The organism is Natronococcus jeotgali DSM 18795, assembly GCF_000337695.1.
GTDB lineage: Archaea > Halobacteriota > Halobacteria > Halobacteriales > Natrialbaceae > Natronococcus > Natronococcus jeotgali.
The window spans coordinates 1-55,999 of record NZ_AOIA01000023.1; the positions used below are offsets into that span (position 1 = coordinate 1).

Below are 55,999 nucleotides of genomic sequence, written 5' to 3' on the forward strand. Positions count from 1 at the left end.
CGCTCCGCCCGCCGTCCCGCTCGAGAGCCCGACTACGACCGCCTCCCGATCCGCAACCACGAGGCGACTGACGCCCGGACGGCTCGAGGGGTCGGCCGGTCGGTGCGAGTGCGGTTCCCAGACCGTCGCCTCCGGGAGCCGGTTCCGGAGGACGGTCCTGGCGGCTTCGCGTTCCGTCCCGATGCGGAGGTCGACACCGCGAGCGAGGGCGTCGCTCGCGGGCTGGAAGAAGCCGTCGTCGAGGACCGCGGCGGCGGCGAGCACGAACAGCTCGTCGTCGGCCCCGTCGATCAGCTCGCGTCCGTACGCAGCGACGTCCTCGCGACCTTCGAGGACCCCAACGTCTCCCTCGTCGTCCGCCGTCCCGACGCGGAACCCCGAGAGCAACTCGTCGAGCGCGTCGATCCCGTCCCACTCGGGGGCGACGATGTACCCCGTTCCGGCGACCGTTCGGTCGGTGCGATCGTACTCGAGCAGGCCGGCCTCCTCGAGCCGGGGCAGCCGGTCGTGGTGCAACGAGACGAGCGTCCGCTCGAGCCGATCCTCGCCGGCTGCCGGGATCGGCGTGGCCTCCCGCTCGACGAGTCGCTCCGCGATCACCGTCGCGGGGATCGGTTCCGTAACGCCGTTCAACATCGAGACGACCGCCCTGTTTGTCGCGTCCGTGAGCAACCGGAGTAGCCGCGCTTCCCTCGGGTCCATCGCCCGGAACTTGTCGATACAGTGAGTAAAAACGAACGTATTAATTCTCTAATGTTTTCACGGAATATACGTCGCGGCGGTCGGCGGACGCGTAAGACCTAACCGCCCGCTCTGAGTACGAACGGTATGTTCCGCGGGAGCGCCCGACGCCTCGGGCGACCGCCGATCGAACCGAACCCATGAGCGACGACACCACCACCGACGCGACCGATATCCGCCGGCTCGACGAGGACACCGTCGCCCGGATCGCCGCCGGCGAGGTCGTCGAGCGACCCGCCAGCGCCGTCAAGGAACTCGTCGAGAACAGCCTCGACGCCGGCGCCGACAGCGTCGACGTCACCGTCGAGGACGGCGGGACCGAGCTGATCCGGGTCGCCGACGACGGGGACGGGATGGGCGAGGCCGACCTCCGGGCCGCGGTCCGCCAGCACACCACGAGCAAGATCGACGGCCTCGAGGACCTCGAGTCCGGCATCGCCACGCTGGGTTTCCGGGGCGAGGCCCTCCACACCATCGGCTCGGTCTCGAAGCTGACCATCCGGAGCCGTCCGCAGGGAGACGACGGGGTCGGCACCGAGCTCGTCTACGAGGGCGGCGACGTCGTTTCGGTCGAGCCGACGGGCTGTCCCGCGGGAACCGTCGTCGAGGTCGCGGACCTCTTCTACAACACCCCCGCGCGCCGGAAGTTCCTCAAGACGACCGCGACCGAGTTCGCCCACGTCAACCGGGTCGTGACCCGCTACGCGCTCGCGAACCCCGACGTCGCGGTCTCGCTGACCCACGACGGCCGCGAGGTCTTTGCGACGACCGGGCAGGGCGACCTGCAGGCGGCCGTCCTGGCGGTGTACGGCCGCGAGGTCGCCTCGTCGATGATTCCCGTCGAGGCCGACGGCGACGAGCTCCCCGTCGGACCGGTCGAGTCGATCACCGGGCTGGTCTCGCACCCGGAGACGAACCGCTCGAGCCGGGAGTACCTCGCGACGTACGTCAACGGGCGGGCCGTCTCGGCCGACGCCGTCCGCGAGGGGATCATGGGCGCCTACGGGACCCAGCTCGGCGGCGACCGCTACCCCTTCGTCGCGCTCTTTCTCGAGGTTCCGGGCGACGCCGTCGACGTCAACGTCCACCCCCGCAAGCGGGAGGTCCGCTTCGGCGACGACGACGCCGTGCGCCGGCAGGTCGATTCGGCCGTCGAGTCGGCGCTGCTCGAGCACGGCCTGCTGCGCTCGCGGGCCCCCCGGGGTCGGTCGGCGCCCGAGGAAACGCGCCTCGAGCCCGGCGGGAACGGGGGATCGACGGGTCGACCCGCGACCACGGACTCGTCCATCGAGGAGGGAGAGGCGACAGACCCTCGAGGACGGACGACCGGTCCGGATTCCGCGACGGAGCTACCGGAGCCCGGCGACGCCGGAGCGGAATCCGAACCGGAGTCGACGGCGCCAGGCAATCTCGGGACGGGGCCCGAGTCGGCGCCGCCGAGCGACGATCCGACTCCTCGAGTCGAGGAGCGCGACACCGTCGAGGAGTCGAACGCGGACGCTCCCCGCGGGGCCCGCAGCGTCGAGGAGCGGACCGCGACCGATCCCGAAACGGCTCCCGACCGGGACGACGATCCGACGGGACCCGAGGACGACGTCGCTCCCGGGGCAGACGACGACCGCGAGCGTCGGTTCTCGGGCCCGACCGAGCAGCGGACGCTCGGCGGCGAGGCCGCCAACGGCGAGGGCACGGAGTTCGAGACGCTGCCCGCGCTGCGGGTGCTGGGCCAGTACGCCGACACCTACCTCGTCTGCGAGGCTCCCGACGGGCTCGTCCTCGTCGACCAGCACGCCGCCGACGAACGGGTCAACTACGAGCGCCTGCGCGAGGCCTTCGCCGACGACCCCGCGGCCCAGTCGCTGGCCTCGCCCGTCGAGCTCGAGCTCACCGCCGCGGAGGCCGAGGCCTTCGAGAGCTACCGAGAGGCCCTCGCTCGGCTCGGCTTCCACGCGAACCGCGTCGACGACCGCACCGTCGCCGTGACGACCGTCCCCGCCGTCCTCGAGGAGACCCTCGAGCCCCCCCGACTCCGGGACGTCCTCACCTCGTTCGTCGAGGGCGACCGCGAGGCCGGCGCGGAGACGATCGACGCGCTGGCCGACGAGTTCCTCGGCGACCTCGCGTGTCACCCCTCGATCACGGGCAACACCTCGCTGACCGAGGGGTCAGTCGTCGACCTGCTCTCGGCGCTCGACGACTGCGAGAATCCCTACAACTGTCCGCACGGTCGGCCCGTGATCGTCCGCCTCGAGGACGGCGAGATCGAGGACCGGTTCGAGCGGGACTACCCCGGCCACCGCGGGTAGGACCGCTCGCGATCGCAGCGCGGAACGGTCCGGATCGACACGCGAGCGACCCCTCTGGCAGAAAGTACTTATACACTTGTGAGAATGTAACCTTTGCTGAAAGATGGGTGTTATTCTCATAGTCGTCGGGTGGTTGGCGGTACTCTGCCTGTACCTCGGGTTTTTCATCGGAATGGGTGCGCCCGAGCGCGACCGCCTCGAGACCGATCGCGCGTCGCACCGTCGCGGTTCGCGGTAGCGCCGTCCGCGAGCCAGTCCCCGTGTGAAAGCCGACTCCCGACGGGAATTTTCCAAAATTCGATTCTTCCGACCGATAGGTTTTCCCCTGTCGATCACCGGTTCCACAACGATTACATTACTAATCATGATCGACTTTGCTGCTGCTATGACGAACTACGCAAAAACTCGGCGGCGGGTACTGCAAGGGATCACCGCGGCGGGACTGTCGATCGGGGCGCTCGGTTCGGGAAGCGCCAGTTCGGGGACGACGTACGTCGTTACGGGCGGTTCGAGCGGACGACTCGAGGACGCCGGCTTTGCGGTCACCCGCGAGCTCGCGGGCGGATCGGTCTCGATCGTCACCGGGCCGGCGGACGCCGAGGGCGACCTCGAGTCGGTGTCGGGCGTCAGCGGTGTCACGGAGAACTTCGCGGTCGACTTCGCAGACCCCGTCGAGAGCGCCGAACCACAGACGACCGACGACGCGGCGTTTACCGACCTCCAGTGGGACAAGGAGATCACCGACACCTTCGCGGCCCACGACTACGCCACCGGCGAGGGGACCCGAATCGTCATCGCCGACACGGGCGTCGACGGCACGCACCCGGATCTCGAGGAGAACTTCAACGAGGAGCTGAGCGTCTCGTTCGTCGGCGGCGGCGAGGAGGCTCCCCACATGGGCCCGGCCGCCGGCGACCACGGGACCCACGTCGCTGGAACTGCGGCGGCGACGGGCGACGTCGGCGTCACGGGTACGGCCCCCGACGCCGAGATCGTCTCCGTCCGGGTGCTCGGGGACGACAGCAGTTCGTTCGCCGACGTTCTCGCCGGGGCCGACTACGCGGCCCGGATCGGCGCCGACGCCGCGAGCTTCAGCCTCGGGGCGGGGCCGTTCCCGCCGGAGGCGAGCAGCGACGGCACGCGCGTGGCCACCCAGAAGGTGATGCAAGATGTCGTCAGTCGCGGTACCGTCCAGACGGTCTCGTCCGGAAACGCCGAAACGAACCTCCAGCAGGGCGGACGTTTCTACCTCCCGGGCACCGTTCAGGGGGCGATGACGATCTCGGCGAGCGGTCCCAACGACGAACTCGCGTTCTACTCGAACTACGGCACCAACGAAATCGAGGTCGGGGCGCCCGGAGGCGGCTACGAAACGGAGGAGAAAACCGTCGATCCCGACGCGGACGTCGAGTGGCCCTACCCGACGAACCTCGTCTACTCGACCGTTCCGAACGGAGGGTACGGTTGGAAGGCGGGCACCTCGATGGCCGCACCGCAGGTCGCCGGGCTGGTCGGACTCGTCCGCGAACTCGAGCCCGACATGAACGCCAACCAGGTCGAGAACGAGATCGCTCACGGCGCGGAGCTGGGCGAGGGGCAGAGCAGTTCGGAGTTCGGCGCCGGACGCATCAACGCGCTGAGCACGGTCCAGCGAATCTGAACGGACGGTTCGAACGGTTCCAGGACGCTCTTTTCGTTCGGCAGCGGTAGGTGACTCGAGCCCGTACCCCGACCCATGCGCGAACTCGACGGCTCGAGCGCGGGCGGGCAGTTCCTTCGAACCGCACTCACGCTGTCCGTGCTCGAGGACGTCCCGATCAGGGTCGAGAACGTCCGCGGCGACCGCGACGATCCCGGTCTCGGCAACCAACACCTGGCGGTCCTCGAAACGATGGCCGAGATCTGCGACGCCGAGGTGTCGGGCGCCGAACTCGGCGCCGAGACGGTCGAATTCGACCCCGGAGGGGCGGGCGCGGGCGGGCTCGCGGGCGGCTCCTACGCCGTCGATATCGGTACGGCCGGGAGCGTGACGCTGCTGTTCGACGCCCTCCTGCCGCTGGCGACGGTCCTCGAGGCGCCGCTGTCGGTCACCGCAACGGGCGGAACCGACGTCGAGTGGTCGCCACCCCTCGAGTACTTCAGGCAGATCAAGCTCCCGCTGCTCGGAGCGCACGGGCTCGTGGCGTCCTGCGAGGTCGATCGCCGCGGGTTCTACCCCGACGGCGGGGGTCGCGCGACGCTGCGGATCGGCCCCTCGAGCCTCGAGCCGCTGGCGCTCGAGCGGCGGGGCGACCTCGAGGGAGTGCGGCTGTACTCGACCGAATCCGCGTCGCTCGCGGATCGGGACGTCGCCCACCGCCAGCTCGAGGGCGCCCTCGAGCGACTCGATCTCGCAGGCGCCGGCCGAAACGCCGACGACGGAGGGCTCGAGGTCCTCGAGCGCCAGGAACGAACCGCCGAGAGCCCCTCGCCGGGCTCCGCGCTGGTGATCAGGGTCGACCACGGTACCGGGATCGCCGGGTTCGACGCGCTGGGCGAGCGGGGCAAACCCGCGGAGCGAGTCGGCGAGGACGCGGCCGACGCGGCGAACCGGTTCCTCGAGGGAGACGCGGCCGTCGACCGCCACATGGGCGACCAGCTCCTGATCTTTCTCGCGCTCGCGGGGGGACGGGTTCGGGTCCCCCGGGAGACCGACCACGTCGAAACCAGCCGGGCGCTGCTCGAGGCGTTCGGTCGGGAGGTCGATCTCGAGCGCCGCGAGGAGGGTGCCGTCGTCTCGCGGTCGCCCGACCTGCCGTAGCGTCGAACGACACACCTTAACCGCAGCCGATCGATCACCCGCACATGAGTACGTCAGCGAGTACCGACGGGAGCGATCGGAGGGCGGTAGCGTGAGCGAGATCGTTACCTTCGGCGAGACGATGCTACGGCTCTCGCCGCCCGATCAGCGACGCCTCGAGGAGGCGACCGAGTTCGAGGTCCGCGCCGCGGGCGCAGAGAGCAACGTCGCCATCGCGGCCCAGCGACTCGGGTCGGCGTCGGCGACCTGGGCCTCGAAGCTGCCCGACTCGCCGCTGGGTCGGCGCGTCGTCGGCGAGCTCGAGCGCTACGGCATCGACACCGAGATCGTCTGGAGCGACGAGGGTCGGCAGGGAACGTACTACCTCGAGCACGGCGGCAAACCCCGCGGGACGAACGTCGTCTACGACCGGAGCGACGCCGCGGTCACGACCGCCGAAACCGCCGAGATCGACACGGCGCTGATCGAGGACGCCGAACTCTTCTTCACGACCGGGATCACGCCCGCGCTGTCGGGAACGCTGCGGGAGACGACGGCCGAGTTGCTCGAGACGGCCGCCGAGAGCGGGACGAAGACCGCCTTCGATCTCAACTACCGGGCGAAACTCTGGTCGCCCGAGGAAGCCGACGAGTGTCTGCGGGAGCTGTTCCCGTCGATCGACGTGCTCGTCGTCGCGGCCCGGGACGCACGGAACGTGCTCGGCCTCGAGGGTGAGGCCCACGAGCTGGCCGACGAGCTGGCCGGGACGTTCGGATTCGAGACCGTCATCGTCACCCGCGGCGCCGAGGGCGCCCTCGCCTGGAACGGCGGCGAGGTCGTCGAACAGCCCAGCTACGAGACCGAGACGCTCGACCCGATCGGCACCGGCGACGCCTTCTCGGGGGCCTTCCTCGCCCGCCGACTCGAGGGCGAGGACGTGGCGACCGCCCTCGAGTACGCCGCGGCGACGGCCGCGCTCAAGCGGACGATCCCCGGCGACGTCGCCCTGGTCACCCGCGAGGAGGTCGAGGCGGTCGTCGCCGAGGACGAAAGCGAGATCTCGCGGTAGGGTCGGACTGCAGAATCTCTTTTTGCCCGTCGTTCGTATCCCTGGTATGGTTCACGTCGCGATCGTCGGAGCGTACGGGAGCGCGGGCGTCGCCGTCGCCGACGGGTTGCTCGATCGAGCCGAGGGGCTGTCCGACCTCGAACTGACGTTGATCGACGACGGCGACCCCGGCGGCGGGCTCTGTATTCTGCGGGGCTGTATGCCCTCGAAGGAGGTTCTGTCGGCGGCCGACCACCGGTTCCGGGCGCGCCACGACGACCGCCTCGAGGGCGTCCCCGAGGTCGATCCCGAGGCTGTCGTCGCCCGTAAGGACGAGCATATCTCGGGGTTCGCCGAGCACCGCCGCGAGCACGTCCACGACCTCGCCGAGCGCGAGAACGTCGAACTCCTCCGCGAGCCCGCGCGGTTCGTCGACGATCGCGTCCTCGAGATCGACGGTCGGCGGATCGACCCCGACTACGTCGTCGTCGCGACGGGATCGACGCTCGACGTTCCCGACCTCCCGGGGATCGACGAGGTCGACTTTTCGGGCAGCGCCGACGTCCTCGACGCGACCGCGTTTCCCGACTCGGGGATCGTCATGGGCTTTGGCTACGTCGGCCTCGAGCTCGCGCCCTACCTCAGCGAGGTCGGCGGGGTCGACCTCACCGTGATCGAACACGACGACCACCCCCTCGACGAGTTCGAGCCCGCGTACGGCGAGACGGTCCTCGAACGCTACCGCGAGGAGTTCGGCATCGAGGTGCTGACCAACACCGACGAGCAACGGCTCGAGCGGACCGACGACGGCGGCGTCCGGCTGTACGCCGAGCGGGACGGCGAACAGCGCGTGCTCGAGGCCGACCACCTCTACTGCTTTACCGGTCGGCGGCCGAACCTCGACGGACTGGGGCTCGAGGAGACCCGTCTCGAGCCCGGGGAAGGGTGGGTCGAGTCGACGATGCAGGCGGCCGACGACGACCGCGTCTTCGTCGTCGGCGACGCGAACGGTCGCGAACCGATCCTCCACGTCGCCAAGGAGCAGGGGTTCGCGGCCGCCCAGAACGTCGTCAGCCACGCCCGCGGCGAGGAGTGCGAGCGGTACGCGAACGTTCCCCACCACGTGATCTTCTCCGGGCTGGGAACGTACCCGTTCGCCCGCATCGGCCACACGCCCGAGACGGCCGCCGAGACGGAGATGGAGACCATCGTCGTCACCCGCGAGGCGAGCGACGACGGCGTCTTTAAGACGAAGGGCCACCCCGAAGGGCGGGCGACGCTCGTCGTCGACGCCGACGGCGGAACGGTGCTGGGGTACCAGGGCCTGCACCTCCACGCCGACGTGATGGCCAAGACGATGCAGGTGCTCGTCGAGATGAAAGTCGACGTCCGCGAGGTGCCCAAACGGGCCTACCACCCGACGACGCCCGAGATTCTGGACGGGCTGCTCCGGGAGGCCTGCGAAGAACTCGGCGACGAGCAGGACTGCGTCGACGACACCGACGCCCGCGATCTGGCGCTGTAGCGGCGTGCTACCGCTGTTCTCGCAATCCTTATTATTAACTGTGTCCTATATCTCTCGATCAGTTATGAGATCCTTCGACGAAATGAACCGCATGTTCCGCGAGATGGACCGCATGTTCGACCAGTTCCGCTCGAGCTGGGACGCGGAGTTCCCGGCCGACGACCGCGGGTTCGCTCGGCCGGCGCTCGAGGGGAGCGACGCCGCCGACTCGACCGCGATGGACCACGGAGTGGCGAACCTGGAAGAGATGGACGACGAGTACGTCTTCGTGATGGACCTGCCCGGCTTCGAGAAGGCGGACATCGACCTCTCCTTCCGGGACGGCGTGCTATCGGTCCGCGCCCACGCCGACGCCGAGGAGGGGTCGGATAGCTACCGGGCGCGTCGCTCCCGACGGGTCGCCAGACAGGTCCCGGTCGCGACGGCCGTCGACGAGGCCGAAATCTCGGCGACGTACCACAACGGCGTTCTCGAGGTCCGGCTGCCGATCGCCGACGACGGCGGGGACGACCACCGAATCGACATCGAGTAGTCGCCGCCGGACGCATCGGCCGTTCGGAAGTTCCGCCCGGCGCGGGACGCAGCTCTCCGAACCGCCACCGGGGAAAAGGGAGTCCTGGAGCGTGTGACAGGGGTCCAGACTCCAGCCGTACTTATATATTATTCAATAAAACATCTTGTCAGGTTCTCAGTTCGTGAGTATCGGGCCAGCACCACACCGAACCGCCAGTCGGCACCCATCCAGGACGCGTCGGTCGACCTCGAGACGGAGCGGGCGTGTAGCTACGCCTCCTCGACCACTTCGATGCCGCGGTTGTTGACGGCCGCGGGGTCGAGGCCGACCTCCTGCAGGAACTGCTTGTACTCGCGTTCGCACTGCTCGGCGTCCTTTTGCTTGTCGCTGGCGCGATCGCAGAGTTCGACGAGGTTCTCCGGAACGTCGTTCTTGTAGACGATCCAGTGGTTGATCAGGTCCGACAGGCGTCGGATCGGGCTGGTGAAGTGGCCGTAGATCTCGAAGTTCAGCGCGTGGTGGCCGCCGAAGGGGTCGTTCATGTACTTCGCGCGGGGCATCACCTTCATCACCGCCCACTGGATCTTGTCGAGCTGTCGGCCGGGCGCCTCCTCGAGGGTGGCGTTGACCGCCTTTCGGGGGTCGTCCCACTTGTCGCCGGGGATCGAGACGCCCTCGAGATCCTGGATCTCCCGCAGCGCCTCGGACCACTCGTCGGGGCTGGGCTGGGGGTGGACGCGGTACATCGCCTCGACGCCGCGGTCCCACATCAGCGTGTGCGTGACGGCCTTGTTGGCCTTCAGCATGCACTCCTCGATGATCGTGTGGGCGCGGTCGCGAGCGGGGTTCAGGACGAGCGAGCCGTCTTCCTTGCGCTGTTCGTGCATCTGATCGGCGACCTCGTGGACGAGGACGTTCTCCTCGTGTAACGGCGCGTCGGGATCCTCCAGGCGGTTCTCGGCCTGGGTGTAGGTGAGCCGCTCGTCCGAGCGGATGACGGACTTGTAGATCTCGATGGTCTCGTAAGAGAGGTTCTCCTTGTCGAGGTGCATCTCGACGGTGTGGGCGAGTCGATCCTCGTCGGGGACCAGCGAGCAGACCGTCTCCGCGAGGACGGGCGGGAGCATGTGGATCGTGTACCCGGGCAGGTAGACGGTATTGGCGCGCTCGACGGCCTCGTCCCACATCGCGGAGTCGGGGTGGACGTAGTGGGTGACGTCGGCGATGTGGACCCAGAGGACGTACTCGTCGTCGCGCTCCTTGATCGACAGGGCGTCGTCGAAGTCCTGGGCGTCGATCGGGTCGGTCGTCCAAGTCGTCAGCTCCCGGAGGTCCTCGCGCTCGTCGACTTCGTCCTCGATTTCGGCCTGGACGCCCTCGGTGCGCTCGCGGGCCTCCTCGAGCACCGCCTCGGGGAACTCGTCGCGGATCTCGAACTTCTCGAACAGCTCCTCGCGTTTGTTCTCGAGGTGGCGCGCGACCTCCTCGGAGATCTCGACCGGACCCTGGCCCTCGGCCGTGCCGGCCTGGGCCTGTGCGTCGTCGCTCATGGCGAGGCCTACGAACGTCGGGGTGAAAGTCGTGTCGGGACGGAAACGCTACGATTCCTCGAGCGGTTCGTCCCGCTCCTCGAGGGCCCGCAGGTACCGGTCGACGACCGTCTCCCAGGGGTGGCGGTCGGCCTCGAGTTCGACGAGGGCGTCCTCGAGGCCGTCCCGCGGGTAGTGACAGAGCTCGCCGTAGCAGGGTTTACAGAGGTACTCGAAGCGCTTGTCCTCGCGATCCCAGCGGTCGCCGTACTTGTCGTACTCGCGGGCCCGCGACCGGGGGATCTCGGAGCCGCAGGCGGGACAGACGACCGGCGGGTCGCGGTTCCGAGAGAACCACATACGTCCGACGAGCGCGCGTATCCACTTAGCGATTGCTACGGCTCGTCGCCGACGCGATTCCGCGGATCGATCGGCCACGGGAACGGTCGTTTTATACGCCGACCGACCCACTCTGGGGGTATGCAGGTCAAGTCTCGACACCACCTCCGCAGCGACGCCATCTCCGAGATCGAGGAGATGCTGTCCGAGCAGCTTGGCGTCTCGCCGACGGGCGACACCTACGAGCGCGTCGAGTTCGAAGAAACCGACTGGGAGGTCGTCCTGATCGACGGCGAGCCCCAGGTCGCCTTCTTCGACGAGGAGCCGTTCCTGACGGTTCGGGGCGCGAACGCGTACGATCCCGACAGGCGAATCGTCACCGTCGACAGCGGCGCGATTTCCTTCGTCAGCGACGGCGCCGACGTGATGCGACCCGGCATCACCGAAGCCACCGACGACATCTCCCCCGACGACCTCGTGTTGATCGCCGAGGAGTCCCACGGGAAGGTGCTCGCGGTCGGCCGGGCCCGCGTCGAGGGCTCCGAGATGCCCGGCGACGAGGGGAAGGTCGTCGACTCGCTGCACCACGTCGGCGACGACCTCTACGAGTTCTCGGGCTAGCGACGCTCCGTCCGACTCGGGGCGGGGTACGACTGATCCCTCGCGACCGTCGTCTCCGGGACGAACTCGAGGAGCCGGTACCGATCGGGATCCAGATCGACGAACCCCTCGGGCCACTCCACGCGGCGGGGTCCCAGGTACTTCGCGAAGAGCCGTTCGGCCAGATCCTCGTCGTAGGGTTCGAGCGAGGCCGTGCCCCGCATGCCGACGTGTTCGACCCGCCCCGTCCCGGGGTCGAAGTCGACGATCGCGAGCGCGGTCGTCGGGTCGCGTCGAACGCGCCCGGGGTACGACCGCTCCTCGAGTCGGGCGACGATCCACACCCGGTCGTCTTCCCACAGGAACCACAGCGGCGAGATCCGCGGCCCGTCGCCCGACCGCTGGGCCAAAAAGCAAAACAGCGGCCGCTCGAGGAACGCCGCGAGGTCGCACTCGAGGGTGTTCTCGACGATCCGCACGGCTACTCGGCGGCCTCCTCCAGCGAGTCGGACTCGAAGGCGTCCGCGTACCGCTCCAGGGTGTCCTCGTAGCCCGCCAGCGCCAGCGCGTACGTTTCCCGCAGGTCGTCGATCGGCGACTCGGAGGCGTCGACCCGCAGGTCGTTGTACGGCGGGGTGAACTCGTAGTCCTCGGTCGTCTCGACGACGACGGCCGCGCTCTGGACCGAAAGCTCCTCGCGTTTGTCCCCGCCCTCGCGGTGGCCCGCCTCGAGAGCGTCGAGCAGCCGTTTCGCGAGCGGGTCGGCGCCGATCCCCGCGCCCGCGGTCTCGTCGGTCGTCTCGTGGACCGCGCTCTCGGCGTAGGCGTCGGCGGCCGCCTGAAGCACGGACTCGCCGGTGAGCATGTTGCCGGCGACGGTGTAGTGGTCGCCCGCCAGGTCGCCGAACCAGCCCTCGCAGTCCTCGCCGGAGAAGGTAAACGTCGAGCCGGCGCCGACGCCGTGGAGCTGGCGCTCGGACGCGCCGTCGTCGGCGTTGAGAAGCGCCTCGAGGGCGTCGTCGACGGCCAGTCCGTCGTCGACGTAGCGGATCCCGTCCCGTCCGAGGGAGACGTTGACCAGACTCTGGGTCGCGACGGCGCCGTTCTCGCTGACGAACGGACAGAGCGTGCCGACCCCCGGAAGGCGGGTCGTGACCGCGACCCCGAACCGATCGTGGCGCTCCCCGTCCGGCGTCTCGTAGGCTTCGCGAACGCAGACGCTAAACGTCATGGTCGGTCGCACGGTCCGATCCGGCAAAAAACGGCGGTTTCCGGCAGGGTCCTCGTCGGGAAACGGACGGGCCGGACCCGAACAGCTCGGCGTCGTCGGCCCGCCGCGGACGCGGCGGCTCCCGCCAACTCGTCTGACGTAAGAACTATACTCGCGGCCGCGCAGGATACCGTCAATGGGATTTATGGATAAGATCGTCGGCGGTGGCGGCGGACAGGTCTCGACCACCACCGGCGACTACGTCGAACTGAACCTCGACGACGTCTCGACCGAGTCGGCCGAGGCCAGAACGCAGGTCCGGATCGCCGAGATCGCCGGGCAGGCCGACGCGGTCGCGATCAAGGACGCCGTCTACGACGGCGATATCGTGTTCGCGGACATCACCCGGCTGCGGACCAACGACAGCACGGTCGAACACATCGTCGACGAGCTGCGCCAGGTCGCCCAGGAGGTCGACGGCGACATCGTCCGTAAGGGCGACGACCAGATCATCGTCACCCCCGCAGGCGTGCGAATCAATCGGACGAAGCTGGGACAGGACTCCTGACGGGCGGGATTTCGATCCGATCGCCGGACTCCGCCGCCTTGCCGACCCGCCCGCTATCGACAGACGTCGAGCTACCCGTTCGACGAGTGTAATCTCCCACGCGGCCGAGAATCCCGTTCCCGCGGCCTGCAAACGATAATACTTTTCCATTACTATACGAAAGCCCGAGTATGGTTGACGATCTCGAGAAAGGGCTGGAGGGGGTTCTGGTCGCAGAGTCGGAACTCAGCTCGATCGACGGTGACGCCGGGCGGTTGATCTACCGGGGCTATCCGATCGAGGACCTCGCTCGCGGCGCGAGCTACGAGGAGGTCGTCTATCTCCTCTGGCACGGCGAGTTGCCGACGGCGGACGAACTCGCCGAGTTCACTGCCTCGCTCAACGAGGAGCGGACCGTCGACGACGGCGTCCTCGAGACGGTCGAACGCCTCGCCGACGCCGGTGAGCGGCCGATGGCCGCGCTCCGAACGGCGGTCTCGATGCTCTCGGCGTACGAGCCCGAGGACGACGCCGAACCCGAAGATCTCGAGGCGACGCTCCGGCAGGGACGGCGGATCGCCGCCAAGCTGCCGACGGTCCTCGCGGCGTTCGAACGCTACCGGCTCGGCGAGGAGCCCGTCGATCCGGACCCCGATCTGGGACTCGCGGCGAACTTCCTGTATATGCTCACCGGCGAGGAACCCGACGAGCTCGCCGCCGAGACGTTCGATCAGGCGCTCACCCTCCACGCCGACCACGGGCTCAACGCGTCGACGTTCACCGCGATGGTGATCGGCTCGACGATGGCCGACATCTACAGCGCCGTCACCGGCGGCATCAGCGCCCTCTCCGGCCCGCTCCACGGCGGCGCGAATCAGGACGTCATGGAGGTGCTGATGGAGATCGACGAGAGCGACCTCGATCACCGCGAGTGGGTCGAGCAGGCCAACGAGGAGGGCCGGCGCATCCCCGGGTTCGGCCACCGCGTTTACAACGTCAAGGACCCCCGCGCGAAGATCCTCGAGGAGCGCAGCAAGGAACTCGCCGAGGAGGGCGAGGACAAGTGGTACAACTACACGACGACGATCGAGCAGTACCTCTCGGAGGAGCAGGGGCTCGCCGAGAAGGGGATCGCCCCGAACGTCGACTTCTACTCCGGTTCGGTCTACTACCAGCTGGGCATCCCGATCGACATGTACACCCCGATCTTCGCGATGAGCCGCGTCGGCGGCTGGATCGCCCACGTCCTCGAGTACCAGCAGGACAACCGCCTCATCCGCCCGCGGGCCCGGTACACGGGTCCCGAAGACCGGGAGTTCGTCCCCCTCGAGGAGCGGTAGGAGACACCCGATTCCGAGGCGATCGGCGCTACTTTTGCGATCCGGGACCGAGACGGTTCCATGGCGACGATGCGTCCGACCGAGACGGTGTTCGTCTACGGCACCCTGACCGATCCCGACCGGGTCGTGGCGGTCCTCCGAAGCGCTCCGAACGCGAGCTACGAGCTCGGCGCGACGGCCGTCCTCGAGGGGCTGTGCCGCCTCGAGGGCGAGTACCCGACGCTGGCGCCCGGCGGCCGAACCGAGGGACGACTCCTCTCGGTCGACAAGCGCGGGCTCGAGGCGCTCGACCGGTACGAGGGCGTCGATCGGGGGCTGTACGAGCGGATCGCGGTCCCCCGCGAGGACGCCGACACCGACTGCTGGATCTACGTCGGCGACCCCGATCGGCTCGGAGCCGACGGCCGAGTCGACTGGCCCGACGGACCCTCGTTCGAAGGCCGGGTTCGGACCTACGTTTCGGCCCGAGATGTCGCGGTAACGACACCCGAATGACGGGCGTCCGTCCCGCGTCTGACGACCCGATCACGCCGACGCCGTCTTGCGGTTTCACTTCCGCTGCGGGTGCATGGGTTTTATGGTCGTTCCACCCGCGACTACAGTCGCAGGTCACGCGCCGTGCGATCCTGTATTCCCTGTCGTGTTGCCGTCGTCGGCAACACTGTCTATCGGGTTGAGGGGGTAACCGACACACCGATTCCCGATAGTAAATCCTTACAGTACGCGCCGAATAGTCGACCGTATGCTTCAGTTATCGGATATTCTCGAGGCGAAAGAGCGGGTCCGCGACACCTCCAGGTGGACGCCGCTGCAGTACTCTCACACCTACTCGTCGATTACCGGCGCCGACGTCCACCTGAAACTCGAGAACAGCCAGCGGACGGGAGCGTTCAAGATCCGCGGGGCGACCAACCGAATCGCGACGCTGTCGCCCTCGGAGCGGGAGGCGGGCGTCGTCACCGCCAGCGCGGGCAACCACGCCCAGGGGGTCGCCCTCGCGGCGACGCGGGCGGGCGTCGACGCGAAGATCGTCATGCCCGAGCACGCCCCGATTTCGAAGGTCAAGGCGACGCGTAACTACGGCGCCGAGGTCGTCCTCGAGGGCGTCGACTACAGCGAGGCCGCCGAGCGGGCCCACGAACTCGAACGCGAGGAGGATCGGACCTACCTCCACGCCTTCGACGACGAGGACGTGATGGCCGGCCAGGGGACGATCGGCCTCGAGATCCTCGAGGACTGTCCCGACGTCGACACCGTCGTCGTCCCCATCGGCGGGGGTGGGCTCGTCAGCGGGATCGCGACGGCGATCAAGGAGCGCAAGCCCGACGCGCGCGTGATCGGCGTCCAGGCCGAGGGCGCCTCGAGTGCCGCACCCTCCCTCGAGAAGGGCGAGCGGGTCACCATCGAGGGCGTCGAGACGATCGCCGACGGAATCGCGACCCGCAGCCTCGGCGAGCGAACGTTTCCGATCGTCCGGGAGTACGTCGACGAGGTCGTCACCGTCTCCGACCCCGAGATCGCGGTCGCGACGATCTACCTGCTCGAGCGCTCGAAGACCGTCGTCGAGGGCGCCGGCGCGGTGCCGCTGGCGGCGCTGCTGTTCGACCGGTTCGACTACGAGCCCGACGAGACGATCGTTCCCGTGCTCAGCGGCGGCAACATCGACCTCAACACGCTCAGCAACGTCATCGTCCGCGGGCTGGTCGAGACGGGCCGGTACCTGAAGATCCGGACGGTGCTGAAGGATCGCCCGGGCTCGCTCGAGGAACTGCTGGCGATCCTCACCGCCCACCAGGCGAACATCTACGCGATCCACCACGACCGCACCTCCCGGGACGTCGAGATGAGCGACACCGAGGTCGAACTCGAGCTCGAGATGCGGGGCACCGACCACGTTCAGCGTTTTCTCGCCGCGCTTCGCGACGAGGGGTACGAGGTGGACGTCCTCGCGTAGGACGGTGCCGTTAAGGGCGAGGGGACGGACCCTCGAGTGAAAAGCGATGGAAGCCTCGAACTCGCGGGGGTCCTCGCGGCGGGCCAAATCCGCGCTGCTGTGGGGGGTCGTCGGCGCCCTCGCCTTCCTGGTGCTCCTCCAGGGGTACGCCCTGCTGGCCGAGCCCCCGGTGACGATCACTCAGGGTGCGCTCGTCGCCGTCCTCGTCGGGCTGGGCGCGGGACTCGGGAGTTTCCTGCTCGAGCGCCGGATCGCGGCCTGGGCGAGCCGACGCCGCCCGGAGTGACCCTATCTCGTAACAGTTAAACGACGGACGCGGCTAGGATAACTCGAGCCAGGATGGCCGAACGGTAAGGCGCACGCCTGGAAAGCGTGTTCCCTTTGGGATTCTGGGTTCAAATCCCAGTCCTGGCGTTTTTCGCGTTTCACACCGACGAGCGGCGCGTAGCGACGCGAGTCAGTCGAACGCGAAAAACGACAACGAAGGGATTTGAATCAGGCCGAGGTTCTGCGGGAAACGCGAGCAGGTTCTCGGACGTAGTTCAAATCCCAGTCCTGGCGTTTTTCGCGTTTCACACCGACGAGCGACGCGTCGCGGCGCGAGGGGTTTTGACTCCGGAAACGACAACGAACGGCGAGAGCACTGCGCGTCGCGGTGCGTCGCTCGAGCGGGGGGCCGACGCCGCCCTACTGTTCGATCTCGACGGGCGTATCGCAGGCGATCCAGCGGTCGGGATCCGAACGCTCGCGGACCTCGAAGAACCCGTCCTCGCTGAACCGCGCCTCGTACTCCGAACTCTCGTTCGATTGCATACCCGGTCCGATCACGGGACCCACTATGAGTACGTGTGGCGTACCGAGGGCCGACGGGAAGAAACCGGCCCTTGGGCGACCGTTTCGCCGACGAAACGGTCGGCGACGGAGCCGCGAGTGGAGAGTATTTGCTCACGGAGCGCCTACTCGGTCGCATGTGCGGTCGCTATACGCTGTTCGTCGATCAGGAGGAACTCGAGGACCGGTTCGACGCCCGGGTCGCCGACTCGGCAGCCCCGCTCGAGCCGCGGTACAACGCGGCGCCGGGCCAGAAGCTCCCGGTGATCACGAACGAGAACGCCGACGAGATTCGGCACCTCGAGTGGGGGCTGGTCCCCTCGTGGGCCGACGACGACAGCGGCGGGCTCATCAACGCGCGCGCCGAGACGGTCGCCGAGAAGCCGAGTTTTCGGGCGGCCTACGAGTCCCGGCGCTGTCTGGTCCCGGCCGACGGCTTCTACGAGTGGGTCGAGACCGACGGGGGTGAGCGAGTCGGAGAGTCGCGGTCCTCGTCAGATCTCCGATCTAACGGTGGGAAACAGCCCTACCGGGTCGCCCGCGAGGACGACCGTCCGTTCGCGATGGCGGGACTGTGGGAGCGCTGGGAGCCGGAGACCGCCCAGACGGGGCTGGACGCGTTCGGCGGCGGCCTCGAGGACGACGCCGACGACGGCCCGCTCGAGACGTTTACGATCGTGACGACCGAACCGAACGACCTGGTCGCGGAACTCCACCACCGAATGGCGGTCATCCTCGAGCCCGGCCGGGAACGGGAGTGGCTGACGGCCGACGATCCGCGGGCGTGTCTCGAGCCGTATCCCGCCGACGAGTTGCGAGCGTATCCGGTCTCGACGGCGGTCAACGACCCCGCGACCGACGAGCCGTCGCTGGTCGAACCGCTCGAGTCCGCGTAGCGGACGATCGGCGCGCCGAGACGCCGAGTCGAGCCCGGCTCGTCGGGCGTCGCGGTCGGGGGCTACAGCCCCTCGCGGCCGCCCTGCGAGAGGAGAACGACCAGGGAGAGCCCGGAGACGGCGAGCAACAGCAAGGCGGGGATCACGGCGTACTGGTAGTAGGCGGCCTCCTGTGCGCGCCAGATGATGGTGACGAGCGTGTCGAACCCGGTCGGGCGCAGCATCAGCGTCGCGGGGAGTTCCTTCATGGTGGTCAGGAAGACGAGCGCGGCGCCGGCGGTGACGCCGGGTGCGATCAGCGGCAGCGTGATCTTCCGGAAGGAACCCGTCGGCGACTCGCCGAGCGTGCGCGCGGCTTCGATCAGCGCCGGGTCGACCTGTAGCGTCGTCGAGCGGATCGAGCCGACCGCCTGGGGGACGAACCGAACGACGTACGCGAAGATCAGCAACGGAAGCGTCTGGTAGATCGCCGGCGTGGCCAGGTCGCGGGCGGTCCGGAAGGTCTCGTAGTCGGTCGCGAACGCGACCAGCGCCAGCCCCAGGACGACCCCCGGAACCGCGAAGCCGACGTAGGTCGCCCGCTCGAGCAGGGACGCAAGCGGCGAGTCGTTCCTCGCCGCGAAGTACGCGACCGGAAGGGCCAGAAGGACGGCGACCAGTGCGGCCGCGCCGGCGACCAGCACGGAGTTGAACGCGTACTCGAACTCGAAGGCCAGCGACGGTCGGGCGTCCGGATCCGCGGTCACGAGCCAGAGGCCGAGGATCCACAGCGGCACCAGCAGCGCCACGCCGGTCACCGCCGCGGGAAACAGCGTCGCGGGCCAGCGCCACGCGCCGAGGTCGACGACGGGATCGCTGCCGGCCGACCCGTCGCCGTCGCCCGAGGACGTCTCGCCGCGTCGGACCCACCACTCGAGGGCGAGCACGACGAGCACGATCGCCAACAGCTGCAGGGAGAGAAAGGCGGCGTACCCCCGATTGAAGACGTTGTACTCGAGGAAGATCTGCCTGGTAAACACGGGTAGTTGCATGATCGCGGGCGTGCCGAAGTCGGAGACGGCGTACAGCGCCGCGAGCAGGGCGCCGGCGACGATCGCCGGACGAACCTGCGGGAAGGTCACTCGACGAAACGCCGTCCAGGTGTCGTGGTTGAGCGTCCGCGCCGCGTCCAGCAGCGTGGTGTCGAACGACAGCAGGGCGGCCCGCGTCGTCAGGTAGACGTACGGGTACGTATAGAGCGTGATCACGATCGTGGTGCCGGGAAGGCCGTAGATCTCCGGTAGCTGTTCGATGCCGAGGGGCTCGAGGATCGACTGAAACTCGCCCTGCGGGCCGAACGCGGAGACGAACGAGAAAGCGCCGATGTAGCTCGGGATCACCAGCGGCAGGGCGGCGACGACGGCCCAGAACCGCCTGAACGGGAGGTTCGTCTGGACCGTCAGCCACGCGAGGGGGACGCCGAGCAACACGCAAAGCACCGTTACCCCGATCATCAGCAGGAGGCTGTTGGCGATCACCTCGAGGGTATCCGGCCGGAGCGCCAGTTCGCGGATCCGAGTCGGATCGACGGTCGTCGCCTCGACGACGATCCAGGTGAGGGGAAACAGCATGGCGGCGGCGATAGCGCCTGACAGCAGCGCCAGCCCCAGCGGGACGCCGTCGGTCCGTTCGAGCAGTCGTCGCGGTAAGAGAGATCTCATAGGTTCGTGGACGAACTTCCGCCGGGCGTCCGCCGCTTCGGCAGCGGCGCCGAGTCCCCCCGAGCCGCCGTCGACGACAGTCCGGACGCGATCGACGGCGCCGAGGGGAAGCCCGACGTCGTGATACCCGGGTATCTCGTTCCAACGAGTATAAGGTTTAGGTTTACCTAATCCGCTCGTATGGAGCTGACACGACGCGACGCGGTCGCCGCCCTCGCCGCGCTCGGGGTCGGCGGCGGGGCCGCGCTCGGGGTCGGTCGGCTGGGGCGCGATCCCGACGCCGACGGGGGAGTCGACGCCGAACGGATCCGCGAAACGCAGGTGGCCGCCGCGGCCGTCGTCTACCCGAGCGAGGTATCCGGAACGCGGGAGTTCGTCGAGACGTTCCTCGAGGGACGCCTCGAGCAACCGGCCCACGCCGCGGCGCTCGAGGAGGCCGTCGCGGAGTTGGACGACCGCGCCGAGAGCTGGTACGGCGACGCCTTCGCGGTGCTTTCGGTCGCGGACCGCGAGCGCGTCCTCGAGCAGGTCGGTGCCGACACCGCCGACGAGGACCCCGACGGGACGACCGCCGAGCGAATCCGCTACTACGTCGTCAACGAGTTGCTGCTCGCGCTGTACGCCTCGCCGACGGGGGGCGAACTGGTCGGTCTCGAGAACCCGCAGGGTCACGCGGGCGGGCTCGAGACGTACCGGCGGGGGCCGGAGGCGTGAGCGCCGATCGTCCGCCCGCGGAGGGTGCGGAGCCCATCGACGAGGAACGCGATCGAACCCCCGTCGCGGACGCCGACGTCTGCGTGATCGGCGCGGGTCCGGCCGGCGGACTGGTCGCGTCCAGGCTCGCCGAGGCGGACCTGGAGGTCGTGATCCTCGAGGCCGGACCCCGGTTCGACCCCGCGGATCGGCTCGCCCGCCAGGAGCGGGCGATCAGACCCGCCTACGATCGGCCGGCCGTCTGGGACGGCGATCCGGAACGGGACGCCCACGCGTCGTCGGGCGAGCGGTTCTACCCGCTGAACCACGCCCGCGTCAAGGGCGTCGGCGGGTCGACGCTGCACTGGCAGGGGATGGTGATGCGCCTCCACGAGGACGACTTCGACTCCGCGAGCGCCCGCGGCGTCGGCACGGACTGGCCCATAGACTACGAGGACCTGCGTCCCTACTACGCGGCGGCGGAGCGCGAACTCGGGGTGTCGGGAGCCGACGACAACCCCTTCGCGCCGCCCCGGGAGGAGCCCCACCCGATGCCGGCGTTCCGACCCTCCTACAGCGACGGGCTGTTCGCCGAGGCCTGCGACGAACTGGGGATCGCGATGCACTCGGTGCCGAACGCGCGCAACTCCGAGACCGACGACGGCCGGAGCGCCTGCGTCGGTTACGGAACCTGCCAGCCGGTCTGTCCCTCCGGCGCGAAGTACGACGCGACCGTCCACCTCGAGCGCGCCGAGGCGGCGGGCGCGACGGTGCTCGATCGCGTTCCCGTCCAGCGCCTCGAGCACGGCGCCGAGCGGATCGAGGCGGCCGTCTACGCGACCCCCGACGGCGAGGAGCGCCGCCAGGAAGCCGACGCCTTCGTGATCGCCTGCGGCGGCGTCGAGACCCCCCGCCTCCTCCTGCTCTCGGAGTCGAGTCGCTACCCCGACGGGCTGGCCAACTCGAGCGGGCTGGTCGGGAAGTTCTTCATGGACCACTGCTTCGCCGGTACGGGCGGGGTCCTCGACAAACCAACTCGGCAGAACCACGTCGGCTTCCTCACCAGCGAGTCCCACCAGTTCTACGACGAGGCCGACGACGAGATCGCCCCGTTCAAACTCGAGTTCTTCAACTACGACGGTCCCTCGCCCGTCGGGCTGGCGCTGTCGGGCGACGACTGGGGCGACGACCTCCTCGAGCGCCTGCGCGCGGAGTACGGGAACCACGTCGGGATGGGCGCGCTGGTCGAGCAACTCCCCCGCGAGGACAGCTACGTGGCACTCGACCCCGAGCAGACCGACGACCGCGGCAATCCGGTGCCGGACGTCCACTGGTCGGTCGGCGACCGCGCCCTGGAGACCGTCGAGCGGGTCAACGAGATCCAGGAGCGGATCCTCGAGGAACTCGGCGCCGAGATCACCTGGCAGGTCGGGCCCGAGGATACCGGCCCCGCCTACCACCACATGGGAACGACGCGCATGGGCGACGATCCCGCCGAGAGCGTGGTGGGCCCGGACCTACGGACCCACGACCTCGAGAACTGCTGGATCGCCTCGAGCAGCGTCTTCCCGACCGGCGGGGCGATGAACCCGACGCTGACGATCGCCGCCCTCGCGCTGAAGGCGGCCGACGACGTTCGCGAGTCGCTGTAACCGATACTTTAGGCTAACCTAAAAGTATAAGTGCGGCGGCCAGAGAGTACCGCCAATGAGTAGCGAGAAGCGGACCGGACCGGGGGCTAACGGAGCCGTCGACGGTGCGACCGACGGCGGCGAGTACACCTTCGAGGACGTCAGCGTCGTCATGGGGACCTACAACGAGGAGGAGGCGATCGGAACGGTGCTGGCAGACGTCGAGGACGTCACGGACGGGAAGGCGGAGGTCGTCTGCGTCGACGGCTCCTCGGACCGCACGCCCGAAATCGCCCGCGAGCACGGCGCGACGGTGATCGAACAGCCCCCCCAGGGGTACGGCGTCGCCGTCCGCGCGGCGATCCTCGAGCCCGACCGTCCCGTCGTGGTGACGACCGACTGCGACGACACCTACCCGATGGAGCAGCTGCCGGAGTTCCTCGAGCTGATCAACGAGGGGTACGACGTCGTCAGCGGCGACCGCCTCTACCACGGCGCCGACGCGATGCCGGCGTTCAACCGCCTGGGTAACCACGCCTTCGCCGCGCTCGCGAGCGTCCTGCTGGGCACCCGCGTCCACGACACGACCACCGGGATGCGGGCCTATCGCCGCGAGGTCGTCGAGTCGATCGAGTGGACCGAAAATACGGGCCTCTCGGCCGAGCTCCTCATCCGACCGCTGCTGCGGAGGTACGACGTCCGCGAACACCCCATCGAGTACCGCGAGCGCGCCGGCGAGACGAAACTCGACCCGATCCAGGGGGGCGCCGAGATCGCCAAATCGATCGTCACGGTCTGTCTCGAGGAGCGGTTCCGGTAGTCGACCCGCGCTACGGTTTTCGGCCGCGTTCGACGCTCGAGTCAGCCGTCCGGCTCGAGGCCCGTCTCGAAGGTCACCCACTCGGCGTGGGAGGTCGACTCGTCCGGGAGGTAGGTCCCTTCGGTGCCGCAGTCCTCGACCAGCCGACACGCCGTTCGCTCGGATGGCCGGATCGCCTCGAGGCCGTCCGCGGTCGCCCGGACGGCCGTCTCCTGGCGGTACGTGAACGTCGCGGAGACGCCCGTCTCCTGGACGAGCGTCACCGTCAGGACGACCTCGTCGGCCTCCTCGAACGGGACGGTCGCCGAGTCGGCCTCCGAGGCGTTCAGGCGGGCGACGCCGCCGTCGGCCCCGCTGGACTCGAGGCCCCACTCGACGGCGATCCGATCGTCGGGGTCGTCGATCCGGTAACTGGCGTTTCCGTCCGCGGTCTCGAGTCGAACCGTCGCGCGGTCGACCCGCTCGGGGAGGCCGACGACGGTCTCGCCCTCGAACGACTCGCCCTCGCGGACCGTCAGCAGCTGGAGCGTCGGAACGAGGTCGTCGGGCGAGGCCCCCCACTCGCCGTGGTAGGTATACCGGTAGTACTCCCGGTCCGGATAGGCGTCGAGCACCGCGAAGTCCCGCTCGGGGGGGCCCTCGAGCGCGTAGACGGTCTCGCCGTCCAGTCCCGGATCGTTCCGCAGCGCCTGGAACGGGTGGTTCTGCCACTGGCCGTACGGCGTCGGCTGGAACACGAGCGCGTCCTCGAGGTCGGCCTCCTCGAACGGTTCGTAGGCCGTCTCGAGCCGATCGGTGTGGGCGGCGTTGCGCTCGATCGGGGCGGAGAGAAGGGCGGCGTTGGCCGCGCCGACGACGAGCGCGCTGGCGACGAGGACCGCGAGCGCGATCGCCCGGGCCGACCGCGGCGACGCCAGCGCCTCGAGTCGGTCGCGGACCGCTCCGTCGCGGAGCCGGCGCCAGCCCGCCACCAGCCCGAACGCGGCGAAGATCGACAGCGGCACCAGTATGTCGAAGTGGTAGACGGGGCCGAACTGCGCGAGCAGCCCGTCGGTCGGATCGGTCATCGTCGCGAGGACGTTGTAGTTGCCCCAGAACGCGACGTTGCCCAGGGGGACGGTCAGTAGCAGGCCGGCCAGGAGGACGCCGGCGGTTCGGTCGTGAGCAGCGGAGTCGGCGTCTCGAGTCGTCCCGGACCCGCGCCACCTGCGGGCCGCGAGCGCGAGTCCGGCCAGCGCGGCGACGGTACCGACCGCTCCCGCCGCGAACCAGCGGGTGAGGAAATAGCGAAGGACGTACCCGTTGGCCCGCACCGCGAGCGAGGGAGTGTACTCGACGGCGTGGCCCCTGAGCTGGCGGTAGCCGAATCCGGGGCCGTCCAGCGGCGCGAACGCCTGGAAGGGAAACAGGAGGGGCGAGCCGGTGAGACGGGCGTTGTAGGCGAGCGCCAGTCCGACGAACAACAGGCCGACGGCGGCGGTGACCGCGTTTCGGCGGATCGGATCCGGCAGCGGTCGCAACGGGGTCGACTCGTCCCGGACCGACCGCAGGAGCGTCCAGAGCGCGTGGCCGATGAAGGGGGCCGCGAACAGGACGGCGGTGTAGGGCCGGGCGAAGAACGCGAGCCCGATCGCGGTCCCGGCCAGAACCGCGTGCCGGAGCCGCCCGGAGCGAACGCCCCGGAGGTACCAGACCGCAAAGCAGAGGTTCAGCAGCGTCGTCGGCGCGTACGGGAGAAAGACCGACGTCGCGAGCAGGGCCATCGGCGAGGCCGCGAAGACGCCCGCGGCGACGACGCCGACGCGGCGGTCGAAGACCGTCGATCCGAGCACGTACACCAGCGCGGCGTTGGCCGCCGCGACGATCGCGAGCGTCACTCGCGGCTCGCCGAACAGCGCCATCGAGATCGCGTACATCGCCGCCGGAACCGGCGAGTACCTCGGGTAGAGCCGGCCGCCGTCCTCGACGAAGAACCACGGCCGGAACGCGTCCGCCAGCTCGCCCGCGTGGATCTCGAGCTGGCCCTCGAGCAGCATGGCGGCCTGCAGGAGGTAGACGGCCTCGTCGTCGTTGCTCGAGTGGTAGGGAAACAGCTCGGAGGCGAGCGCGAAGACCGCGACGCCCGCACAGAGGGCCACGAGAGCCGCGGCGGCGCGCTCGCGGCGGTGCGAGAGGGTCGCGAGCCGGGAGCGCGAGAACAGGTCGCGAATCGAGTCGGAGATCGGAGTCACGAGGCTGCCGGTACTCCGTCGGTCAGAGGGTAATCCCGTCGACCTCGCGCATGAAGTCGACCGTCTCCTCGATGTTGGACAGCTCGGACAGATCGATATCCGGGACGTTCAGCTCGTCGACCGGCGGCAGTTCGCCGTAGGGGTCGACTCCGGAGATCATCGGGTACTCGAAGGTGTCGACGGCGAAGTACTCCTGGGCCTCGGCCGAGAGCAGGTGCTGGACGAACGCATCCGCGAGGTCGGGGTCGGCGGCGGCCTCGGTGACGGTCGCGCCGGCGACGTTGAACACCGCGCCCGCGTCGCCCTCGGTGAACGTCGCGGCGATCGACGGATCCGACGAGCCGTCGATGATCCGCTGGATGTAGTAGTGGTTGGTGAACCCGGCGTCGATCTCGCCGTCGTTGACCGCGTTACAGACCAGCTGTTCGTCGTCGTACTCCTGGATGCCCGCGTCGACGACGCCCTCGAGCCACTCGCGGGTGGCCTCGTCGCCCTCGAGCTGTCGCATCGCGGCGACGAAGGACTGACTGGAGCCGTACGACGGCGCCCACCCCAGGTCGCCGTCGAACTCGGGGTAGTCCATGATGCTGTCCGGCAGGTCCGACTCCTCGAGGGCGTCGGTGTTGTACGGGACCGTTCGGGCGCGACCGGAGGTGCCGATCCAGGTGTCGGTGCGGAACTGCTCGGGGACCAGGTCGGCGAGGTCGTCCGAGATCGAACGGGTCAGCCCCTCGTCGGCGAGCGCGCCGAGCGCGGACGCGTCGACCGTGTAGAAGACGTCGGCCTCCGTCGCGTCGCCCGCCTCGGAGATCTGGTTGACGAGATCCGAGGAGCCGTCGTACCGAACGTTGAGCTCGAAACCGTCGTAGTAGCTCTCGAGGCCGTCGACGAGCGGTCCCACCAGGAACTCGTTGCGGCCGGAGTAGACGTGGAGCTCGCCTTCGAGGTCGGGCAGGTCCTCGATCGACGTGCCGCCCGGCTCGGGTCGGCCCTCCCGTCCGGAGCCGAACTGGCCGAACGGGTTCTGCTGGTCGTCACCCTCTTCGCTTCCGATCAGTCCGAGACAACCCGAGAGCCCGGCCGTCCCGACGGCGGCGGAGCCGACCAGAAACGATCGGCGGTCCGCGGTGATTCGTCGCGTCATAGGATTTAGGCTAGCCTAAACAATCTTATATCCGTCGGTTCGCGGCGACCGGCGCGGGTCGCTCGAGCGCCTCGAGACACTCGAGCCACTCGAGCATGCGTTCGCCGACGTGGTTGAAAAACGCGCCGTTGTTGTACTCGTCCCAGTCGCCGTCGGCGAGTTCGCGGGCCATCGCCTCGAAGACCTCGGCGTAGGAGTCGGCCCCGTCGCCGACGTCGTCGATCACGCGCCAGAGGTGCTCGTTGAGCTCGAGGCCGGGGACCTCGTTGTTGAGGTCGTCGAACGTGCTTCGGGGAGCCTTGTTGTGTTCGCACAGCGGCGCGCCGTTGTAGATGCGCGTGCCAAGGACGTCGCAGGCCCGCTTCAAGAACACGCCCGACCAGATGTCGTCGAACCGACCCACGTCCCACTCGTTGTCGTCCATCGGGAGCTGGTAGAACGCGGGGATCACCTCGCGGCGGAAGGCGAGGTTCATCGAGCAGACCGTGAGGTAATTCCCCCGCGCGGCGACGAAGTCGTCGCCGAAGTCGTCTTTCGAGGTGCGGGTCTGGGCCTGGCCCTCGAGGTCGCCGTCCATCAGGATGCGCACGGCGTCCAGATCGGGGACGTTGGTCCACAGCCCCTGCGAGGCGACGACCTGCCCGGATTCGATCTCGGTCGTGTCGGTCTCGACGGTCTCGCCCATCGCCGAGTAGGGGTATCCCCGCGGGTAGAGCCCGTGGTCGTCGGCGTTCTGGTAGAGGACGTTGACCCACTGCTCGTCCGAGGAGACTTCTTCGATCTCGCCCCCGAAGGCGAGGTTCGCCATGTGCGTGCCGAAGAAGTCCTCCTCGGGGTGAGGGAGCGTATCGTCGTCGATGAAGAAGCCGTACTCGAACGCGTCGTCGGCCCACATATAGAGGAGGCCGAAGCTCGTCTCCGCGTGGCTCGCCGCCGGAACGACGTGACCGTACTCCTCGACTCCGTGCTCGGCGTACCACTCCTCGCGACGGGAGCCGTCGAAGACCTCGCCCGAGACCCCCTCCTCCTCGAGCATGCGTTCCATCGCGTCGGTCTCGCAGAAGTCCTCGGTGACGAGCACGACGTGCAGCCGCGAGAGGTCGAACCCGTGTCGGCGGGCGTTCTCGAAGTACGAGCGCAGACACTCGTACTCGCGGATCGTGGGAACGACGACGCAGACGTCCTGACTCATTGGCTCGCTATTTTTTAGGTGAGCCTAAAAAACTGCCGGTTCCGCTCGTCCCGTCGGGTTCGGCGTCGGCCGCCTCGGAAACCGAGACGCCCAGCGCGGCGACCGAGCCGGCGCCGCCGACCAGCGTCACGGCGTTTTTCAGCGCGTGGTCGACGATCGCGGCCGCAAGCGCCGCGCTCGCGCCGACGGGGGTGAGTCCGACGACCAGCGCCGTGAAGGCGGCCTCGTAGAGGCCGACGCCGCCCTGGGAGAGGGGCAACACCTTCGCGAGGTTGCCAACGCTGACCGCCAGCGTCCCGACCGCAAGCAGGGGGCCGACGGCGAGCCCGCTGCCGAGCGCCGCGAGGACGGCGACCGCGGTGAGGACGTCCAGCAGCCAAACCAGCAGGCTCGTCGCCCCGACCGTCGCCAGCGCGCGTGGCCGTTCCGCGACGACCTGCAGGTCGGCCGCGAACCGGAGCGCGGCCTCGAGAAGTCCCTCGAGTCGCGGTCGACCTTCGACCCGCGCTCGGAGCTCCGCGCCGAGGTCGCGATCCGCGCGCGCGGACGCGACGACGGCCAGACCGCCGCCGGCGGTCGCCACGCTCACGGCCGCGGCCGCCAGGAACGCGGTTCGGGCGCCGCCGGCCGCAGCGGCGAGCTCGAACGGGCCCGCGCCGAGTGCGAGCCACGCCGCCGCGAGGGCCGCGAGGACGGCGATGGCCGCCAGATCGAACGCCCGCTCGACGACCAGCGACGCGAACCCCGCGGGGTAGGGAACCCCCCGACGGGTCGCGAGAACGTACGCGCGCGCCGCGTCGCCCGCCCGCGCCGGAATCGCGAGGTTGGCCGTCTGGCTGACGAAGACCGCCATCGTGAGAAACGTCGTTCCGTGGCGGTGGCCCATCGCCCCCAGGACGTCCCCGTACCGGCGCCCCCGAAGCGGCCACGAGACGGCGTACGCCGCGACGGCGATCGCCAGCAGGCCCGGATCGGCGCCCGCCATCTCGGCGGCGACGGTTCGAGCGTCGAGTTCGCGCGCGACGACGAGCAGCCCGAGCGCGACCACCACCGTTCCGCCGATCGTCAGCCGGCGGCGGGTCAGCCCCGCCGCGAGCCCGTCGCTGTCGGCTCCCGCTTCGCCCGACTCGTCGACCCCCGCGGGATGCGATCGCTCGCCGCCGTTCACGGGCGAGTGCTCTCGAGCGCAGATAGTTAAGTCCACCTAAAACACGTCTCGGGGGGCGGAAGAGCCGTTCTCGGTCGGCTTTCCGTCTCCGTATCTCGGCGGTCACTCCAGCTCGTCGAGTATCTCGCGGGTCGCCCGCCGCACCGCCTCGTCGCTCGAGCGGGCGGGCTCCCAGCCCAGCGCCGAGAGCTTCTCGATCGAGAGGCGCATCTTCGGGACGTCCCCGGTCCAGCCCCGCCGGCCGCCGGTGTACTCGAGGTCGGGCTCGAGGGCCATCTCGTCTGCGACGATGTCGGCGATACGATCGACCGACGTCGTGGTCCGGGTCCCGAGGTTGTAGGTGTTCATCGCCGCGTCGGCGCGCTCGACGACGTGTAGCATCGCGTCGAGGCAGTCCTCGACGTGCAGGTAGGACTTCTCCTGGCGCCCGTCGCCGAGGATCGTCAGCGTCTCGGGATCTTCCCGGAGCTTCTCGACGAAGTCGGGGATCACGGCCCCGCGCAGGCGCGGGCCGACGACGTTCGCGAACCGGAAGTTCCAGACGGTCAGGTCGTGGCTGTGGGCCCGCGCCGAGAGTAGCCCCTCGTCGGCCAGCTTGCTCGCGCCGTAGGCGCTGATCGGCTCCAGGGGCGCGTAGTCCTCCGGCGTCGGCCGCGGTGCCTCGCCGTAGACCGTCGAGGAGGAGGTGTAGGCGATTTCGGTCACGTCGGCCGCGGCCATCGCTTCGAGGAGGGTGCGGGTCATCCGCGTGTTGTCGTCGAACTGCGCGTGGGGACGGCCGGTGTCGACGCGTTTCGAGGCGGCGAGATGAAAGACGAGGTCGACGTCCGCGAGGCGTCCCTCGAGCGCGCCCGTCCTCGTGAGGTCGGCCTCGAGAAGATCGGCGCCGGCGGGAACCCGATCCGGGTCGCCGCCGGAGAGGTCGTCGACGACCGTCACGTCGGCCCCGTCGGCGAGCAGGCGCTCGACGAGGTGCGAGCCGATAAATCCGGCGCCGCCCGTCACGAGCGCCCGACGGTTCGAGAGGGACATACGCGACGATTCGCGGACGGCGGGTTAACCCTGTCGCGTTTCCGTGCGATCCGCGGCCCGCGGGACTCGAGTCGACGTGGACGATCCCGATTCGAAAATCCTACTTAAATAACACCGATCGTCGGCGTCTATTCCTCGTCGAGAATCGTGGTACCACTGCGCATGATTCGGGGGGTACCGGTCCGCACTACTGCGATTTTCCCTCCCGGTTCCCGTTCAATTTCGACTCCCGGCCGTGTTCGATAGCGGTGGTTTTATGTAGAAGGACAATCAATGAATCGGCTGACTATGAGCCAGCGAATGCAGCAGGGACAGCCGATGATCGTGATGAGCGAGGACTCCCAGCGCGTCAAGGACCAGGACGCGCAGGATTACAACATCCGCGCCGCTCGAGCGGTCGCCGAGGCCGTCCGCTCGACGCTCGGCCCCAAGGGGATGGACAAGATGCTCGTCGACTCGATGGGCTCGGTAACCATCACCAACGACGGCGTCACCATCCTCCAGGAGATGGACATCGACAACCCGACGGCCGAGATGATCATCGAGGTCGCCGAGACACAGGAGGACGAGGCCGGCGACGGCACCACGACCGCGGTCGCGATCGCGGGCGAACTCCTGAAGAACGCCGAGGACCTCCTCGAGCAGGACATCCACCCGACGGCGATCATCAAGGGCTTCCACCTCGCCAGCGAGCAGGCCCGCGAGGAGATCGACGACATCGCCACCGACGTCGACACCAGCGACGAGGAACTGCTCCAGTCGGTCGCCGAGACGTCGATGACGGGCAAGGGCACCGAGGTCAACAAGGAACACCTCGCCGAACTCATCATCGAGGCGATCAGCCAGGTCACCGTCGAGAACGAGGACGGCGAGAACGTCGTCGACCTCGAGTTCCTCAACATCGAGACCCAGACCGGCCGCAGCGCCGGCGAGTCCGACCTGCTGGCGGGCGGCATCGTGGACAAGGACCCCGTCCACGACAACATGCCCACCGAGGCGACTGACGCCGACATCCTGCTGTTGAACACGCCGATCGAGGTCGAGGAGACCGACATCGACACCGAGGTCTCCGTCACCGACCCCGACCAGCTCCAGCAGTTCCTCGACCGCGAGGAGAAACAGCTCAAGGAGAAGGTCGACCAGATCGCCGACCTCGGCGCGGACGTCGTCTTCTGCCAGAAGGGCATCGACGACCTCGCCCAGCACTACCTCGCTAAGGAGGGCATCCTCGCGGTGCGTCGCGCCAAGAAGTCCGACCTCGAGTTCCTCAAGGAGGTCGTCGGCGCGAACATCGTCTCCGATCTCGCGAACGCCACGACCGACGACCTCGGCCACGGCGACGTCACCCGCGACGAGGAGGACGAGCTGTTCTACGTCGAGGGCGACGACGCCCACGGCGTCACGCTCCTGCTGCGCGGCTCGACCGACCACGTCGTCGACGAACTCGAGCGCGGCGTCAACGACGCGCTCGACGTCGTCGCCCAGACCGTCTCCGACGGCCGCGTGCTGGCCGGCGGCGGCGCCATCGAGGTCGAGCTCGCCTCGCGCCTGCGCGACTACGCCGACTCCGTCTCCGGGCGCGAGCAGCTGGCCGTCGAAGCCTTCGCCGACTCGCTCGAGCTCGTCCCCCGCGTCCTCGCCGAGAACGCCGGACTCGATAGCATCGACACGCTCGTCGACCTGCGTGCGGCCCACGACGAGAACGACGAGACGGCCGGTCTGAACGTCCTCACGGGCGACGTCGAGGACACCTTCGACGCCGGCGTCGTCGAGCCGGCCCACGCCAAGGAGCAGGCCGTGACCTCCGCCGCCGAGGCCGCGAACCTCGTGCTCAAGATCGACGACATCATCTCCGCCGGTGACCTCTCGACGGACAAGGGCGGCGACGAGGAAGGCGCCCCCGGCGGTGGCGGCATGGGCGGCATGGGCGGCATGGGCGGTATGGGCGGCATGGGCGGCGCGATGTAAGCTCGGCCTCCGCTCACCGCGCTACTCCCCACGGAACGCCCGCATCGCTCGCCGACCGCTCGCGACCTCGATTCTTTCGCGGCGTCGATCGCCTCGAGCCGCTGCCGACGCGTTGGCCGACCTGTCGGAGCTCGTAGAGCACGACCGCTCGTCACGCTGAAGACGGCCGTCTCTTCCGCGCTCGTTCCGAGGCACGTCGCCGTCCCGCTGGATCCGACCTGCTGTACCGATCGGTACCGGTCGCCCGGCGGACCGTCAGCTGCTGGCTCGGGTTCCACGGACGCGCTCGCGAACGGTCCGGCAGGCCGGTGAACTATCCTGCTCGAGCGCGTTCGTCGACTATGGCATACCGGACGACTATCGGCTGGTCGCTGTTTTCCTCGGGTATCGTAACGCTCGTTCTGAAGGTCATGCCCGGCGATTCGCTGTGGTGGGGACTGCTGTTGCTCGCGCTCGGGGCGATCATCCTCTATATCCGATAGTAACCGATACTCGGACTACGTCGACGATCGCCCGCGGTTCACGCCCGGTTGCGAGGCGGTGCGGTCGATACGATCGGGGATCGTCTGGTTCAGGACCGCCACTCGCCAACCCGGTTTCGGAGGCGGCCGGGAACGCCGAGCACGGTGAGTCCGGCGCCGAGCAACACCATCAGGACGTACACGCCGAGCGTCGAGGTCCAGACGACCAGCATCGCGAGAATCGCCCAGCCGCCGGCGAGAAAGTAAAACGCCGCGATCGACATCGCGGTCCCGTACAGCAAGACGAGATAGGGGCCCCAGCCGTGGGCGTGTCCGCGCCGCACGCGGCGACGGACGTACCGCTTGAGGTCGGCCTGGAGCGACTCCTTCTCGACCGTGCGGCGTTCGACCGAGGTCTCGAACTCGTCGACGCGGTCGCGAAGCCGTTCGATCTCCTCGCGGAGCGCGTCGGCGTCGTCCGCCCGGTCCCGAGTCCGGGCGCTCGAGTACGTCCTCGTCCGATCCGCATCGTCCGACTCCGGGCGATCGCGTGCGGTCCCCTCGTCGGCACCCGTGGCGTCGTCAGTCATCGCTTCTGTCGAAAGCTGTCGAGCGCGGGGACTTTGTAGCTGCCGGTCCGCTTCCCGGCCGGCGAGGACAGCGTTCAGCGTCGCGCCGGAGACGAGAATGATCGCGCCGGCGTACAGCCAGACTAAAACGAGGAAGACGGCCCCGAGGGCGCCGTAGACGGCGTACTCCCCGGCGAGAGCGGCGTACAGCGAGAACGTTCGACCGAGCGCGAGCCAGCCCAGCGCCGCGAGGACGGTCCCGGGAAGCGCCTCCCGGACGCCGACGTTCGAGTCCGGAAAGATCACGTACAACGGCAGGAACGCGGCGATCAGCGTCAGCACGACGAACAGCGGCCCGATCACGAGCCGTCCGCTAAACGGGACGAGCCGAACCGCCACCTCGATCCCGGCGACAACCGAGAGGCCGATCGCGATCGCGACGGCGACGATCCCGGCGTCTCGAACGGTAGCGACCAGCGACTTGGCGGCGACGGTCCCGTACACCGAAGAGAAGGCGCGGTCGAGGCCGCGAAACACGCGGCTCGAGCCCCAGAGCAGGCCGAGGACGCCGACGACCGTCGCCCCCTGCTGGCCGGTTTCGTCCGTGATGGTCTCCGCGAGCAACGCCTGGGCGGTCGGCGTCAGCACGTCCTCGGTCGTCACGGCCACCTGCGCGGCGAGGGCCTCCCCGCCGATCGAGGCGGCGAGGGCCAGCGACAGCAGCGCCAGCGGGGCGAGCGAGAGGAAGGCGTAGAAGGCGACGCCCGCGGCGAGAAGCGTCAACTGCTCGCGCCGTGCCAGGCGAACGAACTGGGTCGCGAACTCGCGAGCGCGGCTGTAGTCGGGCACGGGTCGACGTTCGCGTCCCGATCAAATATGCGGTCGTGTGGCACTGGCCTGCAAAAGCGCTCGAGGATGGACGGTCCACTCGGGAGCGTAACCGGGCTAGGTCAGCGAGCCCGCGGTCGCCTCCCGGATCTCCCCGACCGACGCCGTCGTCTTGAACGTCGTTCCGCCGTAGTGGGCCCGCGAGGCCTGGTGGCCCGCCGCACGGAGGTCCGCGAGAAAGTCGTCCATGGCGTTGGCGGGCAGGCCCCACTCGCGACAGAGCTTGTGCTGGTCGTAGTGGGTCGGCTCGTCGAGTTCGGTCTCGAGCGCGGTGCAGAGCTCCCGAGCCTTCTCGGCGGTACCGAAGCCGTCGGGAACCCGATCGCGAACGTCGGCGACGAACTCGCGGTCGCGGATCGGGCCGAGCCAGACCGGCCCGGCGACGAGGATGCGAGTGCCGTCGCAGTGGGGACAGCGCTCGAGCGGGTCGGCGATCAACCCCGGGTCGGCCTCGCGGTAGAGGCAGTCCTCGCAGTGGGAGAGGTAGCCCAGCTCCTCGAGGGCGGCGTCGGCCGCGGTGGGCTTGTGCTCGAGCTCGAGGTAGGTCCGCACGTAGTGGCTCGTGGCGTGGGTCAGGATCGGCTCGACCCCGACGTCGAACCGGGCCCCGCTTCGGGCCAGCGCCGACAGCAGGATACGAACGCCCATCTCGGCGTGGTAGTCGGTGTTTCGCGGCACCGCGGAGTACGAGCGCACGCCGCTGTTGAAGTGGGCGCCACACAGCGGGGCCGTATCGGTCGCGGTCACGCAGACCAGATCCCGGCAGTTCGCGAACGCAGCGTCGGCGAAGGGCATCGGCGTCCCGTAGGGGTCGAGGTCGATCACGTCGAAGACCTCGTCGTGCATGAGCGCGTTGACGTCGCGGTTGCGAACGGTCGCCTCGCAGCCGTTTCGCTCGAGGTTGCTGCGGGCGAGCGAGACGGCCTCCTCGTCGACGTCACAGCAGGTCACGTCCCAGCTGTCCGCGGCCGCCCGTACCCCCCGAGCCCCGCTCGCGGTCATCGCGTCGAGGTACGACTCCGCCCGCGGCTCGCGCTCCCGGTAGGCCCGCAGCGTCGCGATCGTCAGATCCCGGTTCAGCTCCTGGCGGGGGTTGTAGAACACCGACTCCTCGATCCCCTCGGTCTGCTCGCCGGGGACCTCGAGCTCGATTCCGCCCTCGGTGACGCGCATACTCCCCCTCGTCGACCGACCTCGAAAAGCGGCGTGATCTCGAGTCGCCGCGGGGCAATCGCGACGACGTCCGGTCTCGGCCGTCGCTCGGACGCGCCGAACGGACGGCGAAATCGACGACGTCGGGGGGACGGGGCCGCCGCCGCGCGCCCGCCGTCGTCCGACAACCGAACCGATTTTACAGTCCGACGCTCAGTTCCGGACGTGTCGAACGCGAACCCCGTCGAGCGCTGGCAGGCCCGGCTCGAGGAGGCGGGCGAACTCACGCCGGAGCTGGTCGAGCGGATCTCGCAGTGTCACGGCGACCGCGGGGTTCGGGCCATCGAGGCCGTCGGCGAACACCGGGTGAAGTCCTACCGCGATTTCACGATCGTCGTCGGCTACGAGGACGAGTACATCGTCGAGGACGGGGGCTGTACCTGCAAGGACACCGAGTACAATCTCGACGACGACGATCCGACCGACCTCTGCTGGCACGCCCTCGCGGTGGCGATCGCCCGCCGCGTCGGCCACGTCGACTACCACGACATGTGGTACTCGGACGTCCGCGAACTGCTCTGAGAGGGGCGTCCCGCCGTCCGGGACGCCGGCTCGTCGAAGCGGGTTCTCTCGAGGCCCAGCCTCTCGTAGAACGTTACTCGTACTCGTCGAAGTGATAGATGCCAGTGAACGAGTAACGCACTGGAAACGCGTCTGTCTACGTTCATAACTGTCCTGATGATTACGACGATCGACGCAGCAAACCGGGACTTTCAAAAATGCTGTTCTCGGTGGAGACCGCCGCCGAGGTGTTTTGATTATTTGGGTGAAGATGCTATGGATCTTTACCCGTGAGCGCTAACTAGGAGTATGGAATACGAGGTCGGAGTAGACGAATCGGTGGCCATCGCTATCGTCCGCGCAGTGAGCGCCGTAGAGGGTCGTCAACCTCGGTCGATGCCGCCACTAACCCATGTCATCAATCCGGACGCACTAAATGCACTCTTCGACTCGCGGTCTAACGGCGAACCGCGGATCGGTGGTCGTCTCTCGTTCATCTACAATCGCTGTCGCGTCACCGTCGACAACGGCGAATACCTTACTATTCAGCTTCTCGACGACTGCCCACGGGCCACTGACGATCGAAAGCGAGATCGGACTGACTTGCAGTGACAGCCGAACCAACAGTCGTTCTGTAGGATTACTGTCCAGGGTCGTGAGCGGCCACCAGTCCCTGGGCCATGAGCCGACGAGCGATCACGACAAGTCCGTTCCCGAACCCTTCGCCAAATATCGCCTGTTCCTCCTTCGAGTCAGGCATGATCGAACTCACCAGGATCGTCGACCGATCGATTAGCAGTAACCGACCAATGGCCGTCTCGTCTTCGGTCGCGTTTTCGCTGTGTAGCCACTCCAGGCCTGTAATGAACGTTGTGGCGTCCGGAACCTTCGTTTGAATCTGCTCCTCTAACGGCTCCGTCAGCGCACCAATAATCAGAGTGACGCCATTACTGACCACCTCATTGAGAGAGTCGACGAGATCCGCTGTCAGGAGCGATTCATCGCCGATAACGAGCACGACCTCGTCGGTCGCTTCCTTGATGAGTTGATCCGTTCGGTTTTCGATCCCGCTCTGACCGGACAGTGCCCACACTTGCTGGACGGGGGTGTTATCGCCCTCGTCGATGATGTCGACCGTGTTGAGCGCGTACTCGAGCCGCTCGACGCGCGCTTCGTACTGGTCACGGAGCGTTTCGGTCGCCTCCTCCAGGGAGACGGCTCGAAACTCCTGCGGGCTCGAGTGCTGGACTTCGACAAGGCCCTGGGACTCCAGCACTCGGACCGCATCGTATACCCGCGTTCTGGGAACCTCGGTCATCTTGCTGAGTTTCTTTGCCGTCCCCGAACGCAGACGGGAGAGACCGACGAAGCACCGCGCCTCGTATTCTTTCAACCCGAGTTGTTGGAGGACGTTGATCGCTTCCTCCACGTTTTCAGTTGTATCCATGTGTCCCAACCTCCCGGGAAGCCCCGGAGACTCACCCGAACGTTGGGTCCCAGAACGGATAGGCATTGTCACTCCTATTATGACAGCCCATTCCAATAGACCCTGAAACGCTTGCTAACCGAGAGAATACGCGGCATCTCACGGGTTGCTCGTTTCGTTGTCACCCACTTAGTGACTACATGTAGTGGGATGGTTCGATAGAGGGCAATCCAGAAAAATATGAAGCAAAGGAGTCACCCGATTAATCACAAAAGGGATATACGGCATGACGGCTAACCTCTAGACCGGCACGCAGTCCAGTGCTGTGTCCCAACCACCGTACTGCTGCGTGCCGGCCTGACCACCTTGCGTGGCTGGGTTCAGACTGATCTAGAGCTGGTATCTCGATGAGGAGTACTCCACCCAAAGACCCGGAGACCGACGCGATCGAGCAACTCGAGCGGTTCGGGTTGAGTGCCTACGCCGCACGGACGTTCGTCGCGCTCGCCAGCCTCGGGACGGGGACGGCCAGAGACGTAAGCCAGGTGTCGGAGGTACCACGTACTCGCGTGTACGATGCCGTCGAGGAGTTACAGGAGTGGGGACTCGTCGATGTCCGGCAATCTTCTCCCAAGGAATTTTGGGTGATCTCCGCCGAAACCACCTGTCGACGGTTCGAACGGGACTTTCAGCACCGAACGGATGCTCTCCGGACGGCACTGAGCGAACTCGAGCCGGTCGAACAGCGAGCCGAGCAACGAGGAGTGTGGACGGTTAATGGACAGGCAGCGGTCACGGATCGAGTCCTAGAGTTCTTCGCCGCCGCCGAGGAGGAGATCGTCTACATGACTATCGAAGATCTCCTCATCGAGGACGTGATCGACGCCTTGAGCGAGGCCGCCAAACGGGGGGTTTCGATCAAACTCGGGGGAGTCTCGTCGGATGTCCAAGAGCGCGTTCAAGAGGAGATCCCGGGTGCGACGATGTTCGAGTCGCTGTGGGTCTGGTCTGACACGCCAGCAGGCCGACTCATGATGGTCGACGGGCGCAAAACACTCGTAAGCGCACTCGTGAACGGTGAAAGCGCGAGCGTCACCGATCCACGCTCGGAAACCGCTATCTGGGGAGAGGGTGACGCGAACAGTCTCGTCGTGGTCCTAAAGGCAATTTTTACGTGGCGACTCGATACCATTGATTCGGACTAACCAAAAACGACGGCACACGGCTGTTGGGAGGAGGATGAACCGACAGTTAGGAATTCGGCTGTACTACTTGCACCGGGAACGAGTCTAATATCGCCTCGATCTGTTCGTCAGGCTGGTACTGGACGATATCAGTTTCGGGATCGACTTCGACGACACCGTGGTCGAGCAGCTTTGGCAAGTGCTTGTGGGCCAGTTGGATGGCAAGTTGCTCTCGGTCCAGACGGGTCTCGGCGGACACCGAGTCACTGTTATGCAGGTGATCGATGAGGTCCTCGATCGATGTCCTGTCATTGGACGCTTCCCGTAATCGGTGGATGATTCTTCGACGGTGTCTATCCGAGACGATTTGGAGACAGACGTCGAAATGCTTCTCTCCCATGTTCCAACTGATGACCGGGAGCTGCATCAAAGAGCGACATTTTCATACTTACTGTATTTTTCATTAAACGAGTGACAATATCTGCACCGGTGCGTTCGAAGGCTCTATCCAACGCCGGTCCGACGAGCCGCTGTGAAAAGAATCCGCTTGGGAACGGTTCTATGGTGCCTTCGAGAGGGCAGTGGCGAACCGAACGACGGGACTCCGAGGGCCGCTACTCGTCGTCCGACTCGCCTTCCGAGTTCGGGAGCACGTTGAAGGGACGCATCATGTCGTAGTCCTCGTGCTCGATCATGTGGCAGTGCCACATGTACTCGCCCGTCTGGTCGTTGAACAGGCCCTCGTACTCCCCGAAGTGGACGATCAGGTGGACCACCTCGGCGGGGTCGACCGAGACCACGTCGTTCCAGCCCAGTTCGTAGGGGGCGGGCGACTCGAGGGCGTCCGGATCGACGCCGTCCTCGGAGGAGTCGTAGTCGGCGAGCGACTGCCGTCCGAGCACCTGGAAGTGGACGAGGTGGAGGTGCATCGGGTGGGACATCGACGTGTTGTTGGCGAGGCTCCAGATCTCGGTCATCCCGAGTTCGGGTTCCTCGGTGACGGGGTCGTCGAGCGTGTACCCTTCGGACTGTTCCCGGTTCCCGAGCAGGTGTTTCGTCCGGCCGTACTCGTCGCTCCCCGGCGCGAGGGTGAGGTGGCGGTGGCGCTCGACGTCCTCGAGCGGGAGTTCGGGGACCGTCGTCAACGCGTCGGGGACCGTCCCGGCGCCCTCGCCGTCCGACTCGTCGGCGACGTCGACGAGCATGATCTCCGGAAGCGGCTTCGTCTCCTCGCTTTTCTCGGGCGTGCCGCGGTACAGCGACGGCGCGTCGTTGTACAGGAGCAACGTCTCGCCCGCGTAGTCGTCGAAGTCGACGACGACGTCCGCGCGCTGGCCGGCGCCGATCTCGAGACGGCCGTCGACCGTCACCGGTTCCGAGAGGAGCCCACCGTCGTTCCCGATCTGGACGAACGACGGACCGGCGCCGCCGGTTTCGCCCGAGGCCTCGTCGTACTCGAGCAACTCGAGGTCGTAGTACCGGCTGTTGGAGCCGTTGAGTAGACGCAGGCGGTACCGCTCGGGGTCGACCGAGAGCCGCGGCCAGGCCTTCCCGTTGACCACGGGGACGTCCCCGTAGAACTCCGGGACGATGCTCGGATCGGGGTGTGAGTCGTCGCCGCCCCGGTCCTCGGAGACGGCCGACGGGTAGAACAGCGATCCGTCCTCGTTGAAGCTCCGATCCTGCAGAACGAGCGGGATCTCGTTCTCGTCGTCGGGCAACCCGAGGCTGCGCTCGTGGTCGCTCCGGAGGAGATAAAAGCCCGCGAGTCCGGCGTAGACGTTGAGTCGCGTGATGCCGACCGCGTGGTCGTGGTACCACAGCGTCGCCGACGGCTGCTCGTTGGCGTAGTAGTAGTCCTTCTTTTCGAACTCGGGGCCCGTCTCCTCGAAGTCGGACGTGAACCACGCCCCCGCGTGGCCGTCGCTCTCGGACTCGACGTTACCCCCGTGGAGGTGGGTCACGGTCCGTACGCCGGTGGTATCGTACGGGATCATGTCGCCGTGGACCGTCGTGTCGACGGGCAGGAAGTGCTCGTCGGGCAGGTCGTTCTGCCAGCGAACGGAGACGGGTTCGCCCCGTTCGGCCTCGATCGTCGGCCCGGGGAACTGGCCGCCGTACCCCCAGACGGTCGTCTCGGGCAGATCGCTGTGGAGCTTCTGTTCGACCTCGCTCATCTCGATCTCGTAGTAGGGGTGGCCGTCTTTCGTTCCGGCGGGCTCCGCGACGCCCGGCCGTGGAACCTCGTCGATCCACTTCTCGAGGTCCGGCGACGAGTGGGCAGCGACGGTCGTCGCCTCGGTCGATTCCGTCGGTTCCGATTCGGTATCCGACGGCGTCCCGCCGGTCGAACATCCCGCGAAGGCCGAGAGACCCGTGGCTCCGGTAGCCAGAAGCATTTTGCGACGCGAGAGACCCGTTTCGGTTACCGAGAGTCGTTCGCTCATACTCGTCGGTAAGAAAGCCCTACAAATACCGGGTACACCTGGTTCCTACCTGATGGGAGGCGAACGGTCTATCCTCCGATCTAGGCGATCGAGCGGGGAAAAACCCTCCGTTCGTTCCCGTCTCCGCGGACGGTCCGACGCTCGAACGACGGCGCGCTCTCCGGCTTTCGGACGACCGCCTAGTCGGACTCGTTACAGGCCGCGATGATGACCTCCGGGTCGTCGATCAACCGGTTCTCCATGTAGTTGCCCTTTCCCTTTCCGGCCCACTTGCGCTCCTGTTCGATGATCGAGAGGAACTCGAGCTCCGAGAGGATGTCTCGAACTCGACGGAGCTTCAGGTGCTCCGAGCGGTCCCGATCGCAGAGGCGCTTGTAGAGGTCGTAGGCCTCGTTGGTCGTTACGGGCACGTCGGTTCCCTCCTTCTGTTGGGTCAAAAGCGCCATCGCCTCGAGGACGAGCTTCGCGTGGCTCGGGCTCTTCGAGATGAGTTCGGCCAGCCGGCTGGTCTCCTCGCGTTCGTGAGCGTGGTCGACGCAGGCCTCGGTAACCGTCTCCAGGTCGTCCTCCTCGGCGATCTCGCCGGCGAATCGGAGGATGTCGATCGCCTTGCGCGCGTCGCCGTGCTCGCGTGCCGCGAGGGCGGCGACGCGAGGGACGACGCCGTCCTCGAGGACGCCGTCGTGGAAGGCGTCGGATCGCGAGCGCAGGATCTCGCGGATCTGGGAGGCGTCGTACGGCGAGAAGACGTACTCGCGTTCGCAGAGGCTCGATTTGATCCGCTCGTCCAGCGAGTCCTTGTACCGGACCTTGTTCGAGATACCGATGACGCCGACGGTGCTGTCGGTGAGCTTGCCGGACTCGACCGCCCGCGAGAGCTGCATCAGGATGTCGTCGTCCTCGATCTTGTCGACCTCGTCTAAGATGATCAGCGCGACGTCGTACCGGGTGTCGACGATCCGCCAGAGCCGACGGTAGTACTCGGAGGTGCTCAGCCCCGAGTGGGGGATCGAGATCCCCGTCTCGGGCTGGTCGTTGAGCTGGTGGGCCGTCGACTGGACGGCCTGGGTCTCGGTCGATTCCTGAAGACAGTCGACGTAGGCGACCCCGATCGAGACGTCGTTGCCCTTGGCGCGGTCGATCGCCTGGTTCGTAATGAACTTCGAGCACAGCGACTTTCCGGTCCCGGTCTTCCCGTAGACGAGGACGTTGTTCGGCGTGTTTCCCCGCGTGGCCGGTTTGATCGCGTTCGCGAGGTTCGTCAGCTCGTCCTCGCGACCGATGATGCGGTCGCCGTCCGGGAGGTGTGACACCTGCAGCAGCTCCTTGTTCCGGAAGATCTCGGTTTCGCTGCCGAAGTAGTCCATCGAATCCGACATTCAGCTACCCCGACTATCGGGGAGCCGGCTTGTAAACGTTCGGAACCGGATTGCCGCTGTATCTCCCCCGGTTTCGTTGCGTCGGGTTCTGAGAAACGGGAACGACACCCCTCGATGCCGCTGTATAGGCCTTCGGGGACTCCGGAGTGCCGCTGTATGAGTGTGTCTCCCGCGGTCGGTCGACCGAGAACTGCTCGAGGGGGACACCCCGCAGTGCCGCTGTATGAGTACGGACTCTCGCGGCGGATCGGCGCTGGGTACGGCGGGATGGTGGACACCCCGCGGTGCCGCTGTATCGGTGAACGGAGTCGGCTGAGGGGAAACGTCTCCGACGGCGTTGGGAGGGGACGAGATACCGGAGTTCTTCTGTATAAGGTAGTTCCTCCCGGTACGGTGCCTGATATCCCCGATTCTCACCCCTCGATGCCGCTGTATAGATACACACACACCCCGCGGTGCCGCTGTAACGGATGGGAGGGGTGGGGGAGTCGAAACGGTGGATGGGAGTCGAAACGATAGGTAGACGAGAGGGGAGGTGGTCGGGAACGCGACGAGACGGAGGACCGGAAGACGGAAGGCACAGACGCCAGTGGCGGGAACGTACGCCAGGAGAGGAGGCCAACCGAACGACGGGAAGTCGGGTACGAGCAGGCGGGACCCGAGGGAACGAGGCGGGTCTCGAGACGTCGGTTTCGACCGGAACCGATCGCCGTTCGATGGGCTCTATCGAACTCCGTTCGATACAGCTAATGGACTGTAACTCGATAGTGGTATTTAGTAGTAGTGATTCCCGCTGGTTACAGAGAATCCGACTCCATAGTATTGTGCCTGCTCCGCGCATGATCTGACGGATGCCACAGCGTGGTCCGGCTGTATCCCCTGGTAGTGGTCTGGTTGAACCGCCTGGTAGTGGTCTGGTTGAACCGCCTGGTAGTGGTCTGGTTGAACCGCCTGGTAGTGGTCCGGTTGAACCGCCTGGTAGTGTCGAAACGGGCGGAACCTTCTCCGAGAACCGAGTCCCTGTCGCAAACCGACCGTCCGAGTCCCTTCGACCTCTCCCCTCCGGACGCTATACAGCGGCACCGCGGGGTGTGTCTCTCCTGAATTCCATCCCTCCGCTTTCACTGGAGGACACGTTCGAAACCGGAACCCGATTTCGGAGTTTCCGAACGATCGCCAAATTACCCCTCGCGTACGGGAGCGAAGGCGTCGCGCTCTCGAAGTCGATCGACCGTCTCGCGAACCGTCTCGACGTCTTCGGGGTGCGTGCCGTAAACGATCTCGTCCGCGTGGGGCCGGACCCGACGGGTGACGTCGACGAGCCGTTCGGGGTCGATCTCGGCTCCCGAGAGCTGGATCGAGAGCGAGACCTCGAGGTCCGCGAAACGACGGGCGAACCCGCGGGCCAGCGACTCGACCCAGTAGCTCGTCCCGTAGCCGGGGTCACAGAGCGGTACGAGGACGCCGTCGACGTGAGCCGCGAGCGCCTCCGGGTCGAGTCCCGCGCGCGATCTGAGGTTCCCGGGATACGGGTCGGGGTACAGCGTCGCGACCAGGTCGCCGTCGACCCGCCTTGCGACCGCCGCGACAAAGGCCGTGAGAACGGCGGCCCGCCACGCGTCGCGCTCGTCGTACTCGCTCGCTTCGAACCGCGAGTCGCAGCGCTCGCAGCGACAGAACTCCGCCCCGGGGAAGCCGATCGTGGTGAGTCGTACGTCGCCTTCGATCTCTCCGATCCGCTCGAGCAGTCCCTCCCGATAGTCGGGATCGGTCGGACAGACGGTCCCCCAGTGGTGGCCCTCGGCGTCGGGCGTGGCGCGCGTCCCGTCGGCGTCGACGGCCGCCCGTTCGGGCTCGTCCCGGACCGTCGCCGTGTCGCCCCAGCAAGCGACGGAGCTGATCGTCCCCTCGAGCGGTTCCCGCCGATTCCCCTCGACGGACTCCGTGAAGAAGTAGCTGCGATCGCCGACGTCCGATCGCGCCAGCCCGCGATCGTCGGTGAGGATGGCGTACATGGCTCGCAGTGCCCGGCGAACGGTCTTAAAACGTTCCTCGGACGAGCCGACCGCTCCGCGGTCGATCGCTACTCGTCGCGACAGATCTCGACGAAGTTCCGCAGAATTTCCAGTCCCGTCTCGCCGCTTTTCTCGGGGTGGAACTGGGTTCCGAAGACGTTGCCGGCCTCGTTGGCGACGATCGCGGGGAACTCCCGTTCGTAATCGGTCGTCGCCACCGTCGCGTCCTCGTCGTCGGGCACGGCGTAGTAGGAGTGGACGAAGTAGGCGTAGCGTCCGTCTACCCCCTCCACGAGCGGGTGATCGCGCTCGACCGACAGCTCGTTCCAGCCCATGTGGGGGACCTTCTGACCTTCGGCGAAGCGAACGTTCGTTCCAGGGATCAGGTCGAGTCCTTGGACCGCGGACTCGCCCTCGTTTGCCCCCTCCTCGCTGGTCGTCAGCAGCATCTGCATGCCCAGACAGATCCCGAACAGCGGCGTGCCGGCGTCGGCGACCTCGAGTAAGTCCTCCCGGAGCGGGTCGGCGTTCTCGATCCCCTCGCGGAACGCGCCCACGCCGGGAAGGACGACGCCGTCGGCGTCGGCGAACGCCTCGGGGTCGTCGGTGATCTCGACGCCGGCGCCCGCGCGCTCGAGCCCGCGGGTGACGCTGCGGAGGTTGCCGAGGCCGTAGTCGACGACCACGACGTCGGCGAGCGACTGCTGCCGATCGGACGTGACGGTGCTCATGTCCCGACCTCGGTGGGGCGGAAAGAAGTGCATTGCCATTGCCGCAGCATCCCGACTCACGGTCCGACGCCCGAGGCGCCACCGAACCGAGTCGCGTCGGAAGCGCCGCGCGCGCGCGAACCCAGGAGTTACTACCCGCACCGTTCGTAGCTTCCCGTATGGTCGAAACAGATCCGGAAACCGTGGTACGAGACTACTACGACGCCGTCGACGACGAACGCTACGACGACCTCGTCGACCTGTTCGCCGAGGACGTCCGCTACGAGCGCCCGGGCCAGGGCGCGATCGAGGGCCGCGAGGACCTCCGGGAGTTCTACCTCGAGGGGCGGCCGCTCGAGGAGGGTAGCCACGAGGTCGCCGACCTCGTCGTCGAGGACGAGACGGTCGCCGTACGGGGGACGTTCTCCGGCCGACAGGGCGGCGAGGACGTCGCCTTCGCCTTCGCGGACTTCCACGAGTTCGAAGACGGGAAGATCGCGCGGCGCTACTCGTTTACCGATCGCGACGAGGTGTAGCGGCGGAAGCGAACGTGATGTCGGAAAACCGGCACTGGAACGTGTTACCGAAGAACCGAAACTGAACCGAGCGTTCTGCCCGGGCTGACAACGGGGAGTTTCCACGCCCTCCCCAGCCGATTCGTTCGGTCGCAGGGCTTCCTCACTCATCCACTTTCAGAGCACGCTCTGACAAGCCTTCGTTCACGCTGTTCACGAAGACCTCGCACAGTTCGGCCGATAGCTCGCCGTTCGCTCGCTATCGTCCAACGCGCGCCACCGCAGCGTAGCCCGATCAATACGCGACCACTGTCGACGACTGAAGCGGAACGAGCTCTCAGAAGCCGTCGAGACGCGTCTGACCGCCCTCCGACCCGTCGGCGTCCGCGAGCTCCGCGGCGCGCTCGAGCGCGTCCGCAAACGTCTCCTCCTGGCTGCGGTCGTACAGCGTCGCCGCGGGGTGGACACAGATCAGCAGTCGGCGCGGCGTCCCCTCGATGCGGACCTCCTCGACGGAGCCGGCCTCCTTGGTTACCGACGCCGATCGGCCCAGCAGGTGTTCGGTGGGCACCTTCCCGAGGGTGACGATCACGTCGGGATCGAGTCGATCGATCTCGGTCTCGAGGTACCCCCGACAGTTCTCGAGTTCCTCCGTCGTCGGGTCGCGGTTCTCCGGCGGGCGACAGCGCACGCAGTTGGTGATCCGAACCGTCTCCCGGTCCAGACCGACCGTCCGAAGCTGGTCGTCCAGCACCGAACCGCTCCGGCCGACGAACGGCTCGCCCCGCTCGTCCTCGTTGGCCCCGGGGCCCTCGCCGACGAACAGCACGTCGGCGTCCTCGGGTCCGGTGCCGTTGACGATTTGACTCCGCGACTCGACCAGCTTCGGACACCGCGTGCACTGGGTCACGCGGAGGTCCTCCATCGTTCCCATGGCGGTGGCTCAGACGGCGGCCTACTACGTCTTTCGGGTCGCGTCTGCCGGTCCCTCGAGGAATCTCACTCCGCGCGGACGAGCGATTCGGCGTACGAATCGGCCGCCCGCGCGGCCTGCCGGGCGACCCGAATCGGCTCCGGACGGCCGCCCTCGGGGGTGAACCCGCGGACGACGTCGGCCGCCTCGCCCGGCTCGAGCCCGACGCTGCGGACGTAGACCGTCTCGTCGTTGACCGATACGGGTCGGCGCTCCGGAAGCCGACGGTACAGCTCGAGGCGGGCCTCGAGTTCGGCGCCGGAGAAGGCGTCCTCGAGGCCGGCCTCGAGACCCTCGCTGTCCTCGAACGTCACCGACACTACCGGCTGTTCGCTTCCGCGTTCGATCGCCGAAAAATCGAGAACGTTGAACCACGCGGGCGCGGTGGCCCCGATCAGAACGTACCGAACGTCGGGTCGACCGACGTCGTCGATCAGTTCGGAGACGGCGTCGGTCGCGTCGGTGCCACCGACGGTACACCGTCGGTATCCCAGTCCGTCGACGACGCGGTCGGCGCGGACGACCGCGCCGGCGACCGTGCTCCGACGCGTTTCGTCCGGAGCGTCCGTCCTCCCGCGGAACGACTCGGCGATACCGAGCGCCCGCGCCCCGGGCTTCATTCGGGGTCGTCCTTGATCTCCTGGAGCCGATCGAGCAGTTCGTCGCTCGAGGCGCCGTTCTCGAACTCGATCGAGCCGTGGTGATGGTTCTGTTCCGACTGGACGGCCTCGTCGTCGTCGAAATCGGCGTCGACCTCCTGCTGTTCGGATTCGTCGTAGCTCCCGAATCCCATACGGTGTCTACTTCGGGAGTGACCTTGAAAAGTTTCGTGGTGGGCCACATTTAACCTCCTTAAATATCAGGTGTCCGTCCGGTTCGGGAATCGATCGCTCGGCGGAAAAACTGCGGTCCACACCCGATACCCGTATTTCGCTAACGCGGCGGCGGAACCTGTAGGTGCGTTTATAACCGCCGTCCGATCGGCGTCGGCGACCACGCGAGGACGGCGAGGGCGCCTCCGGCAGTACCGTTTTGCCGCCGGCCCACGACCCACCCTGTATGGAGGTTCACCACGTCACCGAGGACGCGGAGACGTTCACCTGCAACGCCTACCTCGTCGAGGGCGATCGACCGACGCTGGTCGACGCGGGCTCGTGGGACGGCGTCGTCGACGAGATCCGCAACCGCGTCGACGAGGTCGACGCCGTCGCGATGACCCACCAGCACGGCGACCACGTCGAACAGCTCGAGGCCGTCTGCGAGGCCTTCGATCCCGAAGACGTGTACGCCTACGACCACCACCCGGAGCGCACGACGCCGATCGCGGACGGCGATGCGGTCCGGATCGGCGACGAGGAGTTCGAGGTCGTCTACACGCCCGGCCACGCCGACGATCACGTCTCGTTCGTCTCCGGATCGACGCTGTTCTCGGGGGACGTCGTCGTCCACGACGACGGCGCCTTCGACTACGGGAGCTTCGGCCGAACCGACATGGCGGGCCAGTCCCGGGAACGGCTCATCGAGAGCATCGAGGACCTGCTCGAGCGCATGCCCGACGGGGTCGAGCACATGTACTCGGGCCACGGCGGCGTCTTCCACGGGAATGTCCGAGATGTCGTCGAGCGGGCGCTCGAGCGCGCGGAGAAGCGGGAGCCGAAGTACCCCGACGAGTAGCGCCCGCTCGAGGCCGTCGATTGCAGGGAGAAACGGCGGGCCGAACCGCGACCCGACGGGAACGAACCGTTACGCCGCTCGGGGCTCGGTCGCCTTCGGGCGGAGGTTCTTGTAGCCGCACTTGCGGCAGCTGTCGGCGTCGCGCGCGTTACGGGCGTTACAGCGCATACAGATCATCTTCTGGAGCATCCGTTCTTCGGCGGCGTCGAAGCTTGGCATGTCGCTCCGTTGGCCCGTTGTGCATATAACCGCTGTGGTCGCGAACCCGTCTCGGGGCGAATGATTATCACTCGCCGACACGAATCGAGAACCATGTCCCGGTCCGTCCGCGAGTGGTCGGCACTCCCCCAGGAGACGCCGCTCCGGACGGTCCTCCTGTACGCTCCGTACGGTCTCTACGGCGGATTCGCCGCGTGGATCGTCGGATTCGCCGTCCTGCTGACCGTCGGCCAGGCGCTCGTCGGTTCCCCCGTCGCCCTCGCGCTGTTCGCGACGCTCGTCGGCGGTCCCGTCTCGGTCGTCACCCTGGCGTTGCTCGCCCGCCGCGACGGCCTCTCGAAGTGGACGGATAAACTGTTCCTGACGGATCGCCTCACCCGACGCGGGCTCGTGGTCGCGATCGCCCTCGGCGTCGCGGGGGTCGGCGTCGCGGGCAGCCTCTCGCCGCGGGGGACCGTGTTGCTCGTCTTCGTCGGAACGCCGGCGCTGGCGCTCGTCTCGAGCGCGGCCGAGACGGGAGTCGAGTTCGATCCGGAGGCGCGCCGGGTCGTGGTACGAAACGATCGACGGGTCGGGAGCGCGGCCGAGACGAGCGTCGATCTCGCGAACGTCGCGAGCGCCCGCAGAGTGCCCCTCGGCGCGCTCGGACTGTACGTCTGCCGGCGCGTCGGCGCGAAGCCCGTCCTCGTCTCGGTCCCCGAACGTCACCGCTTGGCCTTCGAGCGCGCGCTCGAGGACGGCGTCCGCGCGTCGCCGACCGCCGAGCCGAAGGCGCCGAGCACGACCCGACCGATGCGACTCGTGCTCGCGGTCGTCTCCCTCAAGTTCTTCGCGGTCGCGGCCGCGGTCGGCTACCTCGGCTACGCCGCCTCTACCCCGGGCTCCGATCGAGCGCTCGCTTTCCTCTCGACGCTGGTCTTCTTCGGCGCACTCACGCTCTGGTACGCCTGCTACGAGTCGTGGCTGGCGCGCCGGCAGCGAGCGCGCTCCGGGGAGTAGCTCCGGTGACGGCCGGGAACGCCTGCGCCCGCGGCTACGCCGACTCCTCGTCGGCCAGGTAGTCGTCCTGGACCGCGACGACCTCGCTCGAGTCGGCGCAGTCGCCGTACCGTCGCAACGGCTCCTCGTTGAGCGCCAGGAAGGTCTCGCCCCAGCGGAACGGCTCGAGCAGCGCCTCGGCCCGCTCGCGGTCGCCGAGGATACAGCAAGCGGCCGCCAGCGCCTCGACGGTGGTCAGCCGGAACGGACGGCCGTAGTTGACCGGGTTCGCGGCCACCAGAAAGGGCAGCGCCCGGTGGACGCCGTTCATCCGAAAGGCGGCCTCCTCGGCGGACTCCCAGGAGCAGTCCAGCGCGACCAGCGTCCCCAGCGCCTCGTCGGCGTCGGCCGGCGAGAGCGCCCGATCGGCGTGGGGGTTGAGGACGACGCCGTAGGGCACCTGCCGCATATTTCGGTAGAGCGTCGCCTCGTCGAACTGCTCGAGCCGGCGGGCGGTGCATTTCTCTGGGTCGTCGTCGCCCTCGTAGTAGACGTGACAGTCCACGGTCGACGCGAGGTAGGGGCGCCGACGAGAAAAGCGGGTCGGTCCCTCGAATCCGCGGCTCGGCGTCCCGGCGCGGTCGGTCCGTCGCGGGGGTACGGTTAGCCCTCGTGGATCGCCTCCCCGCGGTTCAGCCGCGCGGCGATCGTAAACGTCTGCTCGGCCTCGCGTCTGGTCGGGAAGTGCGCGGCCATGTACCGCGCCGTCGCGATCATCGGTGTTCGGCGGCGGGACTCGCGGTCGACGCGTCCGGTGTGCTCGCCGTCCGGGTGCCCGTCGGCGAGGTCGAATTGCCGGACCGCGGCCTCGAAGTTCTGGATCGCGTGGAAGCCAGCGTCCTCGCGCAGCAAGGCGTGGCCGAGGGTTCGCTTCAGCTCCCCGGGATCGCCCCCGCAGTCGAGGAACTCGCCGACGAGCCGCCCCGCCTCGTCGACCTCGCCCTCGACGTCGAACGTCTCGAGCAGGTCCTCGAGAACGCCCTCTGGATCCCGACCGGTGTCGTTTGCGCCCGGCTCCGGGATCGGCGCTGGCGGCGTGTTGAGGAAACGATCGAGGTAGACGCTGATCGCGGCGTCGAAGACGCCCCGATAGAGTTCGACGGCGTCGGTCCGGCGGGACGCCCCGTGGACCGCGTTCGCGTAGGTGAACGTGTGGTGGACCGTGTTCCAGTCGGAGAACTCGTTGGCCGTACCGAACTGCGCGATCCGCGTCGCGGCCGCGTGGACGACCTCGCTCGCGAGGGCCTCGCTCGTCGCCCCCTCCCGAACGGCGTCCGCGAGCGCGTCGACGATCGCCTCGGGGTCGTCCGCGAGCAGCGTCTCCCGGAACCCCTCCGGAACCGACCAGCTGCTCCCCTCGCCCTCGGCGACCAGCGCCTCGAGTCCCTCCGTCGCGGCGACGTCGCCGCCGTAGACGTCCTCGAGCAGGACGACGAGGTCGACGGGTCGGCGCCACGACGACCGTTCGTCGCTTCTGTCGGCCGTCACCAGGGGTTCGACGAGCGCCGCGATCGCGTCGTCGGCGTGCTCCGGACCGGCGTGCTCGAGGCTCTCGAAGGCCGTGTTCGCGAAGTCCAGCACGTGGCCCGTCGAGAGGTAGGGGTGGTCGGTCGCCGCGGCGAAGACCAGCTCGGCGAGCTCGCTCTCGGATCGGTCGGCCGCGACGGCGGTTCGCAGGCACCGCTCCGCGCCGTCGGCGTCCCGCACCTCGACGCAGTCGCGGAACCAGCGTTTCAGCCTGTCGAACGGAACCTCGCGGGTCGAGAGGGAGGGCTGGTCGAAGTTGGGCGGTTCGCCGGCGCAGTCGGCGGCGACGCGACGGGCCGCGGTGTACAGCGCCCGCTTGCGGTCCTCGGGTGCGAGGTCGTCGATCGCGTTCGCCAGACAGCCCAGGATCGTCAGCCCCGATCCCCAGCCGCCCTCGCGGTAGTCGGTGCCGAAATCGAGGATCGTCGCGGTCGGCTCGCGGTAGTCGACGCCGGCCTCGAGCAGCCCGATCGTCGCCTTCGCCAGGACGAGCCCGAGGTTCTCCTCGAGCCCGGTCTCGAGGCGGCTCTCCCAGTGCTCGGCGGGCGGGCGCTCGCGCTCGGGATCGGGATCGACGTAGACCTCGCCGCCCCGAACCTCGACGGGGTAGGTCTGTACGTCGTCGGCCCACGGATCGAACGTGTCCCCGCAGGCGAGTTCGAACCGCGCGTGGTGCCAGTGACAGGTGAGGACGCCGTCGTCGACGGTCCCCTCCGAGAGGGGAAACCCCATGTGGGGACAGCGGTTGTCGACGGCCCGAACCTCGCCCTCGTGGTGAAACAGCGCCAGCGGGGTGCCGTCGACGCTGACCTGCGCGCGCCCCCGCTCCCGCAACTCCTCGAGCGAGACGGCCGTCCGGAAGTCGTCGGTCGTCGCCATAGGCGTGGTATCGCGGACCACGGACGTAAGGGTTCGCGCTAGCGGTCCCAGAGGACGGTACTTTTGGCCCTGCCGCCGAGACCCGTTGGTATGGACGCCGTCGCCCTCGTCGACCGTTACTACGAGTCGCTCGACGCCCGCGAGTACGACGCCCTCGAGGAGGTCCTGGCGCCCGCGTTCGTCCAGCAACGCCCCGACCGCCGCTTCGAGGGCCGCGAGTCGTTCGTGCGGTTCATGCGCGAGGACCGCCCGAACGAGGCGACGCGCCACGAACTCGAGGACGTCCTCGCCGACGGCGGGAGCGTCGCGGTTCGGGGACGCGTGGTCGACGAGGAGACGGGGTCGGCGCTGTTCGCGTTCGCCGACTTCTTCCGGATCGAGGCGGGCGCGATCACCCGCCTCGAGACCTACAGTCGCTGACGGGGCACACTCAGGCCGAGCAGTTGTTCGGCCCCATCTCGAGTTCGACCCGATCTTCGGGCGCGAGCTCGAGCGCCCCGCGGTTGCGCTCGATGATCTCCTCGAAGTTCGCGGGCTTCTCGCCGGCGTCGGCCAACCGGTCGACGAACGCCTCCTCGTCGAGCTCGAGGGCGTCGATCCCCGTACGCGCCGCCCGGACCGTCGTCGAGATCTCCTCGCCGGGCGCACCGTGGGCGAACTCGCCGTCGGCCGTGACGGTGACGTGTCCCGGCAGGACGACGACGCTCTCGGGCTCGGCCAGGATCGTTCGGTGCAGCGTCTCGTAGAGCATCCGCGCACCCGTCTCGCCCTCGTCCTCGCTGAACTCGAGTTCGGTCCGACCCGTCGAGTCGACGTGCAAGGTGTCGGCCGTCAGCAGCGCCCGGTCGTCAACGAGGACGTTGATCATCTCGCTGGTGTGGCCCGGCGCGGCGATCGCTTTCAGCTCGCGCTCGCCGACCGCGAGCACCTCGTTGCGCTCGAGGGCGTCGTACTCGAACTCGACGTCGCGTTCGGTCGCGCGCTCGCTCAGGTAGTACGGCACCTCGAGTTCGTCGGCGAGCTGGCGGCCCCCTGAGACGTGGTCGGCGTGGACGTGGCTGTCGATCACCCCGACGACCGAGAGCCCGGCCTCCTCGGCGGCGACCGTGAACTCGTCGGTGTCCGCGGTCGGGTCGACGACGACGGCCTCACCGGTTTCTCCGCAGCCGACGACGTAGCCCAGACACCCCTTCGCACGACGCTGGACCTGGACGATCCGGGCGTCCCCGGTCCCCTCGATCTCGACCGCGTCGTAGACGCCGCTCCAGCCCTTCATCCCGCCGTCGACGGTCTCGACCGCGTAGGCGTCGGTCGCCGACTCGAGCTGGGTCGCCAGGTTCCCCGAGGAGAGCCCCTTCGCGCAGATGGTGATCACTCGCTCCGTGTCGCCGACCAGCTCCTCGAACTCCTCGAGGCGGCCGTCGACCTCCTCGTCGGGGCCGAACGGGAAGTGCAACGCGCCCGGGACGTGCCAGGAGTCGTAGCTGTCCTCGGGCCGCGTGTCCACGAGCGCGAACTCCTCGTCCCCGTCCTGCAGTTCGGCGAGTCGGTCCGCGGTGAGGGTCGTAACCATGCGCGTGGTACGTCGGCGATCGACGTAAACGTCCCCACGGCACGCGTCGGCACCACCGTGTCCCCTCGCGAACCGTCCCCTCGAGGACGAGGAGGCCGCTACGGGCTCGCGCAATCCTCGAGGCGATCCGGGGCCGCGCCCCGACGAGCGGCGGGAGCGATAGGTTCATCCCGCTGATCGAAAAACTCGGGAGCATGACACTGTCCGATGCGGTCGCGGGAGCCGTCGCGGCGTTGCGACGCCGGCCGGCCGACGTCCTGCCCTTCTACCTGCTCGGGGCCGCGATCCCGGCGATCGTCCGCGTCCTCCCGTTTCTGGGGGTCGCCGTCGCCGTCGTCTACCTCGAGCTCTCGGGGCGGCTCGACGCCGCGCTCGCCGACCTCGAGCCCGGCGCCCTCGAGCCGCCCGACCCCGAGGCCGAGCCGGCGGCGTTCGACGCCTGGGCCGAAGAGGTCGTTCCGCTGGCCGAACAGCTGTTTCCGCTCGAGGTGCAGCTGCTCGCGGCGGCCGTCGCCCTCGGGTCGATCGTCCTCGCGGTCGTGCTCTACGGGGCCGTCTCCGCCGGCCAGCTGTCGGCCTGTTACGGTCGACTTCGGGACGACCGCGGGCTGGCGGTCGGCCTCGCCGGGGCGGAGCGGTTCTGGCTCCGGTTCGTCGGCCTCTACCTCCTCGAGATCGGCGCCTGGATCGCCGTCGGCGCGATCGGGCTCGCCGGCGCCGCGCTGATCGGCGGCGCGCTCGCCGCCGCGACCGGAACCGGCGCCGCGGCGGCCCTCGTGGCCATTCCCGCCCTGCTCGCGGCCGCGGTCGCGTTCGCGGCGATCCGAGCCGTGTTCGCGTTCGCCCCCGCCGCCGTCGTCGTCGACGACGCGGGCGTGGTCGGCTCGCTGTCGGCGACCGTCGGCTTCCTCCGTCGCCACCCGATCGCGGCCGGCTTCTACTACGTCCTCGCGGTCGGCTCGACGGTCGCGCTGTCGGCCCTCACGAGCGTGTTCGTGGTGCTCGAGGTCCCCTCGATCGGGGCGCTGCTGACCGCCCTGGTCGCCCTTCCGTTTCTGGACCTGCTGAAAGTCGGGCTGTACGGCGGCCCGACGGGACGGCTCTCCCCGCCGCCGGCGCCCGAACGGTCGTTCCGGAGCCGCTTCGCCGACGGCCTCCGGCGGGGCTGGGCCGAGCTGCTCGCGTTCGTCCGAGCGACGCCGCTGTTGCACGCGTTCGTCGTCGCCGCCGCCGTCGGCACGTTCTGGGCCGGCTGGGAGCTGGCCGAGCCGCTGGTCGGCACTACCGAGACCTCCATCGCGGCCCGCCTCGAGGGTCACGTCCCGCCGACGGCCGCCGTCGAGTTCTTCGGAAACAACTGGACGGTCGCGTACACGACCGCCTTCGGCGGGCTCGCGCTCGCGGTCCCGGCGTTCGTCGCGCTGGCGTTCAACGGGCTAGTGATGGGAGTCACCGCCCGGCTCGAGGTCGAACTCGCCGAGCTCGCGGCGTTCGTCCTCCCTCACGGGCTCCTCGAGGTGCCCGCGATCCTCGTCGCCGGCGCGCTCGGGCTCTGGCTCGGGGCCGTCGGCTGGCGGAGGCTCCGCGGGCGCGCGAGCCGACGGGAGGTCGTCGACGCGCTCGAGCGGGCGTTCTGGGTCGTCGTCGGCCTCGGGATCGTGCTCGCCGTCGCGGGGTTCGTTGAGGGGTTCGTCAGCCCGTACTACTACGAGCCGTTCCTCTGAGATCGGTACGACTTAGTAGCCCATCTGCCGTTTCGGACTATGGCCAGTCAGCTGCGAGACGTCCGGGAGACGATCGCGACGTCTCCGGAGCCGTCCGATCCGTTCACCGACCTCCCGCGGCGGGAGTGGCGGGACGCCTTCTTCGCGCTCCCGGAGGCGGTTCGGGAGACGCTCGTCGCGGACATGGATCGGACCCAGCTAGAGCGGTTTATCGACCGACTCGATCCGGACGAAGTGACGGACGTTCTGGGGTACGCCGACGGGGAGACCCGCGAGGCGCTGCTCGCGACGCTGAACGCCCGACGCCGCGAGAAGATCGACTTCCTGCTGTCGTTCGATCCCGAGAGCGCGGCCGGGTTGATGAGCCTCGATTACGTCACCGTCGATCGGGATCGCGACTTCTCCGCGGTGACCGAGCGCGTTCGGCGCTTCGAGGAGCGAACGGGCCGCGTACCGACGATCTTCGTCACCGACGAGGACCGGCTCCTCGGCGAGCTCCCGGGTGTAGCGCTCTCGGTCGCCGATCCGCGGGCCGAGTCGATCGACGACTACGTTCGGGAGACGCCCCACGTCCGGTACGACCGCGACGACGAGGAGGTGCTCGACGTGTTCCGGCGGAACCGCGAGCGAACCGTCGCCGTGCTCGACGAGGACGGCGACGTTCTCGGCGTGATCCACGCCGACGATCTCCTGACGCTGCTCGAGGAGGCGCGGGGCGAAACCCTCTACGAGTTCACCGGGGTCGACGAGGAGGAGAGCGTCCTCGACGGGCCCGGCGAGAAGGTCAGGAGACGGTACAAGTGGCTGATTCTCAACCTCGGAACGGCGTTTATGGCCGCGGCGGTCGTCGGGCTGTTCGAGTCGACGATCGCGGCCGTCGCCATCCTCGCCGCCTACATGCCGGTTGTCGCCGGAATGGGAGGGAACGCCGGCACGCAGGCGATGGCGGTCACCGTCCGGGGGATCTCCCTGAACGAGGTCTCGCTCGACACCGGGAAACGCGTCGTCGTCAACGAGGCGATCGCCGGGGCGGTCAACGGCCTTATCACGGGCGCGCTCGTCGCCGTCGTCGCGATCGCGTTCTCCTTCGCCGAGTTCGGGCTCCTCCTCGGCGCCGTGATCGGGATCTCGATGGTCGCGAACCTGGTGATCGCGGGCTTTTTCGGCGCGCTAACACCGCTCCTGCTCGATCGGCTCGGGATCGACCCGGCCACCTCCGCGACGATCTTCATCACGACCGCGACCGACGTGCTGGGGTTTTTCGTCTTCCTCGGACTGGCCCGGGCAATCTTGCTGTAAGGGCGGTCGCGCCGAGACCCCGTCGATCGCCTACTCGGGGGTCAGCCG

The 55,999-nt window shown here is 68.1% G+C and carries 55 protein-coding genes, 1 tRNA gene and 1 pseudogene (1 of these 57 cut by a window edge); 29 read left to right on the top strand and 28 right to left on the bottom strand.

The annotated features are described in order from the left end of the window. A partial coding sequence (locus C492_RS02760; RefSeq protein WP_008420307.1) for a DUF7344 domain-containing protein occupies positions 1-702 on the bottom strand: 702 nt, incomplete at its 3' end. Positions 703-881: 179 nt separating this feature from the next. Here C492_RS02760 and mutL point away from each other — a divergent pair. The 6 genes from mutL to C492_RS02790 all read left to right on the top strand — a co-directional run bounded on the left by mutL (position 882) and on the right by C492_RS02790 (position 8,931). Further along, complete coding sequence (gene mutL, locus C492_RS02765) at positions 882-3,047, top strand: DNA mismatch repair endonuclease MutL (protein ID WP_008420309.1); 2,166 nt, start codon at positions 882-884, stop codon at positions 3,045-3,047. A gap of 385 nt (positions 3,048-3,432) precedes the next feature. Further along, positions 3,433-4,707, top strand: coding sequence for a S8 family peptidase (locus C492_RS02770; RefSeq protein WP_008420310.1), 1,275 nt, complete (start codon positions 3,433-3,435; stop codon positions 4,705-4,707). A gap of 75 nt (positions 4,708-4,782) precedes the next feature. Beyond that, positions 4,783-5,847, top strand: a complete 1,065-nt coding sequence (gene rtcA, locus C492_RS02775) for an RNA 3'-terminal phosphate cyclase (RefSeq protein WP_008420312.1) — start codon at positions 4,783-4,785, stop codon at positions 5,845-5,847. Positions 5,848-5,938: 91 nt separating this feature from the next. Further along, positions 5,939-6,895: a bifunctional 2-dehydro-3-deoxygluconokinase/2-dehydro-3-deoxygalactonokinase gene (kdgK1, locus tag C492_RS02780; RefSeq protein ID WP_008420314.1), complete on the top strand. Its 957-nt coding sequence runs from the start codon at positions 5,939-5,941 to the stop codon at positions 6,893-6,895. Positions 6,896-6,941: 46 nt separating this feature from the next. Beyond that, a complete protein-coding gene (locus tag C492_RS02785) occupies positions 6,942-8,399 on the top strand; it encodes a dihydrolipoyl dehydrogenase family protein (protein ID WP_008420316.1) in 1,458 nt (485 codons plus the stop codon). An 82-nt stretch (positions 8,400-8,481) separates the two neighbouring features. Next, positions 8,482-8,931 carry an Hsp20/alpha crystallin family protein gene (locus tag C492_RS02790; RefSeq protein ID WP_239643378.1) on the top strand — a complete coding sequence of 150 codons (450 nt, stop codon included), beginning with the start codon at positions 8,482-8,484 and terminating at the stop codon, positions 8,929-8,931. A gap of 251 nt (positions 8,932-9,182) precedes the next feature. On the opposite strand, the gene C492_RS02795 is transcribed toward C492_RS02790, so the two are convergent. Beyond that, positions 9,183-10,463, bottom strand: a complete 1,281-nt coding sequence (locus tag C492_RS02795) for an RNB domain-containing ribonuclease (protein ID WP_008420319.1) — start codon at positions 10,461-10,463, stop codon at positions 9,183-9,185. Positions 10,464-10,511: 48 nt separating this feature from the next. Beyond that, positions 10,512-10,802 (bottom strand): DUF7562 family protein, encoded by a 291-nt coding sequence (locus tag C492_RS02800; RefSeq protein WP_008420321.1) that lies wholly within the window; start codon positions 10,800-10,802, stop codon positions 10,512-10,514. 120 nt (positions 10,803-10,922) lie between these two features. Between C492_RS02800 and C492_RS02805 the strand changes: the two genes are divergently transcribed. Then, positions 10,923-11,402 carry an RNA-binding protein gene (locus C492_RS02805; RefSeq protein WP_008420322.1) on the top strand — a complete coding sequence of 160 codons (480 nt, stop codon included), beginning with the start codon at positions 10,923-10,925 and terminating at the stop codon, positions 11,400-11,402. Here C492_RS02805 and C492_RS02810 read toward each other — a convergent pair. Then, complete coding sequence (locus C492_RS02810; protein ID WP_008420324.1) at positions 11,399-11,860, bottom strand: pyridoxamine 5'-phosphate oxidase family protein; 462 nt, start codon at positions 11,858-11,860, stop codon at positions 11,399-11,401. The genes C492_RS02805 and C492_RS02810 overlap by 4 nt on opposite strands. A 2-nt stretch (positions 11,861-11,862) precedes the next feature. Continuing rightward, positions 11,863-12,612: a DUF1028 domain-containing protein gene (locus C492_RS02815; RefSeq protein WP_008420326.1), complete on the bottom strand. Its 750-nt coding sequence runs from the start codon at positions 12,610-12,612 to the stop codon at positions 11,863-11,865. 175 nt (positions 12,613-12,787) lie between these two features. Here C492_RS02815 and C492_RS02820 point away from each other — a divergent pair, with 175 nt between their 5' ends. The 6 genes from C492_RS02820 to C492_RS02845 all read left to right on the top strand — a co-directional run bounded on the left by C492_RS02820 (position 12,788) and on the right by C492_RS02845 (position 16,846). Continuing rightward, positions 12,788-13,159 (top strand): cell division protein SepF, encoded by a 372-nt coding sequence (locus tag C492_RS02820; protein ID WP_008420327.1) that lies wholly within the window; start codon positions 12,788-12,790, stop codon positions 13,157-13,159. 170 nt (positions 13,160-13,329) lie between these two features. Next, entirely contained in the window at positions 13,330-14,478 is a 1,149-nt protein-coding gene (gene citZ, locus C492_RS02825) for a citrate synthase (protein ID WP_008420329.1), read from the top strand. 60 nt (positions 14,479-14,538) lie between these two features. Next, positions 14,539-14,973 (top strand): gamma-glutamylcyclotransferase family protein, encoded by a 435-nt coding sequence (locus C492_RS02830; RefSeq protein WP_008420330.1) that lies wholly within the window; start codon positions 14,539-14,541, stop codon positions 14,971-14,973. A 247-nt stretch (positions 14,974-15,220) separates the two neighbouring features. Continuing rightward, the gene (gene ilvA, locus C492_RS02835; protein WP_008420331.1) at positions 15,221-16,432 is read left to right on the top strand and encodes a threonine ammonia-lyase; all 1,212 of its coding nucleotides are present in this window, start codon (positions 15,221-15,223) and stop codon (positions 16,430-16,432) included. A gap of 46 nt (positions 16,433-16,478) precedes the next feature. Further along, the gene (locus C492_RS02840) at positions 16,479-16,718 is read left to right on the top strand and encodes a hypothetical protein (protein ID WP_008420332.1); all 240 of its coding nucleotides are present in this window, start codon (positions 16,479-16,481) and stop codon (positions 16,716-16,718) included. 47 nt (positions 16,719-16,765) lie between these two features. Then, positions 16,766-16,846, top strand: a tRNA-Ser gene (locus C492_RS02845). 273 nt (positions 16,847-17,119) lie between these two features. Here C492_RS02845 and C492_RS25495 read toward each other — a convergent pair. After that, positions 17,120-17,245, bottom strand: a complete 126-nt coding sequence (locus C492_RS25495; protein ID WP_275040317.1) for a hypothetical protein — start codon at positions 17,243-17,245, stop codon at positions 17,120-17,122. 155 nt (positions 17,246-17,400) lie between these two features. Here C492_RS25495 and C492_RS02850 point away from each other — a divergent pair, with 155 nt between their 5' ends. Then, entirely contained in the window at positions 17,401-18,159 is a 759-nt protein-coding gene (locus C492_RS02850) for an SOS response-associated peptidase (protein WP_049892651.1), read from the top strand. 62 nt (positions 18,160-18,221) lie between these two features. On the opposite strand, the gene C492_RS02855 is transcribed toward C492_RS02850, so the two are convergent. Then, complete coding sequence (locus C492_RS02855; RefSeq protein ID WP_008420334.1) at positions 18,222-19,859, bottom strand: ABC transporter permease; 1,638 nt, start codon at positions 19,857-19,859, stop codon at positions 18,222-18,224. A gap of 6 nt (positions 19,860-19,865) precedes the next feature. On the opposite strand from C492_RS02855, the gene C492_RS24090 reads away from it, so the two are divergent. The 4 genes from C492_RS24090 to C492_RS02870 all read left to right on the top strand — a co-directional run bounded on the left by C492_RS24090 (position 19,866) and on the right by C492_RS02870 (position 23,003). After that, positions 19,866-20,030, top strand: coding sequence for a hypothetical protein (locus tag C492_RS24090; protein WP_160166959.1), 165 nt, complete (start codon positions 19,866-19,868; stop codon positions 20,028-20,030). Between the two features lie 9 nt (positions 20,031-20,039). Next, entirely contained in the window at positions 20,040-20,573 is a 534-nt protein-coding gene (locus tag C492_RS02860) for a gluconate 2-dehydrogenase subunit 3 family protein (RefSeq protein ID WP_008420335.1), read from the top strand. Beyond that, positions 20,570-22,204, top strand: coding sequence for a GMC family oxidoreductase (locus C492_RS02865; protein WP_008420336.1), 1,635 nt, complete (start codon positions 20,570-20,572; stop codon positions 22,202-22,204). Before C492_RS02860 ends, C492_RS02865 begins: the two co-directional genes overlap by 4 nt. A gap of 151 nt (positions 22,205-22,355) precedes the next feature. After that, on the top strand, positions 22,356-23,003 hold the full coding sequence (locus tag C492_RS02870; RefSeq protein ID WP_239643379.1) for a dolichyl-phosphate hexose transferase: 648 nt from the start codon (positions 22,356-22,358) through the stop codon (positions 23,001-23,003). Positions 23,004-23,044: 41 nt separating this feature from the next. Here C492_RS02870 and C492_RS02875 read toward each other — a convergent pair whose 3' ends face one another. The 5 genes from C492_RS02875 to C492_RS02895 all read right to left on the bottom strand — a co-directional run bounded on the left by C492_RS02875 (position 23,045) and on the right by C492_RS02895 (position 29,770). Continuing rightward, positions 23,045-25,234, bottom strand: coding sequence for an ArnT family glycosyltransferase (locus C492_RS02875; RefSeq protein ID WP_008420338.1), 2,190 nt, complete (start codon positions 25,232-25,234; stop codon positions 23,045-23,047). A gap of 22 nt (positions 25,235-25,256) precedes the next feature. Continuing rightward, the gene (locus C492_RS02880; protein ID WP_008420339.1) at positions 25,257-26,378 is read right to left on the bottom strand and encodes an extracellular solute-binding protein; all 1,122 of its coding nucleotides are present in this window, start codon (positions 26,376-26,378) and stop codon (positions 25,257-25,259) included. Positions 26,379-26,403: 25 nt separating this feature from the next. Beyond that, on the bottom strand, positions 26,404-27,570 hold the full coding sequence (locus C492_RS02885; RefSeq protein ID WP_008420341.1) for an alpha-1,4-glucan-protein synthase: 1,167 nt from the start codon (positions 27,568-27,570) through the stop codon (positions 26,404-26,406). Between the two features lie 7 nt (positions 27,571-27,577). Further along, on the bottom strand, positions 27,578-28,738 hold the full coding sequence (locus C492_RS02890; protein ID WP_008420343.1) for a lysylphosphatidylglycerol synthase transmembrane domain-containing protein: 1,161 nt from the start codon (positions 28,736-28,738) through the stop codon (positions 27,578-27,580). A 102-nt stretch (positions 28,739-28,840) separates the two neighbouring features. Beyond that, positions 28,841-29,770, bottom strand: coding sequence for an NAD-dependent epimerase/dehydratase family protein (locus tag C492_RS02895; RefSeq protein ID WP_008420345.1), 930 nt, complete (start codon positions 29,768-29,770; stop codon positions 28,841-28,843). A gap of 300 nt (positions 29,771-30,070) precedes the next feature. Here C492_RS02895 and thsB point away from each other — a divergent pair, with 300 nt between their 5' ends. Together thsB and C492_RS24430 are read left to right on the top strand one after the other, a co-directional pair. Next, positions 30,071-31,738, top strand: a complete 1,668-nt coding sequence (gene thsB, locus C492_RS02900; RefSeq protein ID WP_008420346.1) for a thermosome subunit beta — start codon at positions 30,071-30,073, stop codon at positions 31,736-31,738. A gap of 341 nt (positions 31,739-32,079) precedes the next feature. Beyond that, positions 32,080-32,220: a hypothetical protein gene (locus C492_RS24430; protein WP_008420348.1), complete on the top strand. Its 141-nt coding sequence runs from the start codon at positions 32,080-32,082 to the stop codon at positions 32,218-32,220. An 89-nt stretch (positions 32,221-32,309) separates the two neighbouring features. On the opposite strand, the gene C492_RS02905 is transcribed toward C492_RS24430, so the two are convergent. Continuing rightward, on the bottom strand, positions 32,310-33,617 hold the full coding sequence (locus C492_RS02905) for a YihY/virulence factor BrkB family protein (protein ID WP_008420349.1): 1,308 nt from the start codon (positions 33,615-33,617) through the stop codon (positions 32,310-32,312). A 96-nt stretch (positions 33,618-33,713) separates the two neighbouring features. Further along, a complete protein-coding gene (locus C492_RS02910) occupies positions 33,714-34,829 on the bottom strand; it encodes a tRNA (guanine(26)-N(2))-dimethyltransferase (RefSeq protein ID WP_008420351.1) in 1,116 nt (371 codons plus the stop codon). Positions 34,830-35,033: 204 nt separating this feature from the next. On the opposite strand from C492_RS02910, the gene C492_RS02915 reads away from it, so the two are divergent. Both C492_RS02915 and C492_RS22060 read left to right on the top strand, forming a co-directional pair. Further along, positions 35,034-35,390, top strand: coding sequence for a hypothetical protein (locus C492_RS02915; RefSeq protein ID WP_049892654.1), 357 nt, complete (start codon positions 35,034-35,036; stop codon positions 35,388-35,390). A 288-nt stretch (positions 35,391-35,678) separates the two neighbouring features. Further along, the gene (locus tag C492_RS22060) at positions 35,679-35,981 is read left to right on the top strand and encodes a HalOD1 output domain-containing protein (protein WP_083898735.1); all 303 of its coding nucleotides are present in this window, start codon (positions 35,679-35,681) and stop codon (positions 35,979-35,981) included. Between the two features lie 28 nt (positions 35,982-36,009). Here the strand turns inward: C492_RS22060 and C492_RS02920 are convergent, their stop codons facing one another. Next, on the bottom strand, positions 36,010-36,816 hold the full coding sequence (locus C492_RS02920) for a TrmB family transcriptional regulator (RefSeq protein ID WP_008420354.1): 807 nt from the start codon (positions 36,814-36,816) through the stop codon (positions 36,010-36,012). A 386-nt stretch (positions 36,817-37,202) separates the two neighbouring features. On the opposite strand from C492_RS02920, the gene C492_RS02925 reads away from it, so the two are divergent. Further along, positions 37,203-38,000 carry a TrmB family transcriptional regulator gene (locus tag C492_RS02925; protein WP_008420356.1) on the top strand — a complete coding sequence of 266 codons (798 nt, stop codon included), beginning with the start codon at positions 37,203-37,205 and terminating at the stop codon, positions 37,998-38,000. A 46-nt stretch (positions 38,001-38,046) separates the two neighbouring features. Here C492_RS02925 and C492_RS02930 read toward each other — a convergent pair whose 3' ends face one another. The 5 genes from C492_RS02930 to hisH all read right to left on the bottom strand — a co-directional run bounded on the left by C492_RS02930 (position 38,047) and on the right by hisH (position 44,551). Continuing rightward, positions 38,047-38,406 carry a DUF7344 domain-containing protein gene (locus C492_RS02930; protein ID WP_008420357.1) on the bottom strand — a complete coding sequence of 120 codons (360 nt, stop codon included), beginning with the start codon at positions 38,404-38,406 and terminating at the stop codon, positions 38,047-38,049. A gap of 187 nt (positions 38,407-38,593) precedes the next feature. Further along, positions 38,594-40,426: a multicopper oxidase family protein gene (locus C492_RS02935; RefSeq protein WP_008420359.1), complete on the bottom strand. Its 1,833-nt coding sequence runs from the start codon at positions 40,424-40,426 to the stop codon at positions 38,594-38,596. A 179-nt stretch (positions 40,427-40,605) separates the two neighbouring features. Continuing rightward, positions 40,606-41,805 carry a Cdc6/Cdc18 family protein gene (locus tag C492_RS02940; protein WP_008420361.1) on the bottom strand — a complete coding sequence of 400 codons (1,200 nt, stop codon included), beginning with the start codon at positions 41,803-41,805 and terminating at the stop codon, positions 40,606-40,608. Positions 41,806-42,986: 1,181 nt separating this feature from the next. Next, positions 42,987-43,820, bottom strand: a complete 834-nt coding sequence (locus C492_RS02945) for a hypothetical protein (protein WP_008420362.1) — start codon at positions 43,818-43,820, stop codon at positions 42,987-42,989. A gap of 68 nt (positions 43,821-43,888) precedes the next feature. Next, a complete protein-coding gene (gene hisH, locus C492_RS02950; protein ID WP_008420364.1) occupies positions 43,889-44,551 on the bottom strand; it encodes an imidazole glycerol phosphate synthase subunit HisH in 663 nt (220 codons plus the stop codon). Positions 44,552-44,709: 158 nt separating this feature from the next. On the opposite strand from hisH, the gene C492_RS02955 reads away from it, so the two are divergent. Further along, positions 44,710-45,066 (top strand): nuclear transport factor 2 family protein, encoded by a 357-nt coding sequence (locus C492_RS02955; RefSeq protein WP_008420368.1) that lies wholly within the window; start codon positions 44,710-44,712, stop codon positions 45,064-45,066. Between the two features lie 316 nt (positions 45,067-45,382). On the opposite strand, the gene C492_RS02960 is transcribed toward C492_RS02955, so the two are convergent. From C492_RS02960 to C492_RS02970, 3 genes are all read right to left on the bottom strand, one after another. Next, on the bottom strand, positions 45,383-45,979 hold the full coding sequence (locus C492_RS02960) for a uracil-DNA glycosylase (RefSeq protein ID WP_008420370.1): 597 nt from the start codon (positions 45,977-45,979) through the stop codon (positions 45,383-45,385). A 65-nt stretch (positions 45,980-46,044) separates the two neighbouring features. Then, complete coding sequence (locus tag C492_RS02965; RefSeq protein WP_008420372.1) at positions 46,045-46,638, bottom strand: endonuclease dU; 594 nt, start codon at positions 46,636-46,638, stop codon at positions 46,045-46,047. Continuing rightward, complete coding sequence (locus C492_RS02970; RefSeq protein ID WP_008420374.1) at positions 46,635-46,811, bottom strand: DUF5786 family protein; 177 nt, start codon at positions 46,809-46,811, stop codon at positions 46,635-46,637. Before C492_RS02970 ends, C492_RS02965 begins: the two co-directional genes overlap by 4 nt. A gap of 266 nt (positions 46,812-47,077) precedes the next feature. On the opposite strand from C492_RS02970, the gene C492_RS02975 reads away from it, so the two are divergent. Next, positions 47,078-47,692: an MBL fold metallo-hydrolase gene (locus tag C492_RS02975; RefSeq protein WP_008420376.1), complete on the top strand. Its 615-nt coding sequence runs from the start codon at positions 47,078-47,080 to the stop codon at positions 47,690-47,692. A gap of 69 nt (positions 47,693-47,761) precedes the next feature. Here C492_RS02975 and C492_RS02980 read toward each other — a convergent pair whose 3' ends face one another. Then, complete coding sequence (locus C492_RS02980; RefSeq protein WP_008420379.1) at positions 47,762-47,911, bottom strand: 50S ribosomal protein L40e; 150 nt, start codon at positions 47,909-47,911, stop codon at positions 47,762-47,764. Positions 47,912-48,004: 93 nt separating this feature from the next. Here C492_RS02980 and C492_RS02985 point away from each other — a divergent pair, with 93 nt between their 5' ends. After that, positions 48,005-48,910 carry a hypothetical protein gene (locus tag C492_RS02985; protein ID WP_008420380.1) on the top strand — a complete coding sequence of 302 codons (906 nt, stop codon included), beginning with the start codon at positions 48,005-48,007 and terminating at the stop codon, positions 48,908-48,910. Between the two features lie 34 nt (positions 48,911-48,944). Here C492_RS02985 and C492_RS02990 read toward each other — a convergent pair whose 3' ends face one another. Both C492_RS02990 and C492_RS02995 read right to left on the bottom strand, forming a co-directional pair. Next, positions 48,945-49,454, bottom strand: coding sequence for a DUF367 family protein (locus C492_RS02990; RefSeq protein WP_008420382.1), 510 nt, complete (start codon positions 49,452-49,454; stop codon positions 48,945-48,947). 98 nt (positions 49,455-49,552) lie between these two features. After that, positions 49,553-51,355, bottom strand: coding sequence for a Rieske (2Fe-2S) protein (locus C492_RS02995; protein ID WP_008420385.1), 1,803 nt, complete (start codon positions 51,353-51,355; stop codon positions 49,553-49,555). 90 nt (positions 51,356-51,445) lie between these two features. Here C492_RS02995 and C492_RS03000 point away from each other — a divergent pair, with 90 nt between their 5' ends. After that, the gene (locus tag C492_RS03000; RefSeq protein ID WP_008420386.1) at positions 51,446-51,775 is read left to right on the top strand and encodes a nuclear transport factor 2 family protein; all 330 of its coding nucleotides are present in this window, start codon (positions 51,446-51,448) and stop codon (positions 51,773-51,775) included. Positions 51,776-51,785: 10 nt separating this feature from the next. Here C492_RS03000 and C492_RS03005 read toward each other — a convergent pair whose 3' ends face one another. Further along, on the bottom strand, positions 51,786-52,928 hold the full coding sequence (locus C492_RS03005) for an MBL fold metallo-hydrolase (protein ID WP_008420387.1): 1,143 nt from the start codon (positions 52,926-52,928) through the stop codon (positions 51,786-51,788). A gap of 194 nt (positions 52,929-53,122) precedes the next feature. Between C492_RS03005 and C492_RS03010 the strand changes: the two genes are divergently transcribed. After that, positions 53,123-54,652 (top strand): stage II sporulation protein M, encoded by a 1,530-nt coding sequence (locus C492_RS03010; protein ID WP_008420388.1) that lies wholly within the window; start codon positions 53,123-53,125, stop codon positions 54,650-54,652. A gap of 39 nt (positions 54,653-54,691) precedes the next feature. Beyond that, positions 54,692-55,951, top strand: coding sequence for a magnesium transporter (locus tag C492_RS03015; RefSeq protein WP_008420389.1), 1,260 nt, complete (start codon positions 54,692-54,694; stop codon positions 55,949-55,951). A gap of 30 nt (positions 55,952-55,981) precedes the next feature. Here the strand turns inward: C492_RS03015 and C492_RS03020 are convergent. Then, positions 55,982-55,999 (bottom strand): annotated as a pseudogene (locus tag C492_RS03020) (PQQ-dependent sugar dehydrogenase) (it continues 1,143 nt past the right edge of the window).

Bases quoted from the DNA above. Each gene is read 5' to 3' on its own strand.
- C492_RS02955 (WP_008420368.1), top strand. From the start codon at position 44,710: ATGGTCGAAACAGATCCGGAAACCGTGGTACGAGACTACTACGACGCC.
- C492_RS02850 (WP_049892651.1), top strand. From the start codon at position 17,401: ATGTGCGGTCGCTATACGCTGTTCGTCGATCAGGAGGAACTCGAGGAC.
- rtcA (WP_008420312.1), top strand. From the start codon at position 4,783: ATGCGCGAACTCGACGGCTCGAGCGCGGGCGGGCAGTTCCTTCGAACC.
- C492_RS02790 (WP_239643378.1), top strand. From the start codon at position 8,482: ATGAACCGCATGTTCCGCGAGATGGACCGCATGTTCGACCAGTTCCGC.
- C492_RS02920 (WP_008420354.1), bottom strand. From the start codon at position 36,816: ATGGATACAACTGAAAACGTGGAGGAAGCGATCAACGTCCTCCAACAA.
- C492_RS02980 (WP_008420379.1), bottom strand. From the start codon at position 47,911: ATGCCAAGCTTCGACGCCGCCGAAGAACGGATGCTCCAGAAGATGATC.
- C492_RS02840 (WP_008420332.1), top strand. From the start codon at position 16,479: ATGGAAGCCTCGAACTCGCGGGGGTCCTCGCGGCGGGCCAAATCCGCG.
- C492_RS02995 (WP_008420385.1), bottom strand. From the start codon at position 51,355: ATGGCGACGACCGACGACTTCCGGACGGCCGTCTCGCTCGAGGAGTTG.
- mutL (WP_008420309.1), top strand. From the start codon at position 882: ATGAGCGACGACACCACCACCGACGCGACCGATATCCGCCGGCTCGAC.
- citZ (WP_008420329.1), top strand. From the start codon at position 13,330: ATGGTTGACGATCTCGAGAAAGGGCTGGAGGGGGTTCTGGTCGCAGAG.
- C492_RS02965 (WP_008420372.1), bottom strand. From the start codon at position 46,638: ATGAAGCCCGGGGCGCGGGCGCTCGGTATCGCCGAGTCGTTCCGCGGG.
- C492_RS02820 (WP_008420327.1), top strand. From the start codon at position 12,788: ATGGGATTTATGGATAAGATCGTCGGCGGTGGCGGCGGACAGGTCTCG.
- C492_RS03005 (WP_008420387.1), bottom strand. From the start codon at position 52,928: ATGGTTACGACCCTCACCGCGGACCGACTCGCCGAACTGCAGGACGGG.
- C492_RS03015 (WP_008420389.1), top strand. From the start codon at position 54,692: ATGGCCAGTCAGCTGCGAGACGTCCGGGAGACGATCGCGACGTCTCCG.
- C492_RS02880 (WP_008420339.1), bottom strand. From the start codon at position 26,378: ATGACGCGACGAATCACCGCGGACCGCCGATCGTTTCTGGTCGGCTCC.
- C492_RS02935 (WP_008420359.1), bottom strand. From the start codon at position 40,426: ATGAGCGAACGACTCTCGGTAACCGAAACGGGTCTCTCGCGTCGCAAA.
- C492_RS02930 (WP_008420357.1), bottom strand. From the start codon at position 38,406: ATGCAGCTCCCGGTCATCAGTTGGAACATGGGAGAGAAGCATTTCGAC.
- C492_RS02940 (WP_008420361.1), bottom strand. From the start codon at position 41,805: ATGTCGGATTCGATGGACTACTTCGGCAGCGAAACCGAGATCTTCCGG.
- C492_RS03000 (WP_008420386.1), top strand. From the start codon at position 51,446: ATGGACGCCGTCGCCCTCGTCGACCGTTACTACGAGTCGCTCGACGCC.
- C492_RS25495 (WP_275040317.1), bottom strand. From the start codon at position 17,245: ATGCAATCGAACGAGAGTTCGGAGTACGAGGCGCGGTTCAGCGAGGAC.
- C492_RS22060 (WP_083898735.1), top strand. From the start codon at position 35,679: ATGGAATACGAGGTCGGAGTAGACGAATCGGTGGCCATCGCTATCGTC.
- C492_RS02985 (WP_008420380.1), top strand. From the start codon at position 48,005: ATGTCCCGGTCCGTCCGCGAGTGGTCGGCACTCCCCCAGGAGACGCCG.
- C492_RS02785 (WP_008420316.1), top strand. From the start codon at position 6,942: ATGGTTCACGTCGCGATCGTCGGAGCGTACGGGAGCGCGGGCGTCGCC.
- C492_RS02830 (WP_008420330.1), top strand. From the start codon at position 14,539: ATGGCGACGATGCGTCCGACCGAGACGGTGTTCGTCTACGGCACCCTG.
- C492_RS02855 (WP_008420334.1), bottom strand. From the start codon at position 19,859: ATGAGATCTCTCTTACCGCGACGACTGCTCGAACGGACCGACGGCGTC.
- C492_RS02795 (WP_008420319.1), bottom strand. From the start codon at position 10,463: ATGAGCGACGACGCACAGGCCCAGGCCGGCACGGCCGAGGGCCAGGGT.
- C492_RS02805 (WP_008420322.1), top strand. From the start codon at position 10,923: ATGCAGGTCAAGTCTCGACACCACCTCCGCAGCGACGCCATCTCCGAG.
- ilvA (WP_008420331.1), top strand. From the start codon at position 15,221: ATGCTTCAGTTATCGGATATTCTCGAGGCGAAAGAGCGGGTCCGCGAC.
- hisH (WP_008420364.1), bottom strand. From the start codon at position 44,551: ATGAGCACCGTCACGTCCGATCGGCAGCAGTCGCTCGCCGACGTCGTG.
- C492_RS02815 (WP_008420326.1), bottom strand. From the start codon at position 12,612: ATGACGTTTAGCGTCTGCGTTCGCGAAGCCTACGAGACGCCGGACGGG.
- C492_RS02860 (WP_008420335.1), top strand. From the start codon at position 20,040: ATGGAGCTGACACGACGCGACGCGGTCGCCGCCCTCGCCGCGCTCGGG.
- C492_RS02800 (WP_008420321.1), bottom strand. From the start codon at position 10,802: ATGTGGTTCTCTCGGAACCGCGACCCGCCGGTCGTCTGTCCCGCCTGC.
- C492_RS02945 (WP_008420362.1), bottom strand. From the start codon at position 43,820: ATGTACGCCATCCTCACCGACGATCGCGGGCTGGCGCGATCGGACGTC.
- C492_RS02925 (WP_008420356.1), top strand. From the start codon at position 37,203: ATGAGGAGTACTCCACCCAAAGACCCGGAGACCGACGCGATCGAGCAA.
- C492_RS03010 (WP_008420388.1), top strand. From the start codon at position 53,123: ATGACACTGTCCGATGCGGTCGCGGGAGCCGTCGCGGCGTTGCGACGC.
- C492_RS02770 (WP_008420310.1), top strand. From the start codon at position 3,433: ATGACGAACTACGCAAAAACTCGGCGGCGGGTACTGCAAGGGATCACC.
- C492_RS02910 (WP_008420351.1), bottom strand. From the start codon at position 34,829: ATGCGCGTCACCGAGGGCGGAATCGAGCTCGAGGTCCCCGGCGAGCAG.
- thsB (WP_008420346.1), top strand. From the start codon at position 30,071: ATGCAGCAGGGACAGCCGATGATCGTGATGAGCGAGGACTCCCAGCGC.
- C492_RS02885 (WP_008420341.1), bottom strand. From the start codon at position 27,570: ATGAGTCAGGACGTCTGCGTCGTCGTTCCCACGATCCGCGAGTACGAG.
- C492_RS02895 (WP_008420345.1), bottom strand. From the start codon at position 29,770: ATGTCCCTCTCGAACCGTCGGGCGCTCGTGACGGGCGGCGCCGGATTT.
- C492_RS02975 (WP_008420376.1), top strand. From the start codon at position 47,078: ATGGAGGTTCACCACGTCACCGAGGACGCGGAGACGTTCACCTGCAAC.
- C492_RS02960 (WP_008420370.1), bottom strand. From the start codon at position 45,979: ATGGGAACGATGGAGGACCTCCGCGTGACCCAGTGCACGCGGTGTCCG.
- C492_RS24430 (WP_008420348.1), top strand. From the start codon at position 32,080: ATGGCATACCGGACGACTATCGGCTGGTCGCTGTTTTCCTCGGGTATC.
- C492_RS02970 (WP_008420374.1), bottom strand. From the start codon at position 46,811: ATGGGATTCGGGAGCTACGACGAATCCGAACAGCAGGAGGTCGACGCC.
- C492_RS02870 (WP_239643379.1), top strand. From the start codon at position 22,356: ATGGGGACCTACAACGAGGAGGAGGCGATCGGAACGGTGCTGGCAGAC.